Origin of the sequence: Micromonospora sp. DT63 (assembly GCF_049841615.1) — a bacterium.
Classification (GTDB): domain Bacteria; phylum Actinomycetota; class Actinomycetes; order Mycobacteriales; family Micromonosporaceae; genus Micromonospora.
The window spans coordinates 392,440-447,692 of sequence record NZ_JBNCKQ010000005.1; the positions used below are offsets into that span (position 1 = coordinate 392,440).

57 protein-coding genes and 2 pseudogenes (2 of these 59 only partly in view) are annotated in these 55,253 nt (G+C 73.4%); 46 read left to right on the forward strand and 13 right to left on the reverse strand.

Going from position 1 to position 55,253, the window contains the following annotated elements; translation table 11 throughout:
• The 16 genes and pseudogenes from murC to ACLQ27_RS20935 form a co-directional block, all read left to right on the forward strand.
• Nucleotides 1-247, forward strand: the end of a protein-coding gene (gene murC / locus ACLQ27_RS20860) for a UDP-N-acetylmuramate--L-alanine ligase (RefSeq protein ID WP_425868212.1). The gene continues 1,319 nt to the left of window position 1, outside the view; only the last 247 of its 1,566 coding nucleotides appear in the window; the start codon falls outside the window, past its left edge; it ends in the stop codon at nt 245-247.
• On the forward strand, nt 244-1,062 hold the full coding sequence (locus ACLQ27_RS20865) for a cell division protein FtsQ/DivIB (RefSeq protein WP_425868214.1): 819 nt from the start codon (nt 244-246) through the stop codon (nt 1,060-1,062). The genes murC and ACLQ27_RS20865 overlap by 4 nt, the downstream gene beginning before the upstream one ends.
• A gap of 245 nt (nt 1,063-1,307) precedes the next feature.
• Nucleotides 1,308-2,423: a cell division protein FtsZ gene (ftsZ, locus tag ACLQ27_RS20870; protein WP_234588050.1), complete on the forward strand. Its 1,116-nt coding sequence runs from the start codon at nt 1,308-1,310 to the stop codon at nt 2,421-2,423.
• A gap of 9 nt (nt 2,424-2,432) precedes the next feature.
• Nucleotides 2,433-3,176, forward strand: a complete 744-nt coding sequence (locus ACLQ27_RS20875) for a YggS family pyridoxal phosphate-dependent enzyme (protein ID WP_425868216.1) — start codon at nt 2,433-2,435, stop codon at nt 3,174-3,176.
• A gap of 189 nt (nt 3,177-3,365) precedes the next feature.
• Complete coding sequence (locus ACLQ27_RS20880; protein WP_357498831.1) at nt 3,366-4,061, forward strand: cell division protein SepF; 696 nt, start codon at nt 3,366-3,368, stop codon at nt 4,059-4,061.
• A 30-nt stretch (nt 4,062-4,091) separates the two neighbouring features.
• Nucleotides 4,092-4,397, forward strand: a complete 306-nt coding sequence (locus tag ACLQ27_RS20885) for a YggT family protein (RefSeq protein ID WP_088949372.1) — start codon at nt 4,092-4,094, stop codon at nt 4,395-4,397.
• Nucleotides 4,398-4,441: 44 nt separating this feature from the next.
• On the forward strand, nt 4,442-5,248 hold the full coding sequence (locus tag ACLQ27_RS20890) for a DivIVA domain-containing protein (protein WP_007463015.1): 807 nt from the start codon (nt 4,442-4,444) through the stop codon (nt 5,246-5,248).
• A gap of 80 nt (nt 5,249-5,328) precedes the next feature.
• Nucleotides 5,329-5,739: pseudogene (locus ACLQ27_RS20895) on the forward strand (hypothetical protein); the annotation flags it as partial.
• Between the two features lie 413 nt (nt 5,740-6,152).
• Nucleotides 6,153-6,464 carry a DUF167 domain-containing protein gene (locus ACLQ27_RS20900; RefSeq protein WP_425868219.1) on the forward strand — a complete coding sequence of 104 codons (312 nt, stop codon included), beginning with the start codon at nt 6,153-6,155 and terminating at the stop codon, nt 6,462-6,464.
• 22 nt (nt 6,465-6,486) lie between these two features.
• The gene (locus tag ACLQ27_RS20905) at nt 6,487-7,986 is read left to right on the forward strand and encodes a potassium/proton antiporter (RefSeq protein WP_357498827.1); all 1,500 of its coding nucleotides are present in this window, start codon (nt 6,487-6,489) and stop codon (nt 7,984-7,986) included.
• 221 nt (nt 7,987-8,207) lie between these two features.
• Nucleotides 8,208-8,627, forward strand: a complete 420-nt coding sequence (locus tag ACLQ27_RS20910) for a TraR/DksA family transcriptional regulator (RefSeq protein WP_007463005.1) — start codon at nt 8,208-8,210, stop codon at nt 8,625-8,627.
• A 65-nt stretch (nt 8,628-8,692) separates the two neighbouring features.
• Nucleotides 8,693-9,307, forward strand: coding sequence for a signal peptidase II (gene lspA / locus ACLQ27_RS20915; protein ID WP_357575943.1), 615 nt, complete (start codon nt 8,693-8,695; stop codon nt 9,305-9,307).
• Nucleotides 9,304-10,248, forward strand: coding sequence for an RluA family pseudouridine synthase (locus tag ACLQ27_RS20920; RefSeq protein WP_234588042.1), 945 nt, complete (start codon nt 9,304-9,306; stop codon nt 10,246-10,248). Before lspA ends, ACLQ27_RS20920 begins: the two co-directional genes overlap by 4 nt.
• Before the next feature lie 42 nt (nt 10,249-10,290).
• Nucleotides 10,291-11,319 carry a hypothetical protein gene (locus ACLQ27_RS20925; RefSeq protein ID WP_425868222.1) on the forward strand — a complete coding sequence of 343 codons (1,029 nt, stop codon included), beginning with the start codon at nt 10,291-10,293 and terminating at the stop codon, nt 11,317-11,319.
• Between the two features lie 74 nt (nt 11,320-11,393).
• Nucleotides 11,394-13,115, forward strand: coding sequence for an AAA family ATPase (locus ACLQ27_RS20930; protein WP_425868224.1), 1,722 nt, complete (start codon nt 11,394-11,396; stop codon nt 13,113-13,115).
• Between the two features lie 56 nt (nt 13,116-13,171).
• Nucleotides 13,172-14,011: a DUF2567 domain-containing protein gene (locus ACLQ27_RS20935; RefSeq protein WP_425868226.1), complete on the forward strand. Its 840-nt coding sequence runs from the start codon at nt 13,172-13,174 to the stop codon at nt 14,009-14,011.
• Here ACLQ27_RS20935 and ACLQ27_RS20940 read toward each other — a convergent pair.
• Nucleotides 13,926-14,630 carry an LON peptidase substrate-binding domain-containing protein gene (locus ACLQ27_RS20940; protein ID WP_234588034.1) on the reverse strand — a complete coding sequence of 235 codons (705 nt, stop codon included), beginning with the start codon at nt 14,628-14,630 and terminating at the stop codon, nt 13,926-13,928. The genes ACLQ27_RS20935 and ACLQ27_RS20940 overlap by 86 nt on opposite strands.
• A gap of 106 nt (nt 14,631-14,736) precedes the next feature.
• Here ACLQ27_RS20940 and hisD point away from each other — a divergent pair, with 106 nt between their 5' ends.
• The 13 genes from hisD to ACLQ27_RS21005 all read left to right on the forward strand — a co-directional run bounded on the left by hisD (nt 14,737) and on the right by ACLQ27_RS21005 (nt 23,170).
• Nucleotides 14,737-16,059, forward strand: a complete 1,323-nt coding sequence (gene hisD, locus ACLQ27_RS20945) for a histidinol dehydrogenase (protein WP_234588032.1) — start codon at nt 14,737-14,739, stop codon at nt 16,057-16,059.
• Entirely contained in the window at nt 16,056-17,144 is a 1,089-nt protein-coding gene (locus ACLQ27_RS20950) for a histidinol-phosphate transaminase (RefSeq protein ID WP_357575948.1), read from the forward strand. The genes hisD and ACLQ27_RS20950 overlap by 4 nt, the downstream gene beginning before the upstream one ends.
• A gap of 37 nt (nt 17,145-17,181) precedes the next feature.
• Nucleotides 17,182-17,793, forward strand: a complete 612-nt coding sequence (gene hisB, locus ACLQ27_RS20955) for an imidazoleglycerol-phosphate dehydratase HisB (RefSeq protein WP_234588030.1) — start codon at nt 17,182-17,184, stop codon at nt 17,791-17,793.
• The gene (locus ACLQ27_RS20960) at nt 17,793-17,966 is read left to right on the forward strand and encodes a hypothetical protein (protein WP_234588029.1); all 174 of its coding nucleotides are present in this window, start codon (nt 17,793-17,795) and stop codon (nt 17,964-17,966) included. Before hisB ends, ACLQ27_RS20960 begins: the two co-directional genes overlap by 1 nt.
• Nucleotides 17,963-18,598 (forward strand): imidazole glycerol phosphate synthase subunit HisH, encoded by a 636-nt coding sequence (gene hisH / locus ACLQ27_RS20965; RefSeq protein WP_357498812.1) that lies wholly within the window; start codon nt 17,963-17,965, stop codon nt 18,596-18,598. Before ACLQ27_RS20960 ends, hisH begins: the two co-directional genes overlap by 4 nt.
• 39 nt (nt 18,599-18,637) lie before the next feature.
• Nucleotides 18,638-18,961 carry a hypothetical protein gene (locus tag ACLQ27_RS20970; protein ID WP_357498810.1) on the forward strand — a complete coding sequence of 108 codons (324 nt, stop codon included), beginning with the start codon at nt 18,638-18,640 and terminating at the stop codon, nt 18,959-18,961.
• 14 nt (nt 18,962-18,975) lie between these two features.
• On the forward strand, nt 18,976-19,701 hold the full coding sequence (priA, locus tag ACLQ27_RS20975; RefSeq protein WP_234588027.1) for a bifunctional 1-(5-phosphoribosyl)-5-((5-phosphoribosylamino)methylideneamino)imidazole-4-carboxamide isomerase/phosphoribosylanthranilate isomerase PriA: 726 nt from the start codon (nt 18,976-18,978) through the stop codon (nt 19,699-19,701).
• The gene (locus ACLQ27_RS20980) at nt 19,698-20,087 is read left to right on the forward strand and encodes a RidA family protein (protein WP_357575950.1); all 390 of its coding nucleotides are present in this window, start codon (nt 19,698-19,700) and stop codon (nt 20,085-20,087) included. Before priA ends, ACLQ27_RS20980 begins: the two co-directional genes overlap by 4 nt.
• Before the next feature lie 78 nt (nt 20,088-20,165).
• Nucleotides 20,166-20,612: a MarR family winged helix-turn-helix transcriptional regulator gene (locus tag ACLQ27_RS20985; protein WP_234588025.1), complete on the forward strand. Its 447-nt coding sequence runs from the start codon at nt 20,166-20,168 to the stop codon at nt 20,610-20,612.
• Nucleotides 20,613-20,617: 5 nt separating this feature from the next.
• A complete protein-coding gene (locus tag ACLQ27_RS20990; protein ID WP_255787514.1) occupies nt 20,618-21,049 on the forward strand; it encodes an organic hydroperoxide resistance protein in 432 nt (143 codons plus the stop codon).
• Between the two features lie 46 nt (nt 21,050-21,095).
• The gene (locus ACLQ27_RS20995; RefSeq protein WP_425868231.1) at nt 21,096-22,094 is read left to right on the forward strand and encodes an NADP-dependent oxidoreductase; all 999 of its coding nucleotides are present in this window, start codon (nt 21,096-21,098) and stop codon (nt 22,092-22,094) included.
• 76 nt (nt 22,095-22,170) lie between these two features.
• Entirely contained in the window at nt 22,171-22,938 is a 768-nt protein-coding gene (hisF, locus tag ACLQ27_RS21000) for an imidazole glycerol phosphate synthase subunit HisF (protein ID WP_357575953.1), read from the forward strand.
• 25 nt (nt 22,939-22,963) lie between these two features.
• Nucleotides 22,964-23,170: a DUF397 domain-containing protein gene (locus ACLQ27_RS21005; RefSeq protein ID WP_357498801.1), complete on the forward strand. Its 207-nt coding sequence runs from the start codon at nt 22,964-22,966 to the stop codon at nt 23,168-23,170.
• 338 nt (nt 23,171-23,508) lie between these two features.
• On the opposite strand, the gene ACLQ27_RS21010 is transcribed toward ACLQ27_RS21005, so the two are convergent.
• A complete protein-coding gene (locus ACLQ27_RS21010) occupies nt 23,509-23,757 on the reverse strand; it encodes a hypothetical protein (RefSeq protein WP_425868234.1) in 249 nt (82 codons plus the stop codon).
• 163 nt (nt 23,758-23,920) lie between these two features.
• Here ACLQ27_RS21010 and ACLQ27_RS21015 point away from each other — a divergent pair, with 163 nt between their 5' ends.
• A complete protein-coding gene (locus ACLQ27_RS21015; RefSeq protein ID WP_425868236.1) occupies nt 23,921-25,024 on the forward strand; it encodes a helix-turn-helix domain-containing protein in 1,104 nt (367 codons plus the stop codon).
• Nucleotides 25,025-25,035: 11 nt separating this feature from the next.
• Complete coding sequence (locus ACLQ27_RS21020) at nt 25,036-25,578, forward strand: GNAT family N-acetyltransferase (protein ID WP_357498793.1); 543 nt, start codon at nt 25,036-25,038, stop codon at nt 25,576-25,578.
• A gap of 39 nt (nt 25,579-25,617) precedes the next feature.
• Here the strand turns inward: ACLQ27_RS21020 and ACLQ27_RS21025 are convergent, their stop codons facing one another.
• Together ACLQ27_RS21025 and ACLQ27_RS21030 are read right to left on the reverse strand one after the other, a co-directional pair.
• Complete coding sequence (locus ACLQ27_RS21025) at nt 25,618-26,079, reverse strand: hypothetical protein (protein ID WP_425868239.1); 462 nt, start codon at nt 26,077-26,079, stop codon at nt 25,618-25,620.
• Nucleotides 26,080-26,181: 102 nt separating this feature from the next.
• Nucleotides 26,182-26,865, reverse strand: a complete 684-nt coding sequence (locus ACLQ27_RS21030; RefSeq protein ID WP_425868241.1) for a YczE/YyaS/YitT family protein — start codon at nt 26,863-26,865, stop codon at nt 26,182-26,184.
• A 59-nt stretch (nt 26,866-26,924) separates the two neighbouring features.
• Between ACLQ27_RS21030 and ACLQ27_RS21035 the strand changes: the two genes are divergently transcribed.
• Both ACLQ27_RS21035 and ACLQ27_RS21040 read left to right on the forward strand, forming a co-directional pair.
• Nucleotides 26,925-28,382, forward strand: coding sequence for a PLP-dependent aminotransferase family protein (locus tag ACLQ27_RS21035; protein WP_357498790.1), 1,458 nt, complete (start codon nt 26,925-26,927; stop codon nt 28,380-28,382).
• A gap of 84 nt (nt 28,383-28,466) precedes the next feature.
• Nucleotides 28,467-29,771, forward strand: coding sequence for a low temperature requirement protein A (locus tag ACLQ27_RS21040; RefSeq protein WP_357498788.1), 1,305 nt, complete (start codon nt 28,467-28,469; stop codon nt 29,769-29,771).
• A 45-nt stretch (nt 29,772-29,816) separates the two neighbouring features.
• Here ACLQ27_RS21040 and ACLQ27_RS21045 read toward each other — a convergent pair whose 3' ends face one another.
• From ACLQ27_RS21045 to ACLQ27_RS21055, 3 genes are all read right to left on the reverse strand, one after another.
• Nucleotides 29,817-31,643, reverse strand: coding sequence for an AMP-dependent synthetase/ligase (locus ACLQ27_RS21045; RefSeq protein WP_234588016.1), 1,827 nt, complete (start codon nt 31,641-31,643; stop codon nt 29,817-29,819).
• A gap of 138 nt (nt 31,644-31,781) precedes the next feature.
• Complete coding sequence (locus ACLQ27_RS21050; RefSeq protein ID WP_357575962.1) at nt 31,782-32,732, reverse strand: terpene synthase family protein; 951 nt, start codon at nt 32,730-32,732, stop codon at nt 31,782-31,784.
• Nucleotides 32,733-32,860: 128 nt separating this feature from the next.
• Nucleotides 32,861-33,490 (reverse strand): TIGR03085 family metal-binding protein, encoded by a 630-nt coding sequence (locus ACLQ27_RS21055; RefSeq protein ID WP_234588014.1) that lies wholly within the window; start codon nt 33,488-33,490, stop codon nt 32,861-32,863.
• Nucleotides 33,491-33,660: 170 nt separating this feature from the next.
• On the opposite strand from ACLQ27_RS21055, the gene ACLQ27_RS21060 reads away from it, so the two are divergent.
• The 3 genes from ACLQ27_RS21060 to ACLQ27_RS21070 all read left to right on the forward strand — a co-directional run bounded on the left by ACLQ27_RS21060 (nt 33,661) and on the right by ACLQ27_RS21070 (nt 38,162).
• Nucleotides 33,661-35,544, forward strand: coding sequence for an ABC transporter ATP-binding protein (locus ACLQ27_RS21060; RefSeq protein ID WP_357575963.1), 1,884 nt, complete (start codon nt 33,661-33,663; stop codon nt 35,542-35,544).
• Nucleotides 35,541-37,328, forward strand: a complete 1,788-nt coding sequence (locus tag ACLQ27_RS21065; protein ID WP_425868244.1) for an ABC transporter ATP-binding protein — start codon at nt 35,541-35,543, stop codon at nt 37,326-37,328. Before ACLQ27_RS21060 ends, ACLQ27_RS21065 begins: the two co-directional genes overlap by 4 nt.
• Before the next feature lie 84 nt (nt 37,329-37,412).
• Nucleotides 37,413-38,162, forward strand: coding sequence for a DUF2470 domain-containing protein (locus ACLQ27_RS21070; protein WP_357498781.1), 750 nt, complete (start codon nt 37,413-37,415; stop codon nt 38,160-38,162).
• A gap of 38 nt (nt 38,163-38,200) precedes the next feature.
• Here ACLQ27_RS21070 and ACLQ27_RS21075 read toward each other — a convergent pair whose 3' ends face one another.
• From ACLQ27_RS21075 to ACLQ27_RS21085, 3 genes are all read right to left on the reverse strand, one after another.
• Complete coding sequence (locus ACLQ27_RS21075; RefSeq protein WP_234588007.1) at nt 38,201-38,797, reverse strand: TetR family transcriptional regulator; 597 nt, start codon at nt 38,795-38,797, stop codon at nt 38,201-38,203.
• Nucleotides 38,798-38,881: 84 nt separating this feature from the next.
• Complete coding sequence (locus tag ACLQ27_RS21080; RefSeq protein ID WP_357498779.1) at nt 38,882-39,637, reverse strand: ABC transporter permease; 756 nt, start codon at nt 39,635-39,637, stop codon at nt 38,882-38,884.
• Entirely contained in the window at nt 39,634-40,374 is a 741-nt protein-coding gene (locus ACLQ27_RS21085) for an ABC transporter ATP-binding protein (RefSeq protein WP_357498777.1), read from the reverse strand. Before ACLQ27_RS21085 ends, ACLQ27_RS21080 begins: the two co-directional genes overlap by 4 nt.
• 555 nt (nt 40,375-40,929) lie before the next feature.
• On the opposite strand from ACLQ27_RS21085, the pseudogene ACLQ27_RS21090 reads away from it, so the two are divergent.
• The 4 genes and pseudogenes from ACLQ27_RS21090 to ACLQ27_RS21105 all read left to right on the forward strand — a co-directional run.
• A pseudogene (locus ACLQ27_RS21090) lies at nt 40,930-41,253 on the forward strand (phosphoribosyl-AMP cyclohydrolase); the annotation flags it as partial.
• A gap of 180 nt (nt 41,254-41,433) precedes the next feature.
• Nucleotides 41,434-41,862, forward strand: a complete 429-nt coding sequence (gene hisI / locus ACLQ27_RS21095; protein WP_234588054.1) for a phosphoribosyl-AMP cyclohydrolase — start codon at nt 41,434-41,436, stop codon at nt 41,860-41,862.
• Nucleotides 41,859-43,412, forward strand: a complete 1,554-nt coding sequence (locus tag ACLQ27_RS21100; RefSeq protein ID WP_357498775.1) for an anthranilate synthase component I — start codon at nt 41,859-41,861, stop codon at nt 43,410-43,412. The genes hisI and ACLQ27_RS21100 overlap by 4 nt, the downstream gene beginning before the upstream one ends.
• On the forward strand, nt 43,409-44,002 hold the full coding sequence (locus tag ACLQ27_RS21105) for a Trp biosynthesis-associated membrane protein (protein WP_425868246.1): 594 nt from the start codon (nt 43,409-43,411) through the stop codon (nt 44,000-44,002). The genes ACLQ27_RS21100 and ACLQ27_RS21105 overlap by 4 nt, the downstream gene beginning before the upstream one ends.
• On the opposite strand, the gene ACLQ27_RS21110 is transcribed toward ACLQ27_RS21105, so the two are convergent.
• Nucleotides 44,003-44,272: a hypothetical protein gene (locus tag ACLQ27_RS21110; protein WP_234588001.1), complete on the reverse strand. Its 270-nt coding sequence runs from the start codon at nt 44,270-44,272 to the stop codon at nt 44,003-44,005.
• 486 nt (nt 44,273-44,758) lie between these two features.
• On the opposite strand from ACLQ27_RS21110, the gene trpC reads away from it, so the two are divergent.
• The 3 genes from trpC to trpA are packed head-to-tail and all read left to right on the forward strand — an operon-like array spanning nt 44,759 to nt 47,643.
• On the forward strand, nt 44,759-45,562 hold the full coding sequence (gene trpC, locus ACLQ27_RS21115; protein ID WP_039906616.1) for an indole-3-glycerol phosphate synthase TrpC: 804 nt from the start codon (nt 44,759-44,761) through the stop codon (nt 45,560-45,562).
• 37 nt (nt 45,563-45,599) lie between these two features.
• Nucleotides 45,600-46,838 (forward strand): tryptophan synthase subunit beta, encoded by a 1,239-nt coding sequence (gene trpB / locus ACLQ27_RS21120; RefSeq protein ID WP_234588000.1) that lies wholly within the window; start codon nt 45,600-45,602, stop codon nt 46,836-46,838.
• A gap of 1 nt (nt 46,839) precedes the next feature.
• Nucleotides 46,840-47,643 (forward strand): tryptophan synthase subunit alpha, encoded by an 804-nt coding sequence (gene trpA / locus ACLQ27_RS21125; RefSeq protein ID WP_357575965.1) that lies wholly within the window; start codon nt 46,840-46,842, stop codon nt 47,641-47,643.
• A 313-nt stretch (nt 47,644-47,956) separates the two neighbouring features.
• Here the strand turns inward: trpA and ACLQ27_RS21130 are convergent, their stop codons facing one another.
• Complete coding sequence (locus ACLQ27_RS21130) at nt 47,957-48,478, reverse strand: NUDIX hydrolase (protein ID WP_357498770.1); 522 nt, start codon at nt 48,476-48,478, stop codon at nt 47,957-47,959.
• 101 nt (nt 48,479-48,579) lie between these two features.
• Here ACLQ27_RS21130 and lgt point away from each other — a divergent pair, with 101 nt between their 5' ends.
• Nucleotides 48,580-49,770, forward strand: coding sequence for a prolipoprotein diacylglyceryl transferase (gene lgt / locus ACLQ27_RS21135; RefSeq protein WP_357498768.1), 1,191 nt, complete (start codon nt 48,580-48,582; stop codon nt 49,768-49,770).
• Between the two features lie 15 nt (nt 49,771-49,785).
• The gene (locus ACLQ27_RS21140; protein ID WP_234587996.1) at nt 49,786-50,973 is read left to right on the forward strand and encodes an FAD-dependent monooxygenase; all 1,188 of its coding nucleotides are present in this window, start codon (nt 49,786-49,788) and stop codon (nt 50,971-50,973) included.
• A 31-nt stretch (nt 50,974-51,004) separates the two neighbouring features.
• On the opposite strand, the gene ACLQ27_RS21145 is transcribed toward ACLQ27_RS21140, so the two are convergent.
• Nucleotides 51,005-51,841: a GNAT family N-acetyltransferase gene (locus ACLQ27_RS21145; protein WP_425868333.1), complete on the reverse strand. Its 837-nt coding sequence runs from the start codon at nt 51,839-51,841 to the stop codon at nt 51,005-51,007.
• 153 nt (nt 51,842-51,994) lie between these two features.
• Here ACLQ27_RS21145 and gltB point away from each other — a divergent pair, with 153 nt between their 5' ends.
• On the forward strand, nt 51,995-55,253 hold the 5' portion of the coding sequence (gene gltB / locus ACLQ27_RS21150) for a glutamate synthase large subunit (RefSeq protein WP_425868250.1). It continues 1,445 nt past the right edge of the window; the window shows 3,259 of its 4,704 coding nt (coding positions 1-3,259); its start codon is at nt 51,995-51,997; its stop codon lies off the right edge, out of view.

The window sequence follows — 55,253 nt, forward strand, 5'->3', positions numbered from 1 at the left end:
CCGCCGGGCCCGCCCGGGGGACGTGGTGGTGACGATGGGCGCCCCGCCGATCTCGCTGATGGGGGACGAGCTGCTGGCCGCCCTGGGCGCGCGTACCGCCGACTCCGCGTCGGGGGCGACTGTCGACCCGGTGGCCACGACCCCGGCGATCGGTCAGCCGGTGCCCGGCGGGTCCACGGCCGGCGGCGACGGGGCGGCGCTCGGTGGCGCCGCCGCACCGGACGGCGCGGCCCCCACGGCCGGATGAGCCCCGGCCCCGCCCGCGGGCGCACCAGCGGCGCCGACGGCGGCGCCCCACGGCGCGGTCCGGTCCGACGGTGGCAGTTGGTCCGCGCCGGCAGTGACGCGGTGCCGGCGTCGACCCGCCGCTTCATGGCCCGGGCCCGGCAGCGTCGGATGCGGGCGGCGTTGCCGTGGGCAGTGGCCGCCGGGGTGCTGGCCCTGCTCGCTCTGGTCGCCTGGACGGTCCTCGGCACCGGGCTGTTCGGGGTCCGCACGGTGACGGTGGAGGGCGCCAAGCTGGTCACGGACGTGCAGGTGCGCGACGCGGTGGGGGTGCCCGACGGGGTGCCGCTGGCCCGGGTGGATCTGGCGGCCGCCGCGCGTCGGGTCGGTGCGTTGGCGCCGGTCGAGCGGGCCACGGTGTCGCGGGACTGGCCGGGCACGCTGGTGGTCCGGGTGACGGAGCGGACGGCGGTGGCGGTGGTGCCGCAGGCGGACGCGTTCGCGCTTGTCGACCGCAGCGGCGTGGCGTTCCAGACGGTGGCCCTCCGCCCCGCCGGGCTGCCGCTGGTGCGGGTGAGCAGGCCCGCCGCCGACGACCCGGACACCCGGGCCGCGCTGGAGGTGCTCGGGGCGCTGACCCCGCAGCTGCGGGCCGAGCTGGTGGACCTGAGGGTGGAGGGCCTGGCCCGGATCAGCCTGCTGCTGCGCGGGGACCGCACGGTGGTCTGGGGCGACGCCACGCGGGGTACGGACAAGGCGCGGGTGGCCACGGCGCTGCTCGACGAGGACAGCGACCGCATCGACGTGAGCGCGCCGGACGTGGTGACCTTCCGCTGACCGGTGAGCGTGCTCCGGGCGTGACGAGTCGCGCTCCGGCGGCGACACGCCGGTCGGGTCCTTGGCTCATCGCGTGGTGGCGCTTACGTTGCCCCGAAGAGGTTCAGTGGTTGACATAACTGTAAGCCTCTAGTAGAGGGTGAGGGTTCAGCCCTGACTCTCGCTGGTGACAGCTGTCGTCGGCCGCTGGTCTGGCCACGCCGTACCCGGTCGGCCGAAGCCAATCTCGAAGGAAAGGACCGGAGATGACACCTCCGCACAACTACCTGGCGGTCATCAAGGTCGTCGGCATCGGGGGCGGCGGCGTCAACGCCGTCAACCGGATGATCGAGGTTGGGCTCAAGGGCGTCGAGTTCATCGCGATCAACACCGATGCCCAGGCGCTGCTGATGAGTGACGCCGACGTCAAGCTCGACGTCGGCCGGGAGCTGACCCGTGGCCTGGGCGCCGGGGCCAACCCGGACGTCGGCAAGAACGCCGCCGAGGACCACCGCGACGAGATCGAGGAGGTGCTCAAGGGCGCCGACATGGTCTTCGTGACCTGCGGCGAGGGTGGCGGCACCGGCACCGGTGGGGCGCCCGTGGTGGCCAACATCGCCCGCAAGCTCGGCGCGCTGACCATCGGCGTGGTGACCCGCCCGTTCTCCTTCGAGGGCAAGCGCCGTCAGGTGCAGGCCGAGACGGGGATAGACGAGCTGCGCAACCAGTGCGACACGCTGATCGTCATCCCGAACGACCGGCTGCTGGCCCTGGGTGACCGCAACATCAGCATGATGGACGCCTTCCGCACGGCCGACCAGGTGCTGCTCTCCGGTGTGCAGGGCATCACCGACCTGATCACCACCCCGGGTCTGATCAACCTGGACTTCGCCGACGTCAAGAGCGTGATGAGCGGCGCCGGCAGCGCGTTGATGGGCATCGGCAGCGCCCGCGGGGAGAACCGCGCGGTCGAGGCGGCCGAGGCGGCCATCTCCAGCCCGCTGCTGGAGCAGAGCATGGACGGCGCGCGCGGCGTGCTGCTCTCCATCGCCGGTGGCTCCGACCTGGGCCTGTTCGAGATCAACGACGCGGCCCAGCTGGTCACCGACGCGGCCCACCCGGACGCCAACATCATCTTCGGCGCGGTGATCGACGACGCGCTCGGTGACGAGGTGCGGGTGACGGTCATCGCCGCGGGCTTCGACGGTGGCACGCCGGCGTACAAGGCGGCCGAGCCGACCCGCAAGACCAACACGAACCAGCCGGCGCCGCAGAGCACCCCGGTGCCGCCGCCGGCCACCCTGCCGGCTCCGGCCCAGTCGCCGCGCCGGGTGCTCTTCGACGACGTGGACGTGCCCGACTTTCTCAAGAACGGTTCCTGAGCGCCGCCGATGACCGACAGTTCAGCCACGGTACGACCGGACCGCCGCGCCGAACTCGCGGCGGGCCTGGTCCAGGTGCGGGCCCGGATCGCCGACGCCTGCGCGGACGCGGGCCGGGACCCCGCCGACGTCACGATGATCGCCGTGACCAAGACGTACCCGGCCGGTGACGTGCTGGCGTTGGCCGGCCTCGGGGTGACCGACATGGGGGAGAACCGCGACCAGGAGGCGGCCGGCAAGGCCGCCGAGGTGGCTGCGGCCGGCGTACGTCCCCGCTGGCACTTCATCGGGCAGTTGCAGCGCAACAAGGCCCGCTCGGTCGTGCGCTACGCCGACGTGGTGCACTCGGTGGACAGCGTGCGGTTGGCCCGCGCGCTGGGTAACTCGGCGGCGGAGCGGGAACGGCCGCTGGACGCCCTGGTGCAGGTGAGCATCGACGGCGACCCGGCGCGCGGCGGCGCGTTGCCCGACTCGGCCGACGAGGGCGTGGGGCTGGAGGCGGTCGCTGCGGCGGTGGCCGACGCCCCCGCGCTGCGGTTGGCCGGTCTGATGGCGGTGGCGCCGCTGGGTTGGCCACCGGAGCGGGCCTTCGCCCGACTGGCCGAGGTGGCCGAGGCGTTTCGGACGCTCCATCCGGGAGCGACAGCGTTGTCGGCGGGAATGAGCGGCGACCTGGAAATCGCGATCCGATACGGCGCGACACATGTCCGCGTCGGTAGCGCGTTGCTCGGAATGCGTCCCACGCTGCGGTAGCCTGACCGCGAGACAGGCAAATTACATCAGTGTTGTTTCAGGGCGGCGGATCCTTGTGGGGGTCGTGACGCGCGACGCGAATCGCGCGCCAGGGGGATTGCCGTTCCGGTCCGATGGGCATGGTTGTCCACTCGCGACGGGCGACATGGCACGGGGGCGAGTGCCGCACGGCGGACGGAAGGGCGCGGGATGGGTGCACTGCGCAAGGCGGGGGTCTGGCTCGGTCTCGTCGAGGAAGACGACGAGCGGGCCTACGACGACGGTGGCTACGACAAGGGTGGCTACCGCGAGTCGCGTTACCGGCAGAGCCGGTACGCCGAGGAGTTCGCCGACGAGGACGACGACGACGCCGAGGAGCCACCGGCTCCCCGGCCGCGCGCCAGCGAGCGGGGTCGGCTCTCCGAGCGGTCCACCGGGCGCGGCGGCGAGTCCGACCGCGGTGACGGTGAGCGTCCGGAGCGGGCCGAGCGGTCCAGCGTACGGTCGATCACGCGGTCCTCGGCCGGTGAGACGTCGGGCGCGTTGACGTACCACACGCGCGACAATCTGGCCCTCGCGCCGCAGGCCGTGACGCGGGAGCGCGTGGCCGTGCCCGAGGAGGAGCAGCGGTATCAGATCACCACGCTGCACCCGACCACGTACCGCGAGGCGCGCACCATCGGTGAGCACTTCCGCGACGGCGTACCAGTGATCATCAATCTCACCGAGATGGATGAGGCGGACGCCCGCCGTCTGGTTGACTTCGCGGCCGGTCTGGCGTTCGGGCTGCGCGGTACGATCGAGCGCGTGACCAATCGGGTGTTCCTGCTCTCACCGGCCAATGTCCAGGTCACCGCGGAGGACAAGGCCAAGATCGCTGAGGGCGGTTTTTTCAGCCTGAGTTGACCCCGCCCGACCCGAGGGACGTCGCTGACCGTGTTGTCGATCTTACTGCAAGTGCTGTACCTGGTCCTTTATGTCTTCCTGCTTCTTCTTCTGTCCCGGTTCGTGTTGAGCGCCGTCCTCCAGTACGGCCGGCGGTGGCAGCCGGGACGCGGCGCATCGGCAGGACTGGAATCCGTGTGGAGCGTCACTGATCCCCCTCTCAACGCGTTGAGGCGTGTGATCCCTCCGCTGCGAATTGGTACCGTGAGCATCGACCTGGCCTCCCTTGTGCTCCTGGTTATCCTGTTCGTGCTGATGGAGTTCGTGTTAGGGCCGTCGATCAGGGCATCTGCCTGATGACCGACGCGCTTTCGCGGCCGCAACTGACCCGAGGAGTTTCGATGCCGCTGACCCCGGCCGACGTCCACAACGTCGCCTTCAAGAAACCGCCGATCGGCAAGCGGGGGTATGACGAGGAGGAGGTCGACGCCTTCCTGGATGAGGTCGAGCGCGAGCTCGCCCGTCTCATCGAGGAGAACAACGAGCTGCGCGCCCAGGTGGAGCGCGGCGGTCGTGGCGGCGCCCCCGCCGGCCCCGGCGGCGACGCCCGACTGGCGGCGGAGCTCAACGACGTCAAGGCCCAGCTGGACAGGGTGCAGCGCGACAAGTCCGCTGCCGAGCAGGCCGCCCGCGCCATGCAGGCCGAGCTGGAGCAGGTCCGCGCGACCGGCGGTCCGGCCGGCGGCGTCACCGGTGACGGTGAGCAGCAGGCCCTGCGCGTGCTGATGATGGCCCAGCGCACCGCCGACGACCACGTGTCGGACGCGCGCCGCGAGGCCGACCAGCTCCTGTCCGAGGCTCGGAGCAAGGCCGAGGAGGTGACCCGCGAGGCTCGCGCGAAGGCCGACGCCCTGGAGCGGGACGCCCGCCAGCGGCACCAGGAGGCCATGGGCGGCCTGGACGCCAAGCGCACGGCCCTGCAGAAGCACATCGAGGAGCTCAAGCAGTTCGAGCGCGAGTACCGCACCCGGCTCAAGGCCTACCTGGAGAGCCAGCTGCGGGACCTCGACGGTCGCGGCCAGGGCCTCGAAGCCGAGATGACCCGCTCCGAGGCAGGCCGGGTCGCCGGCGGCAACGGGCTGGCGGCGGCAGGCCTCGCCGGTTCGTACGGCGGCGGGCGCTCCGGCGCCCTCGAAGCCGGACGCTGAGCACCGGCCGGCGATCGCTGTCCGCAGATGGTGACGGTCGCCGGCCCTGCCTGGACGGTACGACGCGGCGGGGGTGAGCCGTGATAGTCGCGAGTCTTCTGCTCATCCTCGTCGCTGTGGTGCTGCTGGTGTTCGGTCTGGCCGGTGGCTCCAGCGTTCTGTTGACCATTTCCATCGCGGCCAGTCTGCTGGCCGCCGTCGCGTTGGTGGTGGGCGCCCGCCAGGCAGCCGCCAACCGCGCGACGGCGGATCCCGGTCGGGCCGGTCCGCGGGACCGCGCGACATTCCGCAGGGCCAGCCAGGCCGAGCCGGGTGTCGCGTACGGTCCGCCGCTGGCCCAGCCGGATGTGCCGGTCCAGCATGTACCTCCGACGGTCGGCAACGGCGGCACCGGGTGGCGGCAACCACCCGAGCCGCCGTCCGACCCCGCGGCGGTCCCGCCCTTCGACGCGGCCCCGCCCTTCGACGCGGTCCCGCCCTTCGACGCGGCCTCGCCGTATGACGCGGCCCCGCCCTTCGACGCGGCCTCGCCGTTCGAGCCCGAGGCGTCGTTCGTGACCCCGGCCGACGGGTCACGCTCCACGCCCGTCAGCCCGGCATCGCCCTTCGTGGCGCGCGGCGAAGAGGCGTACCCCTCCGGCACGACCTCGGTCGACGCGCTGGCCGACGAGCCGGCCGAGCAGCCGATCACCCCTGCCGAGGCGGCCCGGGTCTCCCGGCTGTCCGACCCCGTCGTGGTTGTCGACGGGCGACCCCGCTACCACCTGGCCGGGTGCCCGCGCCTGGCCGGGCGGGTGCCCGAGTCCCTCCCGGTCGCCGAGGCCGTCGAGCTCGGCTTCACGCCGTGCGCGGCGTGCGCGCCGGCCACCGCCCTGCTCACCGACGCCCGGCCGATCTGAGAGCGGTGTCGGTGCCCCCGCAGGACGCGCTCACCGTGGCGGTACGGGTGAAGCCGGGCGCCTCCCGCAACGCCGTCGGCGGCCGCTTCGACGGCGCGTACGGTCCCGCCCTGGTGATCGCGGTCCACGCTCCGGCCGTGGACGGTCGGGCGACCGAGGCTGCCCGCCGAGCCCTCGCCGACGCGTTGGGCGTCCGGGCGGCCGCGGTGTCGCTGCGCACCGGCGCGACCAGCCGGGACAAGCTGTTCCTCGTCGACCGGCCCGGCCCCGAGCTGACCGACGTGCTGCACCGACTGCGCGACGGATCCGCAGGGTGAGGACCGCCCGGGCTCGGCAACCGTGACGCCCGGGCTGGACATCGCGCTGCTGCTCGGCGCGGCCGTGCTGTTGGTGGCGGTCGGCGCCGTCCGGCTCTCCAGCCGCCTCGGGGTGCCCAGCCTGCTGTTCTACCTGGCGCTCGGCGTGGCCATCGGCGAGGGCGGGTTGGGTATCCGCTTTGACGACGTCGATCTGACCCGGACCCTCGGCTTCTGCGCGCTCATCGTGATCATCGCCGAGGGTGGCCTGACCGCCCGGTGGAGCGCCCTGCGTCCGGTCCTCGGGTTGGCCTCCGCGCTCTCCACGGTCGGCGTGATCGTCAGCATCGTGGTGGTCGGCGTCGCCGTACACCTGTTGCTGGGTCTGGACTGGCGGCTGGCGTTGCTCTACGGCGCGGTGCTCTCCTCCACCGACGCGGCGGCGGTGTTCGCCACCCTGCGACGGCTGCGGCTGCCGCCGCGGCTGGTGGCCACACTGGAGGCCGAGTCGGGCATGAACGACGCCCCGGTGGTGCTGCTGGTGGTGCTGCTGTCGCACTCCGGCTGGTCGCATCCGTGGTGGTACGAGGTCGGTCTGGTCTGCTACGAGCTGGGCGTCGGCGCGGCGGTGGGCGTGGGTGCGGGCGTCGCCGGCACGTGGGCGCTGCGCCGGGCCGCGCTGCCGTCCGCGGGGCTGTACCCGATCGCGGCGGTGGGGATCACCGTCCTGGCGTACGCCGCAGGCGCCGTTCTGCACGCCTCGGGCTTCCTCGCCGTCTACGTGGCCGGGGTGCTGCTGGGCAACGCTCGGCTGTCGCACCGGCAGGCGATCCTGGGCTTCGCCGACGGGCTGGCGTGGGTCGCCCAGATCGGGCTGTTCGTGCTGCTCGGGTTGCTGGCCTCGCCGGGCCGGTTGGATGCGGCGGTGCTGCCGGCGGTGGTGGCCGGTCTGGCGCTGGTGCTGCTGGCCCGGCCGTTGTCGGTGGCCGTCTCGGCGGCGCCGTTCCGGGTCGGCCTGCGGGAGCAGGCGTTCCTGTCCTGGGCCGGGCTGCGCGGGGCGGTGCCGATCGTGTTGGCCACCATCCCGCTCTCGGAGCGGGTGCCGGGCGCGGAGCGCCTCTTCGACGCGGTCTTCGTGCTGGTGGTGATCTTCACGCTGGTGCAGACCAGCACGCTCGGTCCGTTCGCCCGCCGGCTGGGGACCACCGCGCCGGCCGAGGCCACCGAGATCCACGTGGAGACCGCGCCACTGGAGCGGATGCGGGCCGATCTGCTCCAACTGGAGGTGCCTCCGGGCTCGCGGCTGGCCGGCGTGCACGTCGACGAGCTGCGGTTGCCGCTGGGCGCCTCGGTGACTCTGGTGCTGCGCGACGGGGTGGGCTTCGTGCCCGGCCCGGACACCCGGCTGAAAACCGGCGACAGCCTGCTGATCGTCGCCACCGGTGGGGTGCGCGACGCCGCCGAACGGCGGCTGCGGGCCGTCAGCCGACGGGGTCGGCTGGCCCGATGGTTTGGCGAGTACGGGGATGAGGCGGTCGGTTGATCTGCTAGCGTTCCCTTTGCCCCAGTTAGGCAGGGCTCGGGGCTGTTGAGCGGTGCGACGGTGCGCCACGTTGTCGGACGCCTGTACGTTCCGTATTCTTGCCAACCTCCGGAGTGCGCGGCCATCGTCGCCGTGCGCCCCTTTTCGTACTTGGGGACGCCTTTGTCGGCGCCCCTGACCAGGTGCCGCGACCGAGCGGCGCCGCGGCCGAGGAGCGACCCATGGCGAAGCCAGCCGACACCAGGACCGCCGGCCGCAAGCCGGTGGCCAAGGCCACCCGCAGCGCGGCGGAGACCGAGAAGATCCGGGCGGCGCTGGCGGCGCGGCGGGACGAGCTGCGCGCCGAGTACGATCAGACGCTGAGCGAGATCACCGAGCTGCAGCGCGATCGGTTGACGGACTCGGCCGGGGACGACCAGGCCGACACCGGCACCAAGACGTTCGAGCGGGAGCAGGAGATCTCTCTCGCCAACAGCATTCTGGAACGGATCACGCAGGTCGAGCGCGCCCTGGAGCGCCTCGACGAGGGTGGTTACGGCTGGTGCGAGCGGTGCGGCAACCCGATCCCGGTCGAGCGCCTCGCCGCCTTCCCGTCGGCCACCCTGTGTGTGACGTGCAAGCAGTTGGAGGAGCGGCGCTGAGGCCCGGTCCCCGTCTGCGATGAGACGGTGAGCGATCACCGCCGAGACACCTCGATGGGGAGCGCATGACCGCAGCACCGCCCGCCGAACCCGGCCGCACCGACCCCGGCGGCGGCAAGCCCCGGCCCCGGGCCGTCGCGATCCTCGCCGGGGTGGCCCTGGTGGCCCTGGTGGCCGACCTGGTGACCAAGCATCTCGCGCTCGCCGCGCTCAGCGACCGCGAGCCGGTCCGGGTGCTGGGTGGGCTGGTCTACCTGAGCCTGACCCGCAACAGCGGCGCCGCGTGGAGCATCGGTGCGAACTACACCTGGGTCTTTCCACTGATCACCATCGGCGTGGTCGGCTGGATCGTCTGGATGGCGCTGCGACTGCGGTCCCTGCCGTGGGCGATCTCCCTGGGCCTGGTGCTCGGTGGCGCGCTGGGCAACCTCATGGACCGGATCTTCCGGGCGCCCGCCCCGTTCCACGGCCACGTGGTCGACATGATCAGCGTCTTCGGGCCGTACGGCGAGTACTTCCCGGTGTTCAACCTGGCCGACAGCTCGCTGGTCTGCGGTGTGCTGCTGGCCGTGCTGCTGGAGCTGACCGGTCGTCAGCGTGACGGCCGGCGGGCCGGCCGGGACGACGCCTCCGCCGACGCGGGCGCCACCGCCGACGCCGAGCAGAGGGAGCGGGCATGACCTCCACGTTCGCCGCCGGTGGCGACCACCGTTCGCTGCCCGTGCCCGACGGCCTGGACGGCATGCGCCTGGACCAGGCGGTGTCCCGGCTGTTCGGCCTCTCCCGTACCGCAGCCGCCGCCCTGGTCGACGCGGGCGACGCCCTCGTCGACGGCGCCGCCCGGCCCAACTCCCACAAGGTCAAGGCCGGCTCCTGGCTGGACGTCACCCTGCCCGCCCCGGTCGCCCCACCGACAGTGGTGCCGCAGGCGGTGCCCGGCCTGCGCGTCGTGTACGCCGACGACGACATCGTGGTGGTGGACAAGCCGGTGGGCGTGGCCGCGCATCCCAGCCCGGGGTGGACCGGCCCGACGGTGATCGGCGCGCTCGCCGCGATCGGGCACCGCATCTCCACCAGCGGCGCCGCCGAGCGGCAGGGCGTGGTGCACCGTCTCGACGTGGGCACCACGGGGATCATGGTGGTGGCCAAGAGCGAGCAGGCGTACACGGCGTTGAAGCGGGCCTTCAAGTACCGCGAGGTGGACAAGGGCTACCACGCGGTGGTGCAGGGGCACCTGGACCCGCTGCGGGGCACCGTGGACGCGCCGATCGACAGGCACCCCACCCACGACTACCGCTGGGCGGTGGTGTCCGGTGGCAAGCCGAGCATCACCCACTACGACACGCTTGAGGCGTTCCCGGCGGCCAGCCTTGTCGACGTGCGGTTGGAGACCGGCCGGACGCACCAGATCCGGGTGCACTTCTCCACGCTGCGGCACCCCTGTGTCGGTGACCTCACCTACGGCGCCGATCCCACCCTCTCGGCCCGTCTCGGCCTGGCCCGACAGTGGCTGCACGCCCGCGAACTGAGCTTTCTGCACCCCCGTTCGGGGGACGAGGTCCGGTTCGTCAGCGACTACCCTGACGATCTGGAACGTGCGCTTGAGATCCTGCGTGACTGAGCGGCGACCACCCGACATCGATCCGACGAGGGGATCCCGCCTGTGCGCGCCGGCGACCTGCTGCGGCAGCTGGACCAACGGCTGCTGCCGCCGCTGACCCGGGCGGTGGCCCGTCTCGGTGACCGGCCGGGGCGGTCCGGGGTGCTCACCTGGGCCGCAGTGCTCTCCGCGGCGGCCGTGCTGGGCACCGCCGTGTGGGCCGCCGACGAAGCTCCGGTGGGCGACCGGACGGTGGGCGAGGTGACCCGCGTCGGCGTGGCCGACGGCGACTGGGTTCCCGGCTACCTGCGCTCGGCCGCGGCCGACCTGGCCGCGCTGAACCCGACGGCCCCGGCCACCGGCGACGGGACGTACGCCCTGGTCGTGCTCGACGCGTACCTGCCGCCGCAGCGGCTGGCCGCGGTGCTCGGTGACGTGTCGGTGTCGACGGTCTTCGGCCGGGTGCCGCTGCCCGGCCGGCAGACCGAGATCGTCCGGATGCCGGCCCTGCGGGTGCCGGACGACGTGGTCGCTCAGATGGCCCAGGTGGCCGCCCGCAAGGACGGCGAGGCCGCCGACTACCGGGCCAGGGCCGCCGGGGTGCGCGGCGACAGCGCCGCCGAGCGCGAGCTGCGCCAGCAGTACGTCACCGGGGCGGACGTGGCGAGCGCCGAGGCGGCGGCGTACCGCGGCGGCTGCGCCTGCGTCTACGCGGCGGTGGTGCGCGCGGCGCCGGAGGTGCTGCGGGGCGTGGCCGCCCGCCCGGACGTGCGGGCCGTCGATCCGGCGCCCGAGGTGTACCGACTCGACCGTACGGTCTTCACGCCGCCGCTGCCCGAGCAGCGCGACGTGGTCCGCCCGCCTGCCGACACCGGCCCGAGCCCGGAGCCGACGCCGCTGGCGAGTGGCGCATCGCCGTCGAGCACGCCGAGGCCACCGGTGCCGATGGGCGAATCGTCGGAACCCGCACCGCTCGTAACGATTCCGTCACCCGAGTCGCCCTCGGCCGAACCCACCGAGGTGGCCCCGCCGGGCGTCACCACCTCCCCGGACGCGCCCGACGCCGGACTGCTGCCGCCCTCCCCGTCGTGATCTGCGCCGGGTGGTGTGCGTGCTCAGGTGTGGTCCGAATAGGGTTTGGTTCGTAGCCTGTCAGACAGAGATCGATGGCGCTGGGAGGGCGGGCCGTGGAGGGCAGTGAGACCGGCTGGGGCCGGCCGGCCGAACCAGCGCCGAGATGGCGGGCGTTGCTGGACCGCGCCCGGTTGGGCGGCCGGGCCGCTGAGCAGCCCGAGCCCGAGCGCCGGGCCGACGAGGCGCCGCCGGATCCCCTCCCGCGGCGCGCGGCCCCCAACGGCTACTCGGGGCGGGCGTCGGCCATCGGGCATCCGGCCGATCTGTCGTACGGCCAGGAGCCCGGTTACCGGGCCGAGGCGACCTACCGGGTCGATCCCGCCTACCGTGCCGAGCCGGGCTACCGGGCTGAGCCGGACTACCGGGCCGAGCCCGCGTACCGGGCCGAGCCGGACTACCGTGCCGAGCCCGCCTACCGGTCGGAGCCGGACTACCGGGCGGAGCCCGCGTACCGGGCCGAGCCGGAGTATCGGGCGGAGCCCGCGTACCGGGCCGAGCCGGACTACCGGGCCGAGCCGGACTACCGGGCCGAGCCGGTGTACCGGTCGGAGCCGGGTTACCGGGCCGAGCCGACGTACCGCGCCGACCCGGGCTACCGGGCCGACCCGACGTACCGTGCCGAGCCGGGTTACCAGGCCGAACCCGAGCCGCCGCCGCGCCGGGCCGAGCCGGAGTCGCGCTACGCCCTCCTGGACAACGGTTACCGGCCGGGCAACCCGGCGGGGGAGTCGCGGTACGCGCTGCTGGAGACCGGTTACCAGCCGGAGACCGGCTACCCGACACCCGCGCCGCAGGTGACCCCGCCGGTCGCGGCGGTCGCGCCACCGCCGGTCGCGCCACCGGTCACCCCGCCGCCCGCCCCGCCGGTCACCCCGCCACCGGGCTCGGCCATCGCCGAGCGCGGCTACCCCGCCCGGATCGAGTGGCGACCGCAGGGCGTCGACCAGGAGTCCGAACGCGCCACCGGCGTGCTCCGCCGCGACCTGGGCACACCCCGTGTGTTCGCGTTCGCCAACCCCAAGGGCGGCGTGCACAAGACCACCGCCACGGTGCTCGCCGCCGCCACCGTCGGCAGCGTCCGGGGGCGGGGCGTGCTGGCCTGGGACGACAACGAGCTGCGCGGCACCCTGGGGCTCCGCGCCGGGAGTGCCCGCCACGCGCGCACCATCCGCCACCTGATCGGTGACCTGGCCCAGATCGAGATCTTGGAGGGCGCGACCCTGCTGGAGCGGCTGGACGACTACCTGCGGCACGCCTCCGACGGCTCGTACGACGTGCTGGCCGGCGAGGAGAGCCCGCGCTTCGCCCAGCGACTCGACCAGTTCACCGTCAAACGGGTGCTCGAACTGCTGCGTCGTACGCACGACGTGGTCTGCGTGGACACCGGCAACAACGTGGAGAGCGCCAACTGGCGCACCGTGATGCAGGCCGCCGACCAACTGGTGGTGACCACCGTGCCCCGGGAGGACGCGGCGTTCAGTGCCGACTGGATGCTCGACCTGCTGCACGAGGAGGGCATGGGCGAGCTGGCCGACAACGCGGTCACCCTCATCTCCTGCCCCACTCCCGGCCGCTCGCCATTGCAGGACGACCTGGAACGGCACTTCGCGACGCGTACCCGCGCGGTGGCCGTCGTGCCGTACGACCCGGCGTTGGAGACCGGTTCGTCGATCGAGTACCACCAGCTCCAGCCGGAGACCCGGCAGGCGTGGCTGCGCGCCGCCGCGGCCATGGCAGAGCCGTTCGCCCGGTGAGTTGGTTCGCCGCCACCGGCGCCCCGGCCCGTCCCGGGGCCTGAGAGGATCATCGGGTGAGCCCGGACAACCCCGACCCTGAGCGGCACGTCGACGACGCCGACCGGCCCGCCCCACCCGCACCGTCGGGTGCGGCACCCGCCGACAGCGGGTCGGCCGTGCCGCCACCAGCCGTGCCGCCGCCCGGGTTCGACCCCGGCGAGGGTCCCACCCTGACGGCGTACCAGAGCGGGCCGGAGCTGACCCCCGACGAGCCGCGCCGCCCGTTGCGGACCGTGGCGGCGGTGCTCGGGGTCGTGCTCGCCCTGGCCGTGCTGGGCGGGGCGCTCGGGCTGCTCTGGGCCGTGCTCGCGCCGGACACCCCGGTGCTCAAGACCGCCGAGGGCGCGATCTACGCCGAGCCCCAGCCGGAGCAGCCGATCGCCGCGGACGGCTGGTTCAGCCTGCTCGGGCTGGCCTTCGGGGTGCTCGCGGCGCTTGCCGTGTGGTTCCTGCTGCGCCGCCAACGCGGCCCCGTCGGGCTGCTCGGCGTGCTGCTGGGCACGCTGGCCGCCGCCCCGGTGGCCTGGCAGGTGGGGCGTCGGGTCGGGCTGGCGACCTTCGACCGGCTGTTGGACAACGCCCCGGCCGGGCAGGCGTTCACCAAACCCGCAGACCTGCGCGCCGGCGGAATCGACTGGATCTTCGGCGCGCTGCCGGTGCCGCACGGCAACCTGCTGCTGCCGGCGTTCGGCGCCGCTGTCACGTACACCCTGCTGGCCGGTTGGTCGCGCTGGCCGGGCCTGCGGCCGGAGCCGGACCCGGCGGCCCTCAGTTGGGCGTCGGTGGGGACGCCAGCTCCGACAGCGGCACCGGAACCGCCCGCACCTGGCGCAGCAGAGCCGCCTCGCGGTTGAGCAGTCGCAGCTCGGCGCGGAGCCGGGCGGCGGTGTCGTCGATCGCGAGCAGCCGCTGCCGGTCGTCGACGGTGAGCGCGGCGGTGGCCGCCACCAGGTGCGACAGCACCGTCGGGTCCTCCGGCAGCTGCTCGGAGATCTCCTCCGGGTCGGGGCGGATCAGCCCCAGGTACTGCCGGAACACCGCGATCACCCGGGCCGCCAGCAGGTCGGCCACCTCGTCCGGCCCGGAGGCCTCGGGCAGCCACTCGACGTCGGCGGTCAGGTAGGGCGCGGACGCGTCGTCGACGTCGGCGATCCGGAATCGGCGGCGGCCGACGGTGACGATGTCGAAACCGCCGTCGGCCAGCTCGGTGACCTGGCGCAACTCGGCGGTGCAGCCCACCTCGTGCAGGGTGACGTCGCCGACGCCGGTGCCCGCGCGGGCGCCGGGCCCGGCGGGCGCGACCTCCCAGCCGGCCTGGATGGCCACCACCCCGAACTCGCGGGACGCGCCCTCGGGCAGGTCGACCAGGTGCCGGACCAGGGCCCGGTAGCGCTCCTCGAAGATGTGCAGCGGCAGCACCAACCCGGGAAAGAGCACCGTTGCGAGCGGGAACACCGGCAGCCGTGCGGTCACGTGGTCGAGCCTAACCAATCGCGCCCGCGCCGGCGTGGCCCGGCTCACCGTCCCGCCGAGCGGGCGGCTGGGGTGAGCTCCGGTCGGGCCGCCTAGACTCGCAAGGGTGCTGAATCGGATCGACCTGCGCGACGGTCTCGTGGACCCGCGCCGCCTGCTGCCCCGTGCCCAGCTCGACGTGTCGGTGGCCGTCGAGCGGATCAAGCCGCTCGTCGAGGCGGTCCGGGAGCATGGGTACCCGGCGATCCGGGAGGCCAGTGAGCGGTTCGACGGCATCTCACCGGAGGTGCTGCGGGTGCCGGTGGAGGCGATCGCCGAGGCCGAGGGTGTGCTCGACCCGGCTGTGCGTGCCGCCCTGCTGGAGTCGATCGCCCGGGCCCGCAGGGTGCACGACGACCAGCGGCGCACCGACCACACGACCCGGGTGGTGCCCGGTGGCACGGTCACCGAGCGGTGGCTGCCCGTCGACCGGGTGGGCCTCTACGTGCCCGGCGGCCTGGCGATGTACCCGTCGACGGTGGTGATGAACGTGGTGCCGGCCCAGGCGGCCGGGGTGCGCTCGCTGGTGGTGGTCAGCCCGCCGCAGAAGGACAACGGCGGCCTGCCCGACCCCCGGGTGCTGGCCGCGTGCGCGCTGCTCGGCGTCGACGAGGTCTACGCCGTGGGCGGCGCCCAGGCGGTGGCGATGCTGGCGTACGGGTCCGCCGTCGACCCGACGGGCGCGCTGCGGTGCGAGCCCGTCGACCTGGTCACCGGCCCGGGCAACATCTGGGTGACCGCCGCCAAGCGGCTGCTGCGGGGTGTCGTCGGCATCGACGCCGAGGCCGGCCCGACCGAGATCGCGATCCTGGCCGACGACAGCGCCGACCCGGCGCACGTCGCCGCCGACCTGATCAGTCAGGCCGAGCACGACCCGCTCGCCGCGAGCGTGCTGGTCACCCCGTCGCTGGCGTTGGTCGAGGCGGTCGAGACGGAGCTGGCCCGGCAGGTGCCCGCCACCAAGCACGCCGAGCGGGTGACCACGGCGCTGACCGGTGAGCAGAGCGGCGTGGTCCTGGTCGACGACCTCGAGGCGGGGCTGCGGGTGGTCGACGCGTACGCGGCCGAGCACCTGGAGATCCAGACGGTCGACGCCCGGGAGTGGGCGCTGCGGGTGCGCAACGCCGGAGCGATCTTCGTGGGGGCGTGGTCGCCGGTGTCGCTCGGCGACTACTGCGCCGGCTCCAACCACGTGCTGCCCACCGGCGGCTGCGCCCGGCACTCGTCCGGGTTGTCGGTGCAGTCGTTCCTGCGCGGCGTGCACCTGATCGAGTACACCGAGGCCGCGCTGCGCGAGGTGGCCCCGCACGTGGTCGCCCTGGCCAACGTGGAGGACCTGCCGGCGCACGGCCAGGCCGTGCAGGCCCGCTTCCCGGGAGGGGTGGCGTGACCTCCCTCGATGATCTGCCGATCCGCGACGACCTGCGCGGGCTGTCGCCGTACGGGGCGCCGCAGCTCGACGTGGCGGTGCGGCTCAACACCAACGAGAACTCCTACCCGGTGCCGGAGCCCGTCGTCGACGCGATCGGCAAGGCGCTCGCCGCCGAGTTGCGCGACCTGAACCGCTATCCGGACCGGGACGCGGTGGCGCTGCGCGCCGACCTGGCCGGATATCTCGGGCACGGCCTGACCGTCGAGCACGTCTGGGCGGCCAATGGCTCGAACGAGATCCAGCAGCAGTTGTTGCAGGCGTTCGGTGGGCCGGGGCGCACCGCGCTGGGTTTCGTGCCGGCGTACTCGATGCACCCGCTGCTGGCCCTGGGCACCGGCACCCGGTGGGTGCCCGCCCAGCGCGGCGTCGACTTCGGGCTGACCGCCGACGAGGCGGTGGCGCAGGTCCGCGAGCACCGGCCCGACGTGGTCTTCCTCTGCTCGCCGAACAACCCCACCGGCACGGCGCTGGACCCGGCGGTGGTCGCCGCGGTGCTCGACGTCGCGCCCGGCATGGTGATCGTCGACGAGGCGTACGCCGAGTTCGCCCGGCCGGGCACGGTCAGCGCCCTCGCGGTGCTGCCCGGCCACCCGCGGCTCGTGGTCACCCGCACGATGAGCAAGGCGTTCGGCTTCGCCGGTGGCCGGCTGGGCTACCTGGCCGCCGATCCGGCGGTGGTGCGCGCGGTGCAGCTGGTCCGTCTGCCGTACCACCTGTCCGTGCTCACCCAGGCCGCCGCCCGCGCGGCGCTGGCCCACCGCGACGCCCTGCTGGGTACGGTGAGCGCGATCATGGCCCAGCGGGACCGGATCGTCGCGACGCTGCGCGAACGGGGCCTGCGGGTGGCCGACAGCGACGCCAACTTCGTGCTGTTCGAGGCCGGTGGCGACCAGGCCGCCGCCTGGCAGGCCCTGCTGGCGCAGGGGGTGCTGGTCCGCGACGTCGGCCTGCCCGGTTGGCTGCGGGTGACCGCCGGCACCCCCGACGAGACCGACGCCTTCCTAGCCGCAATGGAGACCGTGCGATGGGAGCGCGAGCAGTGAGCTTGCGAGCCCCGCAGTCGCGACCGAAAGGTATGCAATGAGCCGGACCGCCCGGGTGGAGCGGATCACCAAGGAAACCAAGGTTCTCGTCGAGATCGACCTCGACGGCACCGGCACGGCCGAGATCAGCACCGGCGTGGGCTTCTACGACCACATGCTGAACCAGATCGCCCGCCACGGCGGCTACGACCTGACCGTGCGCACCGTGGGTGACCTGGAGATCGACGCGCACCACACGATGGAGGACACCGCGCTCGCGCTGGGCGCCGCGTTCGACCAGGCGCTGGGCGACAAGGCCGGCATCCGGCGATACGGCTCGGCGACCGTCCCGATGGACGAGGTGCTGGTCCGGGCCGCGGTGGACCTGTCCGGCCGGCCGTACGTGGTGCACGACGAGCCGGTCCTCGCGCCGTACATCGGGCCGGTGTACCCGACCAGCATGACCCGGCACATCTGGGAGTCGTTCGGCCAGGCGGCCCGGATCACCCTGCACGTCGACGTGCTGCGCGCGGCCCGTCCCGGTGGGCACCCGGACGCGCACCACGTGGTGGAGGCCCAGTTCAAGGCGGTGTCCCGGGCGCTGCGCGAGGCCACCGCGATCGACCCGCGGGCGGCGGGCGCGATCCCGAGCACGAAGGGGGCGCTCTAATGGGTGCCGCGTTGCCGACGTTGCTGCTGATCCTGGCCGGTGTGCTGGTGGGTGGCGCGTGGTCGCTGCACCGGCAGGGTGCGCCGAGGGCCGCGGTGGTGATCACCGCGTTGCTCGCGCTGCTGGCCACGGCCGCCGGGGTGCTCCGGCTGATCCCGGAGTCGGGGTCGTGACCGCCGACGTGGTGGTGCTCGACTACGGCTCGGGCAACCTGCGCTCGGCGGAGCGGGCGCTGGCCGCCGCGGGCGCGTCCGTCCGGGTGACCGACGACCTCGCCGCGGCGGCCGCCGCGGACGGTCTGGTGGTGCCGGGTGTGGGCGCCTACGCGGCGTGCATGGCGGGTATCGAGGCGCTCGGCGCCGGGCCGGTGATCGCGGAGCGGGTGGCCGCGGGCCGGCCGGTGCTCGGCATCTGCGTGGGCATGCAGGTGCTCTTCGAGCACGGCGAGGAGCACGGGGTGGTGACGAAGGGCCTGGGGTTGCTGCCCGGTGGGGTGACCCGGTTGGCCGCGCACCGTCTGCCGCACATGGGCTGGAACACGGTCCGCGCGCCGCGGGGGTCGGTGCTGTTCGCCGGGTTGCCGCCGGAGAGCCGGTTCTACTTCGTGCACTCGTACGCGATGGGTGACCCGGCGGCGTTGGCGGCGGCGGGGGCCGTGGTGACGACGGCGCACCACGACACCGACTTCGTGGCCGCGGTGGAGCGTGGGCCGCTGTCGGCGGCGCAGTTCCACCCGGAGAAGTCCGCCGAGACCGGTGCCGCGTTGCTGCGCAACTGGCTCGCCACTCTGCCCGCCGGTGACTGAGCGCCGGCACCGTCCGGTGTCCGTCCGGCGGGCGTCGCGGTGAGCCGGGAGCGGGCCCGTCGGCGGGCCGAACGTGAGGCTGACCTGGCGCGGGAGCGGGCGGCCCGGCAGCGCCGGGTGGCGCGTCGGCAGCGCCGCCGCGCGGTGGTCCGCCGGTTGACGCCGCAGTTGCGGCGGGGCCGCACGGGCCGGCTGGCTCGGCACACGCGGGGTGAGCGGGCGGCGATCGTGCTGCTCACCGTGGCGGCGATGATTGTGATCTGGACGTTCGTCGACGATGTGGCGTTGCGTGTCGCGCTGATCGTGCTGTTGCTGCTCGTACTGCCGGCGATCGTGGTGATCGCCCTGGACCGCCGTACCTGATCGAGGAGATGACGTTGAGCCTCACCCTGTTACCCGCCGTGGATGTCGCCGACGGCCGGGCTGTCCGGCTCGTGCAGGGCGCCGCCGGCAGCGAGAGCGTCTACGGCGACCCGTTGGACGCGGCGCTGGCGTGGCAGCGCGACGGCGCCGAGTGGATCCACCTGGTCGACCTGGACGCGGCGTTCGGCCGGGGCACCAACGCGCACCTGCTGGCCGAGGTGGTGCGCCAGTTGGACGTGCAGGTGGAGTTGTCCGGCGGCATCCGGGACGACGAGTCGCTGCGGGCGGCGTTGGGCACCGGCGCGAGCAGGGTGAACATCGGCACCGCCGCGTTGGAGGACCCGGTGTGGTGCGACCGGGTCGTCGGGGAGTACGGCGACCGGGTCGCCATCGGGCTGGACGTACGCGGTCAGACCCTGTCCGCGCGGGGGTGGACCCGGGACGGCGGTGACCTGTACGAGGTGCTGGAGCGCCTGGACAAGGCGGGCGCCACGCGGTACGTGGTCACCGACATCACCAAGGACGGCACGATGCGTGGGCCGAATCTGGATCTGCTGCGCGAGGTGTGCGCGCGTACCGACCGGCCGGTGATCGCCTCGGGTGGCGTGTCCACCCTGGACGATCTGCGGGCGCTGGCCACCCTGGAGCCGCTGGGCGTGGAGGGCGTGATCGCCGGCAAGGCGCTGTACGCGGGCGCGTTCACGGTGGCCGAGGCGCTGCGCACGTTGGCCGAGGCGTGACTGTCACCCGGCTGGGTTCGGGAGGGCCGTGGGAGCAGAGCTACGGCTATTCCCGGGTGGTCCGGGCCGGTGACCTGGCCTGGACGGCCGGCTGTACGTCCACCGTCGACGGTCGGGTGGTGCACGTCGGGGACGCCGCCGCGCAGACGGCGCAGGCGTTGCGGATCGGGTTGGCGGCGCTCGCCGAGGTGGGCGTGCAGCCGGGTGACGTCGTCCGGACCCGGATGTACGTGACGGACCGGCTGCACGCCGACGAGGTGGGTCGGGCGCACAACGCGGTCTTCGGGGCGGTCCGTCCGGTGGCGACGCTTGTGGTGGTGGCGGGTCTGCTCGATCCGGAGCATCTGGTCGAGGTGGAGTTGGAGGCGTTCGTCGGCGAGCGCTGAGTCGCCGGTGGTCCTCGTCACGGCCGCGTTCCGGCCCGATAAGTTGTGCACAACTTAATTGCGGGCTACGGTTCAGTGGTGACCGATGACCTGGTGCTGCGCCGGCAGGTGTGCTTCGCGCTCTACGCCGCGTCGCGCGCCCTCACCGACGTGTACCGGCCGATCCTCGACGAGTTCGGGCTGACCTACCCGCAGTACCTGGTGCTGCTGGTGCTCTGGGAACGTCCCGACGACGCGCCCACGGTGTCCGAGCTGGGCGCCGAGCTGCGGCTGGACTCCGGCACGCTCTCCCCGCTGCTCAAGCGGCTTCAGGGTGCGGGCCTGGTGGTGCGGCGGCGGTCGGCGCGCGACGAACGGCGGGTCGAGGTGGGCCTGACCGAGCAGGGTCGGGCGCTGCGGGAGCAGCTCTGCGACGTTCCGCTGCGGATCGCGCAGGCCACCGGGCTGGGCATCGCCGAGCTTGTCGCCCTGCGCGACACGCTCACCCGGGTCACCGAGACCATCCACCGACAGAAGGAGCAGTGACTCTCATGCAGGTTCTCTACACCGCGTCCGCGACCGCCACCGGCGACGGCCGGGACGGCCACGTCGAGACCTCCGACGGCACGCTCGCGCTCGACCTGGCGGTGCCGAAGGAGATGGGTGGCGCGGGTGGCGCCGCCAACCCGGAGCAGCTCTTCGCCGCCGGCTACGCGGCCTGTTTCCACAGCGCCCTGCGCCTGGTGGCCCGCCGCGCCAAGGCCGACGTGACCGGCTCCGTCGTCGCCGCCGAGGTGGGCATCGGCCCGAACGGCAGCGGTGGCTTCGGGCTCACCGTGCAGCTCGTCGTCGACCTGCCCGCCGTCGCCCGCGACGCCGCCGAGCAGATCGTCGAGCAGGCCCACCAGGTCTGCCCGTACTCCAACGCGACCCGCGGCAACATCGACGTCGCGCTGACCGTCCGCGAGACCCTGGCCGCCTGACGTCGCGGACCCGGACCCCACCCGCGGACGAGAGGACGACCACCCGATGACCAGCAACCGTGAGATCCACCTGGCCAGCCGCCCCGAGGGCTGGCCCACCGAGGACACCTTCCGGCTCGTCGAGACCGACGTCCCGACGCCCGGACCGGGCCAGATCGTGGTCCGCAACCAGTTCATGTCCGTCGACCCGTACATGCGGGGACGCATGAACGACGTCAAGTCGTACGTGCCGCCGTACGCCCTCGACGCCCCGCTCGACGGGGCCGCGATCGGCGAGGTGGTGGCCAGCGAGTCGGCCGACCTCGCGGTCGGCGACACAGTGCTGCACGGGCTGGGCTGGCGGGAGTACGCGCTGCTCGACGCCAGCGGCGCGCGCAGGGTCGACCCGGCCCTCGCCCCGGCCAGCGCCTACCTCAGCGTGCTCGGCATGCCCGGGCTGACCGCGTACGCCGGTCTGCTGGAGGTCGCCGCGATGAAGCCCGGCGAGACGGTCTTCGTCTCGGCTGCGGCCGGCTCGGTCGGCAGCCTGGTGGGTCAGATCGCCAAGCTCAAGGGCGCCGGCCGCGTCATCGGCAGCGCCGGCTCGGCCGCCAAGGTCGAGCGGCTGCGGGCGCTGGGCTTCGACGCCGCGTTCGACTACCACGACGGGCCGGTCCGCGACTCGCTGCGGGCCGCCGCCCCGGACGGCGTCGACGTCTACTTCGACAACGTCGGCGGCGACCACCTGGAGGCGGCGATCTCGGCCATGAACCTGCACGGCCGCGCCGCCATCTGCGGCATGATCGCGCAGTACAACGACACCGAGCCGCCCGCCGCGCCCCGCAACCTGTCGCTGGTCATCGGCAAGCGGCTCACCCTGCGCGGCTTCCTGGTCAACGACCACAACCACCTGCGGAAGGCGTTCGTCAACGACGTCGCGGGCTGGCTGCGCGAGGGCACGCTCTCCTACGACGAGACGGTCGTCGACGGCATCGAGAACGCCCCGGCGGCGTTCCTCGGCCTGCTGCGCGGCGAGAACCTGGGCAAGATGCTCGTCCGGGTGTGAGCACCCGCACATCGCGTACGGCGGTCGGCCCGGTCGGGTCGGCCGCCGTGCCACGCGCGGAAGATAGGGTGACGGCATGACGGTGGCGGTACGCGTGATCCCCTGCCTCGACGTGGACGCCGGGCGCGTGGTCAAGGGGGTCAACTTCGTCGACCTGCGGGACGCCGGCGACCCGGTGGAGCTGGCCGCCGCGTACGACCGGGCCGGCGCCGACGAGCTGACCTTCCTCGACGTCACCGCCTCCTCCAGCGACCGGGGGACGATGCTCGACGTGGTGCGCCGCACCGCCGAGACGGTCTTCATCCCGCTGACGGTCGGGGGCGGGGTCCGGCAGGTCGGCGACGTCGACACGCTGCTGCGCGCCGGCGCGGACAAGGTCGGCGTGAACACCGCCGCCATCGCGCGGCCGGAGCTGATCGCCGAGATCGCCGACCGGTTCGGCCGGCAGGTGCTCGTGCTCTCCCTCGACGTACGCCGCGCCCCGGCCGGCGGCACGCCCAGCGGGTTCGAGGTCACCACCCACGGTGGCCGGCGCGGCACCGGCATCGACGCGGTGCGTTGGGCGCGGCAGGTGGCCGAGCTGGGCGCGGGGGAGATCCTGCTCAACTCGATGGACGCCGACGGCACCAAGGCGGGCTTCGACCTGGAACTGATCGGCGCGGTGCGGGCCGTGGTGGACGTGCCGGTCGTCGCCAGCGGCGGGGCCGGCGAGGTGGCGCACTTCCCGCCCGCGATCGGGGCCGGGGCCGACGCGGTCCTCGCGGCCAGCGTCTTCCACTTCGGCGAGCTGACGGTGGGCGAGGTCAAGGACGCCCTGCGCCGCAGCGGCCACCCGGTGCGCTAGCGGGCCCGCAGCGAAGGAGGACCACGTGAAGCGCGACTTCCTGACCACCTCCACCTGGCGCAAGAGCAGCCGTAGCCTGAACGAAAATGCGCAGTGCGTCGAAGTCGCTCTGGCGTCGCACGCGGTCGGCATCCGTGACTCCACGGACCGGTGCGGCCCGTCGCTGGTCGTGACCGTGGCGGCGTGGACGGCATTCATCGACGGGGTCAAGCACGCCAGCCCGCGGCCCTGATCCGCGCAACTCGAACACCGATGCCGCTGATCCGCTCTGGCTGCCCGCCGTGTCGATGTGCTGTTGAGCGGTATACCTCAGAGGTATCAATATGACTCTCAGGTATACCGCTCACCACCGCATCCGCCCCCACGGCGGTGACCGAGGGCCACCGCCGACCGCCGGCGCAGGCTGACGGCGGACCCAGATGGTACGCGTCGTGTGCGACAAGTCTGCGAATGCTCCCGCCCATGCCCAGCACCGCGCGCGGGTGCCGCAGACCGGGCATCGTCCGTGTCGCGGCTCGTGCTCGGCCAGAATCCGCCACCAGCGGGCCAGTTGCTCGGCGGTGGGTGCACTCACCGGGCTCCACTCATGTTCGCGCGGATCGCCGCGACCGAAATCCGTGCGTCGAAGCACCAGCCGCCCGCACAGTCCGGTACGAGGCCAGCACAGGTGTGCCCGCGCAGCCGCACCATGCCGCCGACCGGCTGGTGGTCTACCACCACCGTCCACACCAGTTCGTCGCGGTTGGTGGGGTTGGGGGCGATCTCCCATGCCAGCAGGTGCAGCAGGGTGCCCACTGGCACGTGAAGGCTGTCGGTCATGGTCGGCTCTGGGGGCAGGGGGTGACATCACTCAAAACGGCAGCGAGTTTCCGAGGCAAGTTGCTGTCCCAGGTGGGCTGACACGTCGAGCGTGGCCGATAAGCTGCCCGTACGGCAGGCGTGCGCGTTGTGCACACGCTCCTGCACACGCTGGGAGCCGGCCATGGACGCTTTCGGGAAGCTGCTCCGGCAGCATCGGGAGAACGCCGGACTGTCCCTGCGGCAGCTCGGTGCGACCATCCATTTCCAGTACAGCCACATCTCCCAGGTGGAGCGCGGTGAACGCCGCCCCACCGAAGCGCTGGCCACGGCCTGCGACCGGGCACTGGAATGCCGACGGGGCGCTCGTCGATGCGTACCGGAGCGAGCGGGCCGGTGCCACCGACCTGCACCGACGTACCATGTTGCGGGCCATGACGGCCCTGGCGGCTACTACCGGCAACCCCGTCCCGCGTTGATGGCCCACCTGAGTGCCGACCTGACGGTGCTGCAGCACCAGATCGCGGCCGACCCGGGCGCGCGTCGTCCTGGTCTCCTGCGAGCTGCCGCGCGCCTGTCCGTCATCGTCGCGTTGAGCCTTGTCGCCTCGGGCCAGATCGTGCTGGGCCGGCGCTGGTGGCAGACCGCCCATCGGATCGCCGACCAGTCCGAGGACTCCGATACCCGGGTGTTGGTGCGGGCGTGGGATGTGGTCAACGGTTGCTACGACGGACGTGCGCCGTCGGCGGTCGTCGCCCTGTCCGACGACGTGCTGCCGCTGCTGGGTCGACAGGCCACGTCCGCGGTGTGCGGACTGCTCGCCGGCCGGGCCCAGGCACTCTCGTTGGCCGGACGGCATGCGGAGGCGGTGGCGACGGTGCGGCAACTCGTCGACGTCGCTCAGCGGTTACCAGCCGCAGTCGTGACCGATGTGGAGTCGCTGTGGGGATGGCCGGAGCATCGGATTCACCACACTGAATCGTGGGTGTACACCCACTCCGGCCGGCTGGGCGACGCCGAGGTCGCGCAGGAGCTGGCCCTCGGCCTGTATCCGGCCTCGCAGACCCGGCTACGTGCGCAGGTACAACTGCATCAGGCTGCCCGCCTGATCCGTGGCGGGCACATTCCCGACGGATTGCGGTGTGCCGCCGACACCCTCGACGCGCTGCCGGCCCACCTGCACAACCACTCGCTGCGGTCCGTGGCCGCACAGGTCGCGGATGCGGTACCCACAGTGGAACGATCGCGGCCCGCGTTCACTGATCTCGCCGACCGGATGCGGACCTAGGCTCCGCTGCCATGCCCGTGACGTACATCGTGCATGACGCCGAATCGGCCACGGACGTCCTACCGGCGCTCGTAGGTCTCTACGCGGTCGTCTACGCGGAGCCACCGTACGTCGAGGGACCGGAAGAGGTGGCCGCGTTCGCCGCCGCCCTGCCCGACGAGACGAGGCGTACCGGCTTCACCCTCGTCGTCGCCGACGACGCGGGCGACCTGGCCGGTGCGGCGTACGGGTGGACGATGGCCGCCGGCCGGTGGTGGACGCGTGCCGACATCGAGCCTCCCGCCGATCTTCGGGCTGCCGAAAAGTTCGCGGTCATGGAGTGGATCGTGCGTCCCGACCGGCGCGGCGAGGGCATCGGCGCGGAACTCATCCGCCGGCTCCTGGACGGGCGGCCCGAACGGTGGGCGACGCTCGCGTCCAACCCGGCGGCACCCGCCCGTGCCATCTACCAGCGCGCGGGATGGCAGCAGGTCGGCGGGTCGGCCCTGCCAGACGGCACACCCATGCACCTGCTCGTCCTGCCGTTACCCGCTGTGCCGGTCCGGCGTCGCTGACCCCCGGGCCGCATCCGCCGTGCCGCGCGACGATAGAGGTCAGTGGCCGCCGGAGTGGCCCTCGGGTGACCGGCGGGGGGTGGGGATCGAGCGGACCGCGTACTCCTGCACGGCCGCCGCGTGGTCGGCCTCCTCCAGGATCCAGTCGGCGCGGCCCGGCGCGTGCCGGCGGCTCAGCACGCCCTGCACGGTGTCCACCATTGTCGCCACCCCGGCGCGCGGCCGGGTACGCCAGAGCTGCTCACCCTCGGCGGTGATGCGGAACCACCCGTCGGCGACGGTGACCAGGCCCGCGCCGACCAGCCGCTGGACCGCGGCCTCCACCTCGTGTCGCTGGGGAATCGCCTGGTTCAGGTGGTCGGCGGTGGACAGCACGTCGGTCAGGCGTACGCCCTCCGGCCGCCGACTGGTCGCGGACCGTCGGTGTCGCCCGGCCCCGCTTGCGATCACCAACGACACGAATATCCAGGCGTCGCTCCAGCGCCAACCGTTCTCCCCCATGCAGAGATGATGACGGCGAGCGTCCCGGAAGGGAACACCCACCCTCCAACGAGCCCGCTCGCACCATCGCGGAGTGCCGGCCCGTGAACGGTAGGTGAGCGCTCAGCCGGCCGGGGCGGGAGCGGCGCCCGGCGGGTCACCCGCGGTGGCGCCCGGCCGGTCGCCAGCGGTCGCGTCCAGCGCGGGCACCGCGACGAGCGGGATGAAGAACTGCGCGAGGGGGCCGATGGCCAGCGCGTACGCGATGGTGCCCGGGCCTACCGTGCCGCCGAGCAGCCAGCCCAGCGCGAGCACGGTGACCTCGATGACCGTGCGCACCAGGCGGATCGAGCGCCCGGGCCGGCGGGCCACGTAGCCGGTCATCAGCCCGTCGCGTGGACCCGGACCCAACTGGGCGCCGAGGTAGAGCGCGGTGGCCGCGCCGTTGGCGACGATCCCGGTGACGAGCAGAGCGATCCGGACGCCGAGGGGGCCACCGGTGGGCAGCAGGGCCAGGGCCGCGTCCACCACCAGGCCGATCACCACCACGTTGCTGACGGTGCCGAGGCCGGGTCGCTGGCGCAGCGGGATCCACAGCAGCAGCACCAGGGCGCCGACACCGATGGTGACCGTGCCGAAGGAGAGCCCGGTCAGCTTGGACAGCCCCTGGTGGAAGACGTCCCACGGGTCGAGGCCCAGGTCGGAGCGGATCATCAGGGCCATGCTGACCCCGTAGAGGACGAGCCCGGCGTAGAGCTGGCTGAGCCGTCGCACCGGCCGCTGCCGCAGATTGCCAATCAGTGCCATGCATGCCACCCTAGGGGCCAATCCTCCCGGCTGAAGAAGCCAATATCCGAGGAGTGGCCATGACAGCTCAGGTGCGAGGCGTCCAATTGGCCCGGTTGCTGGGGCAGTGGCACGCCCTGCCGGGCCGTCGTCGCAGTCCCGACTACGCCGCCCTGGCCGGCGCGGTGCGCGGCCTGCTCGCCGACGCCCGGCTCCCGTTGGGCGTGCGCCTCCCGGCCGAACGCGAGCTGGCCGAGGCGCTGCGGATCAGCCGCACCACTGTCACCGCCGCCTACCGGGAGCTGCGCGAGACCGGCCACCTGGCCAGCCGCCGGGGCGCCGGCAGCTGGACGATGCTGCCCGGCAACCACCGGGTCGCCAGCACCGGGCTGTGGACCCCGCTGGACGACCGGGAGATGATCGACCTCGGCGTCGCCGCGCTGGCGGCCCCGCCGCAGCTGCTCGCCGCCGCGCGGGCGGCCGCCGAGGATCTGCCCCGCTACCTGGGCGGGGCCGGCTACCACCCGACCGGGATCGGCGAGCTGCGCGAGGCGGTGGCCGCCGGCTACACCGCGCGGGGGCTGCCCACCTCGGCCGACCAGATCATGGTCACCAGTGGCACCCAGCACGCCCTCGACCTGGTGCTGCGCCTCGCCCTGGCACCCGGCGGAAGTGTGCTCGTCGAATCCCCGACCTATCCCAACGCGCTCGCCGCGCTGGCCAGCCGCCGGGCCCGGATCACGACGCACGGGCTGTCCGCCGACTCCGGTGGTTGGGAGCCCGACCTGCTGCTGGGCAGCCTGCGGCAGACCCGGCCCAAGCTGGCCTACCTGATTCCGGAGTTCCAGAACCCGACCGGGCACCTGATGCCGTCCGCGCTGCGCGAGCAGGTGGTCGCCGCGGCCCACGCCGTCGGCACCGACCTGATCGTCGACGAGTCCTTCGTGGACCTGCCGCTGGACGGCACCGAGCTGCCCCCGCCCACGGCCACGTTCGACAGGCACTCCCGGGTGGTGAGCATCGGGGGGATGAGCAAGCCGTACTGGGGTGGCCTGCGCATCGGCTGGGTACGCGCCTCCGCGCCGCAGGTGCAGCGGCTGGCGGCCGTCCGGGTCGGCGTGGACATGTCCAGCCCGGTGCTCGACCAGTTGGTAGCGGTGCACCTGCTCAACGACGCGGCGGCCATCGTCGCCGACCGCCGGGCCCAGCTCACCGCCCAGCGCGACGCGTTGCTGGCCGCGCTGGCCCACCGACTTCCGGACTGGCGGGTGACCGTGCCACGCGGCGGCGTCACCCTCTGGGCCGAGCTGGACGGCCCGGTCTCCAGCGCGCTCGCCCGCGCCGCCGAGGAGGTCGGCGTCCGGCTCGCGCCCGGCCCCCGGTTCGGTCTGGACGGCACCCTGGAACGCTTCCTGCGGCTGCCGTTCACCCTGCCGGCCGCCGACCTGGTGGAGGCCGTGGAGCGGATCGCCACGGTCCGCTACGACCTGGACCGGACCGGCCGGCAGCGATGGCGGGAGCCGTCAGTCATCGCCTGAGCCCCGCACGGCAGAGCGCGCGCCGCCAGTGCCCGTCTGCGCAGAACGCGTCTTCGACCCGGCCGCGACTGCCACAATCCCCTGGTGGGCGAGGGCGGGCGGACACGCGGGGTGCAACGGAGCGCACCCGGCTCCCGGGCCACCCGCCTCGAACTCTTCTACGACCTGATCTTCGTCTTCGCCTTCCTGAACGTCACCACAGCCACCGCCGCCGACCGGACCGTCCGCGGCCTGGTCCAGTGCCTGGTGGTGCTGGCGCTGCTCTGGTGGTGCTGGTCGGGCTTCGCCGTACTGGGCAACCTGATCCGCACCGACCAGGGCATCGTCCCGCTGGTCGGATTCGTCACCATGGCCGCCGCCTTCGTGCTCGCGCTGAGCCTGCCGAAGGCGTTCGTCGACCGTCCCGGCGGGCTGTACGGCCCGCTGGTCTTCGCGGCCGGCTACTTCCTGGTCCGGGTCGGCGAGACGTCCATCTTCCTGTGGCTCGGCCGTCGGAACCGGGACGTGCGTCGACGCTGGCGGATGCTTGCCCTGCCAGTGGTGCTCGCCACGTCGCTCATCGTCGTGGCCGCCCTGGTGCCGCAGCGGCTCTTCGACGGCGCCGCCGAGGGGGTGTTCCGGCTGGCGCTCTGGCTCACCGCCCTGGCCGTCGAGTACGGGGCCGGGCTGGCGTTGCGCGGCACCGGGTGGACGGTGCTCTCCGCCGGGCACTGGGCGGAGCGGCACGGCCAGATCGTCCTGGTCGCCCTCGGCGAGGCGATCATCGCGCTCGGGCTCGCCCCCGGTGGCACCGCCGCCCTGCCGCTCACCTGGCCGGTGCTGATCGCCGCGGTGCTCGGCGTCGCGGTGGCCGCGTCGCTGTGGTGGGCGTACTTCGACACGTTGGCACTCGGCATGGAACAGGCCCTGCACCGCACCCGCGACCCGGACGCCCGCGCCGCCATGGCCCGGGACGCCTACACCTACCTGCACCTGCCGGTCATCATCGGCGTCATCCTGTTCGCGCTCGGCCTCAAGGGGCTCATCCACGAGGGAGCCGCCCCCCACACGCCGAGCTGGGGTGTTCCGCTGCCGGGGTTCGACCTGTTGGCGCTCTACGGCGGGGTCGCGCTCTACCTGCTCGCGCTCATCGTGCTGGGCCGGTGGCTGCTCGCCGCCCCGCGTTGGCCCACGATCGGCGGCATCGTGCTGTTGCTCGTGCTGGTGCCGGTGGCCGGCGCGCTGCCCGAGCTGTTCGCGCTGGCCCTGTTGGCCCTCGCCGCCGCGCTGGCGGTGGGCGCCCAGACGGTCGTCGACACCCGACGCCGGCGCAGGGTCCGGCAGGTGGCACTGGAGGAGCAGCTCGCCGTGGAGGAGGAGCAGACGAGGTGGCGGGGCCAACACCTGTGAGGGCCCCGCGCCGGCGGGGAGCCGGGCACGGGACCCTCGGTCGGCTCAGAGCTCGGCGAGCGTGCCCGCGTACATCTTGTCGATCTCGGCGGCGAAGTTGCTCTCCACGCCACGCCGCTTGATCTTCAACGACGGGGTGATCTCACCGTCCTCGATCGTCAGGTCGCGCGGCAGGATCGCCACCTTCTTGATCGTCTCCCAGCGGTTGAGCTTGGCGTTGAGCTGGGCGACGTACTCCTCGACCATCGCCTGCGCCTCCGGCGAGGCGACGATCTCGGTGTAGTCGCGGCCCTCCAGCGGGCCGCCGGCCACCCAGCCCCGGATCGCGTCCGGGTCCAGCGTGACGAGCATCGTGCAGAAGTTGCGGGCCTGACCGACCACCACCGCCTGCGAGGTGTACGGGCAGATCGCCTTGAACATCCCCTCGATGTGCGACGGCGCGATGTACTTGCCGCCCGAGGTCTTGACCAGGTCCTTCTTGCGGTCGGTGATCCGCAGGTAGCCCTGCTCGTCCAGGCTGCCGATGTCACCCGTGCGGAAGAAGCCGTCCTCGGTGAACGCGGCGGCGGTCTCCTCCGGCAGGTTGTGGTAGCCGCGCATCACGGGCCGGCCACGGACCAGGATCTCGCCGTCGGTGTCGATCCGGCACTCCAGGTCGCCCATCGCCTGCCCGACCGTGCCGATCCGCAGCCCGGAGGGCGGGTTCACGAAGTTGCCGGCGCTGGTCTCGGTGAGGCCGTAGCCCTCGGAGATCGGCAGGTTGGCGGCGGCGAAGAAGGTGGCGATCTCGGGGCTCAGCGGAGCGGCGCCGGAGACCAGCACCCGCATCCTTCCGCCCAGGCGGGCCTGGAGCTTGCTGAACACCAGCTTCTCGGCCAGCCCGTAGCGCAGCTTCAACCCGGCCGGCACCGGCTTGCCGGCCTGCTCCAGAGCGACCTTCTCCTTGCCGACCTGGACACCCCAGGCGAAGATCTTCGCCTTCGCGCCGCCAGCGCCCTGGGCCGTGGTGACCGCCTTGTTGTAGACCTTCTCGAAGACCCGGGGAGCGCCGCACATGAGCGTCGGCCGGATCACCCCGAGCAGGTCGACAAGCTTGTCCACCCGGCCGTCGACGTAGGTGGGCAGGCCGACGTGGATCGCGCCGCACAGCAGCGTCTTGCCGAACGAGTGGGCCAGCGGCAGCCACAGGTACTGCAGGTCGTCGTCGCGCAGCAGGCCCACCTCGGCCTGCGCCACGGCCTCCCAGCACCAGCCGCCGTGCAGCAGCTCGACACCCTTGGGCTGGCCCGTGGTGCCGGAGGTGTAGATCAGCGTGGCCAGGTGGTCCGGGCCGATGCCGGCCACCAGCATGTCGATCAGATCGGGCTCGGCGGCCAGCGCGCGGGTGCCCTGTTCCTCCAGGGCGGCCAGGGTGAGCTGGGGAACCGCGGCGCTCGGGTCCGGGGTGCCGTCGAAGAGCACCACGTGGGTCAGCGCCGGCAGGTCCGCTCCGGCGATCTTGGCGGCCTGCGCCGGGTTCTCCGCGAAGAGCACCCGCGAGGCGGAGTCAGCGATGATGTATGTCGCGTCCGCCGGCTCGGTGGTCGGGTAGACGGTGGTGGTCGCCCCGCCGGCGCACATGATGCCGAGGTCGGCGACCACCCAGTCCAGCCGGGTGTTGGCGAGGATGGCGACGGGATTCTCCTGGCCGACGCCGAGCGCGTGCAGGCCGGCGGCGACGGCCTTGGCGCGCTGGCCGACCTGCTCCCAGGTCAGCCAGTCGGGGCCCGAGTCGTCAGGGGTCGGGGACGCGAACGCGTGTCGGTCGGGGGTGGCCGCCACGCGCTTGAGGAACATGTCCGGGATGGAACGGTACGGTACATCGAGAGCCATCGCTGTAGCCGCCTTCGGGGGTGGTGGCGTGACGGTCGTCACGTCATAGTGGTTACCGAAGAGTATTGCCTGGCACCGGGCATCGGCTAGTGCTGGTGATCGGCCGGCCTCCCCGTCGGCCGGCCGACCCACCCCTGATCAGGCGTACCGGGCAGCCACGAGTGACCAGTCGTAGGTTGCCCGGACCCAGTTGCGCCGCGCCGCCAACGGCGAATTCAAGGCCTCGACGCCGCTGGCCAACAACGTCTCCTCCGCCTCCAGGTACGCCGTCAACCCCCGGTTGAAACGGTCCGCGGCCGCCCGCAACGCGTCCGCCTCGTCCAGGCCGCCCTCCTGCGCGATGACCGTCACCAGATTGTGCGCGTCCGGGTCGGCCTGGCTCTCCTTGCCGTACGAGAAGAGGTCGTTGCACCAGCAGACGAGATCCACCGCCAGCAGGTCCAGTGCGCTCAGTGCCGGATCGGCACGCCGGGCCGGCCCGGGCGGCTGCTCCGACGCCAGGTCGGTGAGGGTGAGACAGGGGTGTACGCCGCCGGTGTGCCGACGCAGTTGGACGTACTCCGTCAGCCCCGGCACCCGCCGGCGTTCCCGGTTGGTGGCCTCCCACAGCAGCGCCAGCAGATACTGGCGCAGCTGACTGACGAACCGCAGCAGCATCGGCGCCCGGCCCTCGGCCCGGGTGCGCCGGCACAGGTCGTGCAGCGCGGCGCCCAGCGGGCCGGCGTCCGGCGGCGGTTCCGCGAGCGGGTCGCCGCACCGGTCCAGCACGTCGAGCAGCGCGGCGATGACCGGCGCCAGCCGGCCCGGGTCGGCCCCGAGGCCGTCCTCGTCGCAGGTGTCGTCCATGACGAACAGCCAGGAGATCAGGTCGGTGAGGAGCCGCAGCCCCTGCGCCGGCCCTTCCGGGCAGGCCCTTCCGGCCAGGCCGGCGGCGTCTGCCCGTTGTAGTCGATGAATCTGATGACCGGAATTGACCAGACCGAGAGCGCGCGCCCACTCGACGCTCTCGCTGGCTGCCCGATCCGTGTACTTGTGGCGCCCCGCCGTGAAGGAGGGTTCCCGTAGCGCCGTGATCGCGAAACTTCGCATCGTGTGCCCCCACATCGTGCCGCCCCGGCGCGGAACGGCGCGCTGAAGCGTACGGGAGGAGGTATCGGCGCGCATCGCTGGGACTGAGGCGGCTACCCGCAGTCCTGTGACCGATTAAGCGCAGTAAGTCACATGCCCAGGCTGGCGTTGCGGAGCTGTTGCGCGGACGTCGCCGAACCGTCCAGTTGAACCCGCGCCACCCGCTGGCGCCCGGAGAGGAACAGGGTCAGTTCGGCCGGGGCGCCCACCAACCGCAGCCGCTCGCCACCACGACCGACGGAGACCTCGCCGTGACCGGGCGCCTGCACGTAGAGGTCCGCCGGGAAGCGGCGCAGCGACAGCCGGGCGAGCGGGGCGACCCGCTTCCACAGGGTGGCCTGCAGACCGTGGGACAGGTCGCGCGGCTGCCACCCCGGGACGGCCCGCCGCACGTCCTCGTGGTGGATGAAGAACTCCACCGTGTTGACCAGCTCGTCGGTGAGCGGGTTGCTGATCGGGCTCCACACCGGCGGCCGGCGCACCTGCGCTACCAGCTCGGGGTAGGGCCCGGCCGCGAGTCGTCGGCGGACCCGTTCGGCGTGCCCCCGCAGCGGCGGCAGCAGGATCCCGCCGGCCGCGTCCGGACGGCGCTCGCGCAACACGAGGTGCGCGGCGAGGTCGCGGGTCGCCCAGCCCTCGTTGATCGTCGGCGCGTCGGGCCCGAGGGCCAGGAAGAGATCGGCCAGCGCCTCGCGCTCGGCTCGGGCGTACCGGGACATGGCCCGATCGTAGGCCCGCGGACCCGCCGCCGCGCGCCGGCAGCCGCCGATCGCACCCCCGGGCCCGGACGTCCGGTACGTGACGGTCGACATATCCCGTCCGGGTCGGCGGTGCCGGCTCGCAGCGGTAAGGATGAGGGAGATAATTGTGGCTTACGGCGGGGGAGAGCGTGGCGAGCAGGACAAGTCGGGACGTGCTCGGCAGGGGACTGGGGGTTCTGCGGCAGGCGATCCGGGAGCAGCCGCGGATCTTCGCGGTTGCCGTGATCGGCAGTGTGCTGTTCGGCTCGATGGTCATCGTCAGCGCGTACGTGGTGGGCGCGGTGGTCGGTGACGTGGTGGTGCCGGCCATCGCGCGGGGCGAGGTGGGCGTCGGCACCCTGGCGCTGGCCGCGGTCGCCCTGTTCGGGATCAGCGTGCTGCGGGTGGTGGGCATCTTCGGTCGCCGGCTCGGCGCCGGTTACATGCAGTACCGGCTCCAGGCCGCCTACCGCCGCCGGGTCACCCGCCGCTACCTGGACCTGCCGCTGTCGTGGCACCACCGCAACGCCACCGGCACGCTGCTGTCCAACGCCAACTCCGACGTGGAGGCGGCCTGGTATCCGATCGCGCCGCTGCCCTTCGCGGTGGGCACGCTGGTGATGCTCGTCGGCGCGATCGTCTCGCTGTTCGCCACCGACTGGGCCCTCGCCCTGGTCGGCCTCGCGGTCTTTCCCGCGCTGTTCGCGCTCAACGTCGTCTACTCGCGCCGGATGGCGCCCCGGCAGGCCCGGGCGCAGCGGTTGCGCGCCGAGGTCAGTGGCATCGCGCACGAGAGCTTCGACGGCGCGTTGGTGGTCAAGACGATGGGCCGCGAGGCGCAGGAGACGGCCCGGTTCGCCGGTCGCGCCGGCGAGCTGCGCGACGCGTTGATCGCGGTCGGCCGGCTGCGGGGTGTCTTCGACCCGCTGCTGGAGACGCTGCCCAGCCTCGGCACCCTCGCGGTGCTGGTGGTCGGGGCGTTCCGCCTGCGCCAGGGCGCGATAAGCGTCACCGAGCTGGTCAGCGTCGCGTTCCTCTTCACCGTGCTGGCCTTCCCGGTGCGGGCCATCGGCTGGGTGCTGGCCGAGCTGCCGCGCAGCGTCGCCGGCTGGGACCGCGTGCGCCGGGTGCTCGACGCCACCGGCGAGATGCCGTACGGGCAGAAGGTGCTCGACCCGGCCACCCCGGGGCCGGCCACGCTCACGTTCACCGACGTGCACTTCTCCTACCCGCCGGCCGAGGCGCACGAGCCCGGCGCGCAGGTGCTCGGCGAGGTCGGCTTCACCGTTCCGGCTGGCCGCACTGTCGCGCTGGTCGGGCCGACCGGCGCCGGGAAGTCCACCATCGCGTCGCTTGCCGTACGCCTGGTCGACCCGGACTCCGGCGTCGTCGAGCTGGACGGCGTGGACGTGCGCGACCTGACCGCCGCGTCGCTGGCCGGCACCGTCGCGCTGGTCGCGCAGGTGCCGTTCGTCTTCGATGACACCGTGCGGGCCAACGTCGCCCTGGACCGGGCGGGCATCGACGACGAGGCCGTCTGGGCGGCACTGCGCCTGGCCGAGGCGGACGGGTTCGTCGCCGCGCTGCCGGAGGGACTGGACACGATGGTCGGCGAGCGGGGCACCTCGCTCTCCGGCGGCCAGCGGCAGCGGCTCACGCTGGCCCGCGCGCTGGCCGGGCGGCCACGCCTGCTGGTGCTCGACGACGCGACGAGCGCCGTGGACCCCCGCGTGGAGGCGGCCATCCTCGCCGGTCTGCGGGCGTCGGCGGGTGAGCCGGGAGTGCCGGCCGCGTCGATCCTGGTGGTGGCGTACCGCCGGGCGACCATCGCCCTCGCCGACGAGGTCGTCTACACCGAGCAGGGCCGGGTGATCGCCCGGGGCACACACACCGAGCTGCTGGCCACCGTTCCCGGGTACGTGGACCTGGTCACCGCGTACGAGCAGGCGGAGGTCGACCGCGCGCAGGAGCGCGCGTACGACGACGAGGTGGCGCAGCTGCCGTCGGGCCTGGAGATCGAGGTGGACCATTGAGTACGACGGTGACGAACGACGAGCGGGACGTGCGGACGGAGACCACCTGGCAGACCCTGCGGCGGGGGCTGGCGCTCTCCCCGGAGCTGCGCACCGGCCTGGCCGCCACCCTGGGCCTGGCCCTGGTCTACATGGTGGGCCGGGTGGCCGTTCCGGTCGCGGTGCAGCAGGGCATCGACCGTGGCATCGTCGGTGGTCTGGATCTCGACGTGGTCTGGACGGTGGTGGCGGTCACCGCGGCGATCCTCGTGGTGACCACTGCCTGCGGCTACCTGATGATGCGCCGGCTGTTCACGGTCAGCGAGACGGCGTTGGCGAACGTCCGGACGCGGGCGTTCCGGCACGTGCACGACCTGTCGATGCTGCACCAGCAGTCGGAGCGGCGTGGGTCGCTGGTCTCGCGGGTGACGAGCGATGTCGACCAGATCACCCAGTTCCTCCAGTGGGGTGGGGTGATCCTGCTGGTCAACCTGGGTCAGCTGGTGGTGACGACTGCCGTCATGCTGGCGTACTCCTGGCAGCTGACCCTTGTGGTGCTTGTGGCGTTCCTGCCGGCGGTGCTCGTCATCCGTCAGTTGCAGCGTCGCCTCGGCGCGGCGTACGCGACGGTGCGTCAGCGCACCGGCACGCTGCTGGGCGCGATCGGTGAGAGCGTCGTGGGTGCGCCGGTGATCCGGGCGTACGGCATCGCGGGGCGTACCGCGCGCCGCTTGGACGAGGCCATCGACAACCAGCGCCTGGCGCAGCAGCGGGCGATCCGGATCAGCATCGTGGGCAGTTCGGTGGGCGAACTGGCGGCCGGTCTGGCCCTGGCGGGCGTGGTGGTGCTCGGGGTGACGTTGGGGGTGGACGGCACGTTGTCGATCGGCCAGCTGACCGCCTTCCTGTTCCTGGTGACGCTGTTCATCCAGCCGGTGCAGATCGCCACCGAGGTGCTCAACGAGGCGCAGAACGCCATCGCGGGCTGGCGGCGGGTGCTGGACGTGCTCGACGTGGCCCCGGACGTGGCGGACCCGGGGGAGCAGGGACGGGACCTGCCGGCCGGCCCGCTGGACATCCGGTTCGCCGGGGTGCGGTTCGCCTATCCGGGTGGCCCGCCGGTGCTGCACGACATCGACCTGGAGATCCCGGCGAAGAGCCGGGTGGCGGTGGTCGGCGAGACGGGCAGCGGCAAGACGACCTTCGCGAAGCTGCTCACCCGCCTGATGGACCCGTCGGCCGGAGCGGTGCTGCTGTCCGGGGTGCCGCTGGCGCAGGTGCGGTTCGACTCGCTGCGTTCCCGGGTGGTGATGGTGCCGCAGGACGGGTTCCTGTTCGACGCGACGGTGGGGGACAATGTCCGGTTCGCCCGGCCGGAGCGGACCGACGAGCAGCTCGGCGCCGCGTTCACGGAGTTGGGCCTGGCGGACTGGTTGGACGGTCTGCCCGCCGGCCTGGACACCCCCGTCGGGGAGCGTGGCGAGGCGTTGAGCGTCGGGGAGCGGCAGCTCGTCGCGCTGGCCCGGGCGTACGTGGCCGATCCGGACCTGCTGGTGCTGGACGAGGCGACAAGCGCGGTGGATCCGGCGACCGAGGTGCGGCTGCAACGCACCCTGGACGCCGTCACGCGGGGTCGTACGACGCTCGCCATCGCGCACCGGCTCTCCACCGCCCAGGCTGCCGACGAAGTGATCGTGGTGGACCGGGGTCGCATCGTGCAGCGGGGCCCGCACGACGAGCTGGTGCACGACGCCGACTCGGTCTACGGCCTGCTGTACGCCTCCTGGTTGGAGCAGACCCGGTAACGAAGCGCCGGGCTGCTGGACGCCGTGGAACGGGTGCTCTACGCTCCGGGTTAGGTAAGCCTAACCTCTTAAGGAGGTCGCGCCATGCGGCCCAGCCCCGCCGAGATCGTTCGTACCCTCGTCGCCGGTCGGCTGCCCGGTCTCGTCCACCTGGCCCGCCGGCCGGGCCCGCACCACGCCCGGCACGTGACCGATCCCGACGGCCGGGTGCTGCTGCTGGTGCCGGTGGCCAGCCACCTGGGCGCCGCGTTGCAGCCGGTGGCCGGAGGCGCCGACGTCGCAGTGGTCCTGGACGTCCTCGACCTGCCACCCGCCGCCGGCGCCCCCGGGCTCGGGCGGGCCTGGGTCTCCGGCTGGGCCGCCGAACTGCACGACGAGGAGGCACGCCGCGCCGCGCTCGACTTCGCCGCGGTCGAGCCGACCGGCGACCTGCTCGACGTGGGCGTCCGGTTCCGGCTGTTCCGCTTCGAGGTGGCCGAGGTGCGGTGGGAGCGGGCCGGCGTCGTGCACCGGATCGACCCGGGGGAGTACGCCGAGGCCGAGCCGGACCCGGTGCACCCGTTCGAGGCGCTGCTGCTGGCCGATCTCGCCGAGCGCGACGCCGAGCAGGTGACCGACTACCTGCGCCGGCAACTCGGGTTGACCGGGCAGACCCCGGACGGACCGCCGCGCGTGGTGCGCGTCGACAGGTACGGCTTGGTGGTGGCCCTCGGGCGCCCCGGCGCACGGCGGCGCGTCCGGCTGGCGTTCCCGTGCCCCTTGGCCGATCCCGACGAGCTGAGCCGCCTCCTGCCGCCGCTGCGTCGCCCGGCCGACGCCCGCCCACCGGGCTGACCCGGTCCAGCCCGCCCGGAGCTTCCGGCCGGGGGGTCCTAGGTCGGCAGCTCTCCGGTGACGTACCGCTGGATGGTGGGGCCGATGGCGGCGACCAGGGTTTCCGGGTCGGCGGACGCCACCGGCTCCATGCGTACGACGTGCCGGATCATCGCCAACCCGATCAGCTGGGTGGCGACCAGCGAGCCGCGCAGCGGCAGTTCGGCCGGGTCGACATCGAGCTGGTCGAGCACCCGGCGCAGCACCTGCGTGGTGATGAACTCCCGCAGCAGCCGCGCGGTCCACTCGTTGCTCACCGCCGAGCGCAGCAGCGCCACCCCGGCGCTGCCGGCCGGGGAGTCCCAGATGCTCAGGAACGTCCGCACCAGGCGCTCGCCGACGCCCTCCCGGTCGCCCGCGAGCACCCTCGGCACCATCTGGCCGGGGTCGACGGGGAAGTTCATCGCGGCCAGGAAGAGCTGGTCCTTGCTGCCGAAGTAGTGGTGCACCAGCGCCGGGTCCACCCCGGCGGTGGCGGCGATGCCGCGGATCGAGGCGGCGTCGAAGCCGCGCTCGGCGAACGCCGCGCGCGCCGCGTCGAGGATCGCCTCCCGGGTGTCCGGGTTGCCGGGTCGCCGGCCGGTCCGCCGCGTCATCGCCGCCCTTCGTTCGTCAGCTGACGCCGTCGGTCGCCCCGACGGCTGGCGGCAACCCGCGGGGCGCGGGTCGCCGCCGGCCGGTCAGCCGGTGCGCCGGCGCAGGGTCGCCGCCGCGAGCACCAGCGCCAGCACCACCGCGCCGAACACCACGCCCACGTCCCGCCACATCGTGCCGGTCGGCTCGGCGTTGGCGCCGACCTCCTGCAAGGCCTCGATGGCGTACGACAGGGGGAAGGCGTCACTGAGCGCCTGGAGCCAGCCGGCCATCTGGTCGCGGGCCACGAACAGCCCACAGAGCAGGAGCTGGGGGATCACCACGACCGGCAGAAACTGTACTGCCTGGAACTCGGTGCGGGCGAAGGCGCTGCACAGCAGGCCGAGGGCGACGCCGAGCACCGCGTCGAGCACCGCGATCCCGATCACCAGACCGCTGCTGCCGACGGTCCGCAGGTCGAAGATCCAGTAGGCGACACCGGCGGCGACCGCGGCCTGCACGGCGGCGGCCAGCCCGAACGCGATGCCGTACCCGAAGAGCAGGTCGAGCTTGCCCAGCGGGGTGGTGAGCAGCCGTTCCAGGGTGCCGGAGGTGCGTTCGCGCAGCATCGCGATGCTGGTGACCAGGAACATGATCACGAAGGGGAAGATGCCCAGCATCACCAGCGCGATCCGGTCGAACGTCGAGGGCTGCCCCGGCGGGGTCGGCTGGTCGACGTACATGAAGTAGACCAGGGTGAGCAGGACGGTCGGCACCAGCACGAGCAGCGCGATCGTGCGCCGGTCGTGCCGGAGCTGACGCAGGATGCGGCCGGTGGTGGCCGCCAGGATCCGCGGGTTCACGATGCCTCCCGTCCGGCCGGGGCGTCCCCCGCGCCGGCCCTGATCAGTCGCAGGAACGCCTCGTCGAGGTCGTCCACGCCGGCGGCGGCGCGGATCGCGGCCGGGCTGTCGTCGGCGATCAGCCGACCCTGGCGGATCAGCAGCAGCCGGTCGCAGCGGGCCGCCTCGTCCATCACGTGGCTGGACACCAGCAGGGTGGTGCCGGCGGCGGCCATGGCGTGGAACCGAGCCCACAGGTCGGCCCGCAGCACCGGGTCCTGACCGACTGTGGGTTCGTCGAGGATGACCAGCTCCGGGTCGCCGACCAGGGCGCAGGCCAGCGAGGCGCGGCTGCGCTGACCACCGGAGAGGGTGGCGACCAGCTGGCCGGCCGCCTCGGCCAGCCCGACGGCACTGACCGCCTCGTCGGCCTCGGCACGACCCCGGCCGTAGAGGGCCGCGAAGTAGCGGGCGTTCTCCCGGACGGTCAGGTCGGCGTAGACGCTCGGCGCCTGCGTGAGGTAGCCCACCCGGTCGCGCAACGCCGGGGTGCCCGCCGGCTGGCCCAGCACGGTGACCGTGCCCGCGCTGACCAACTGCACGCCGACCACCGCGCGCATGAACGTGGTCTTGCCGCTGCCGCTGGGGCCCAGCAGACCGGTGACGGCGCCGCGCGGAACGGCGCAGCTGATGCCGTCCAGCACCCGCCGCCCGCCCCGGTCGACCACCAGGTCGCGGACGGTTATCGCGTCGTCCATCACGCACCTCCGAAAAACTCATCGTCTGTTGAACTCAACGCTAGATGAGATAACTCCGTCCGCGCAACGGCCCGCGTTCGAGACGACGCCCGCCGTCGCGCCCAGCATCACAACGGGCAGTAGGCTTCGGACCGGACAGCAGGTCCGGCAACGGGCATTGCGTACTGATCGGACGTACGGCACGATGGCGCCGTGGGTCACGCTCCGTTACCGCACAGCGGATTTCTCGAAGACTGGGCCGCGCGGTTGCGAGACGCCGCTGAGCGGCCGGTCGTCGGCATCCTGCTGCGCGGCAGTCACGCCCGACGGGCCGCCACCGCGCACAGCGACGTCGACCTCGACGTGCTGGTCGGCGGCTCCCCGTACGCCGCCCGCCGCGCGTACCTGGCCGAGACCGCCGGCCGGGTCACCCACGTCTCGGTGGCCGCCCGCGACGTCCGCTCCTGGGTGCACCGCCTCGGCGAGCCGGCCGACTGGGCGTTCGGGCTGCCGGTCACCGCGCCGGCCCGGCTGCTCTGGGCCGACCCGCACTGGCGGCCCCGGATCGACCTGCCGGTGCTCTGCCAGCCCGCCGAGCCGCCCCGGCTGGAGGAGCTGATCGCCATGCTCGGCAAGGCCGCCGCCGCCCGGGCGGCCGCCGACCGCCCCGGGGTCCGGCTCGCCGTGGCGGACCTCGCCCGGCTCTGCCCGTCGGTGCTGCGCCCGGCGAACCCGTCGGTACGGGTGTCCTCCCGACGGGCGGCGTTCGCGGCGGCCCTGGAGCTGCCGGTCGCCCCCGCCGGCTACCGGGACGACATGCTGCTCTGCCTCGGGCTGCGTCCGGGCGGCACCGGGCAGCTCTGGGCCGCCGCCGTCCGGCTGGTCGCCGGGATCCTGCCGTTGATCCGCCCGTACGCCGGGGAGATCGCCGACGCGGCCGGCGCCGACCTGGCCGACGCCCTCGTCGACGGCCGGTTGGACCGCTACGTGGCCCAGCTCGCCCGGCCCGTGGGTCACCCGCCGAACCCTCGGCGGGAGTCGTCGCCGGTGCCCGCGCCGCGTGCAGGACAATGGGCAACTGTGCCCGTACCTGACGCGCCGGTGACCGGCGTTCCCAGCGATCCGAGCGGCCCGTCGGCGTCGGCGCCGGTCCGTCCGTCCCAGCTCGATCCGGCCATCGCGGCCCGGCTGCGCCGCACCGCCGACGGTCTGGTCGCTGCCGTGGTGCGCGCCCACGACTCCGGCGAGGTGCTGATGGTCGCCTGGATGGACGACGAGGCGCTGCACCGCACCCTCACCACCGGCCGGGCCACCTACTGGTCGCGCAGCCGCCGCGAGTACTGGGTCAAGGGCGCCACCTCCGGCCACCACCAGTACGTGCGCTCGGTAGCGCTGGACTGCGACGGCGACGCGCTGCTGGTGAGCGTCGACCAGGTCGGCGCGGCCTGCCACACCGGGCACCGGACCTGCTTCTTCACCGAGCTGCCGGTGACGGGGGCGGGCACATGACCGACGGCGCAGTGAGCCCCGACCTGGCCACCTTCACCGACGTGGCCGCCCGCTGGCGCGTCGTGCCGGTCACCCGACGTCTGCTGGCCGACGCCGAAACCCCGGTGGGTGTCTACCGCAAGCTCGCCGGCGGGCCCGGCACGTTCCTGCTCGAGTCAGCCGAACAGGGCGTCGGATCAGCGGGCATGGCCTGGTCGCGGTACTCGTTCATCGGCGTGCGCAGCAGCGCCACCCTCGTCGAGCGGGACGGGGTGGCGACCTGGCTCGGCCAGCCGCCCGCCGGGCTGCCCACCGACGGCGATCCGGTGCGGGTGCTGCGGGACACGGTGGCGGCGCTCGCCGGCCCGCTCGGGGACCCGTCCGACGGTCTGCCTCCGCTGACCGGTGGCATGGTCGGCTACCTCGGCTACGACCTCGTCCGCCGCTTCGAGCGGCTGCCCGAGCTGACCGAGAACGATCTGGGCGTGCCGGAACTGGGCATGATGCTCGCCACCGACCTGGTGGTGCTCGACCACTACGACGGCTCGGCGATCCTGGTCGCCAACGCGGTGCTGCCGCCGCTGGACACCCCGGGCCGCGACGCGCAGGTCACCGCCGCGTACCACCACGCGGTGGGCCGCCTCGACGCGATGACCACGGCGCTGTCCCGGCCCATCCCACCGATGATCTCCACGGTCGAGCGTCCACCTGCCGACGAGGTCCTCTGCCGTACGCCCGAGGGTGGCTACGTCAAGGCGGTGGAGGCCGCCAAGGAGGCGATCCGGGCCGGCGAGTGCTTCCAGATCGTGCTGTCGCAGCGCTTCGAGCGGGCGACGCACGCCGATCCGCTGGACGTCTACCGGGTGCTGCGCACCAGCAACCCCAGCCCGTACATGTACCTGCTGCGCTTCGACGGGTTCGACATCGTCGGCTCGTCGCCGGAGGCGCACCTGAAGGTCACCGCCGGTGCGGACGGGCGGCGCCGGGCGCTGCTGCATCCGATCGCCGGCACCCGGCCGCGCGGCGCCACCGCGACGGCGGACGCCGGGCTCGCCGCCGAGCTGCTCGCCGACCCCAAGGAGCGCTCCGAGCACGTGATGCTCGTCGACCTGGGCCGCAACGATCTGGGCCGGGTCTGCGAGCCCGGCAGCGTCCAGGTGCCCGAGTTCGCGACCATCGAGCGGTACAGCCACGTGATGCACATCGTCTCCACAGTGACCGGCACTCTGCGTGACGACCGTTCCGCGTTCGACGCGCTCGCCGCGACCTTCCCGGCCGGGACGCTCTCCGGCGCTCCCAAGGTGCGGGCCATGGAGATCATTGAGGAGTTGGAGCCGGTGCGCCGCGGTCTCTACGGCGGCACGGTCGGCTACTTCGGGTTCGGCGGCGACCTGGACATGGCGATCGCCATCCGGACCGCGCTGATCCGTGCCGGCCGCGCCTACGTGCAGGCCGGCGCGGGGGTGGTCGCCGATTCGGATCCGGCCGCCGAGGAGCAGGAGACCCGCGACAAGGCAGCCGCCGTGCTGGCCGCGATCGCTGCGGCGGAGACGCTGAGGCCAGCCCGATGAGCGGCCGGCGGGAGACCGGCGGCGGGGGCGTGGGGGGTCGGCGTCAGTTGACGTACGCCGTGCTGCTCTGCCTGGCGGGCGCGGCCCTGGCGTTGTGGGCGGCGACCCGGGGCTGGTCGGTCGAGGTGACCGCGCGGCCGGCGCCGCTGCCGCCGGTGCGCGAGGCCCGCACTGGTGCTGCCCTGCTGCCGTGGTTGCCGGCGCTGGCGCTGGTCACGCTGGCCGGCGGTGGCGCGGTGCTGGCCACCCGGGGCTGGGTGCGGCGCCTGCTGGGGGTGCTGCTGGGCGTTCTGGGCCTGGCGGTGGCCGCCGGTGGCGCGTACGGCCTGGTGGCCGATCTCGACGGCGGGGTGAGCCGGCAGTGGCCGGCGCTGTGCCTGCTCGGCGGTCTGCTCGCCGCCGTGGGCGGCGGGTGGACGGCGCTGCGGGGCGGCGTGTGGCCGGCGATGGGCGCCCGGTACGAGCGGCCGGCGCGGACCGTCACGGAGAGTGCGCCCACGACGGTCGCCGAACCGGGCCGGATGGCCGGGCGGCGGACCACCGAGGCGTGGGACGCGTTGGACCGGGGTGAGGACCCGACGGCCGGCTGATCAGCCGACCGGCTGGCGCTCGCGCTGCGGGCGGGCCGAGGCGGCGCGGGCGGCGGTCAGTTCGGCCACCAGGCGGTCCAGTTCGGCGCGTCGGTCGGCGCGGGCCCGGTCGGCGCAGACCGCCTCCCAGGCGTTGCCGCGCGCGGTGCGCATCCGGCCCTCGCCGACGACGGCCCGCTCCAGGGTGTGCACCACGCCGACGGCGAGGGACGCCACGGTCCGGGAGATGGTGGTCAGTCCGATGCTCGGGTTCGACTCGACAATGCTCATGGTCACCCCGCACGAGGAGTTGGCGACGGTCGGGCAGGCGCGTCATCGAGTCTGCCTGAGGACGATGCTGACCGGCTGACGTTTCGCCGGGGTGACCGCCCGGTCAACTGTCCCGCCGTGCCCGCGACCTGGGACCGGCCGTTCGGCCTTGAGCTTGCTCACAGCATCGATCGGCGTCGCTGTCGTCGGGCGGCGGACCGGAAGCGGTGGCATGATCGATGGGTCGGCCCGGTTCGACCGGGGCCGCCGGGCTCCCGTCGCGTGACGGCGGTCGATACCGGAGGTGGCGCTGCGTGACATCCCGTTCACGGCAAGTCGGCCATTATGCCGCAGCCCTTTTCGTGAGCAGCGCCATACCCCCGGCTCCCGGCGTCGGTCGGCTGCCCCTAGCATCGGCCCATGACACCCGGAGAGGGGAGTCCGTTGGTGACTGCTGAGCATGCGCACGCGGAGGGGGACGACGCCGGTCAGGCAGCGTCCGTAAGCGTGCTCGACGAGATCCTGGCTGGCGTGCGCGAGGACGTCGCCCGACGCCAGGAACAGGTTCCGTTGGAACGGATCCGTGAGCTGGCCGCTGCGGCGCCGCCACCGCTGGACGCGTACGCGGCGTTGCGTAAGCCCGGCGTGGCCGTCATCGCCGAGGTCAAGCGCTCCTCGCCGTCGAAGGGCCGGCTGGCCGAGATCGCCGATCCGGCCGATCTCGCCGTCGACTACGCGGCGGGCGGGGCGCGGGCGATCAGCGTGCTGACCGAGGGGCGCTGGTTCGGCGGGTCGCTCGATGACCTGGCGGCCGTGCGGGCCGCGGTCACCGTGCCCGTGCTGCGCAAGGACTTCGTGGTCTCCAGCTACCAGGTGCACGAGGCGCGCGCGCACGGCGCCGACCTGGTCCTGCTGATCGTGGCCGCCCTCGAGCAGAACGTGCTGATGGGCCTGCTGGAGCGGATCGAGTCGCTGGGCATGACCGCGCTCGTCGAGGTCCACGACGAGGAGGAGGCCGACCGGGCCCTGGAGGCCGGTGCCCAGGTGATCGGGGTCAACGCCCGTGACCTGCGTACCCTTCAGGTGGATCGGTCGGTGTTCGAGCGGATCGCGCCGGGCCTGCCGAGCAGCGTCGTCAAGATCGCCGAGTCCGGCGTCCGCGGCCCGCACGACCTGATCCGGTACGCCTCCGCGGGCGCGGACGCGGTCCTCGTCGGCGAGGGCCTGGTCACCCAGAAGAGCCCACGCGAGGCGGTGGCCGAACTGGTCAACGCCGGCAACCACCCGGCGACGCCCCGGCCGGTGCGCTGACCCGCGCCGGTGTGACGCCCCACCGAGAGGATTTCCGATGAGCGCCGATGCGCTGGCCCCGGTGGCCGGCTCGCAGCCCGACTCCGCCGGCCACTTCGGCCGCTTCGGCGGCCGGTTCGTGCCCGAGGCCCTGGTGGCCGCGCTGGACGAGCTCGACGGGGCGTGGCGTACGGCGATCGCGGACGAGTCCTTCCGGGCCGAGTTCGGGGCGCTGCTGCGCGACTACGCGGGCACGCCGTCGCTGCTCTACGAGGCCCGGCGGTTCTCCGCGAAGGTCGGCGCGCGGGTGCTGCTCAAGCGTGAGGACCTCAACCACACCGGCGCCCACAAGGTCCGCAACGTGCTCGGCCAGGCGCTGCTCACCAAGCGGATGGGCAAGACCCGGGTGATCGCCGAGACCGGGGCGGGCCAGCACGGCGTCGCCACCGCGACCGCCGCCGCCCTGTTCGACCTGGAGTGCGTCGTCTACATGGGCGAGGTCGACACCGAGCGGCAGGCGCTCAACGTGGCCCGGATGCGCATGCTCGGCGCCACTGTCGTTCCGGTGACCACCGGCTCGCGCACCCTCAAGGACGCGATGAACGAGGCCATGCGCGACTGGGTGGCGAACGTCGACGAGACCCACTACCTGATCGGCACCGCCGCCGGGCCGCACCCGTTCCCGGCGATGGTCCGGGACTTCGTGCGGGGCATCGGCGACGAGGCCCGCCAGCAGTGCCTCGACCTGACCGGCGCGCTGCCGGACGCCGTCACCGCCTGCGTCGGCGGCGGCTCCAACGCGCTGGGCATCTTCCACGCGTTCGTTCCCGACGAGGACGTGCGGCTCTACGGCTTCGAGGCCGGCGGCGAAGGGGTGGCCACCACTCGGCACGCCGCGAGCATCACCGGCGGGTCGGCGGGTGTGCTGCACGGCGCCCGCACGTACGTGCTGCAGGACGCCGACGGGCAGACGCTGGAGTCGCACTCGATCTCCGCGGGCCTGGACTACCCGGGTATCGGGCCCGAGCACGCCTGGCTGCACGACACCGGCCGGGCCAGCTACCTGCCCGTCACCGACGCCGAGGCGATGGCCGCGTTCGAGCTGCTCTGCCGCACCGAGGGGATCATCCCGGCGATCGAGAGCGCGCACGCCCTCGCCGGCACCGTCACGCTGGCTCCGAAGCTGGCCGCCGAGCTGGGCCGGGAGCCCACCATCGTGGTCAACCTCTCCGGCCGGGGCGACAAGGACGTGCACACGGCCGGGGACTACTTCGGCATCCTCGACAAGGAGCACTGAGATGAGCCGCATCGGGGTGGCCTTCGACAAGGCCCGGGCCGACGGGCGGGCCGTGCTGGTCGGCTGCATGCCGGCCGGGTTCCCGACCGTCGAGGGCAGCATCGCGGCCATGACGGCAATGGTCGAGGCCGGCGTCGACGTCATCGAGGTCGAGATTCCGTACTCGGACCCGGTGATGGACGGCCCGGTCATCCAGAAGGCCAGCGACATCGCGCTGGCCGGCGGCGTCCGTACGGCCGACGCGCTGCGCATCATCGAGGCGGTCGCGGCGACAGGTGCGCCGGTCGTCACGATGACCTACTGGAACCCCATCGAGCGGTACGGCGTGGACGTGTTCGCCCGCGACCTCGCCGCGGCCGGCGGCACCGGCCTGATCACACCTGACCTCATCCCCGACGAGGCTGCCGAGTGGCTGGCCGCCTCGGACGTGCACGGCCTGGACCGCACCTTCCTGGTGTCGCCGTCGTCCACCGACGCCCGGGTGGCGATGACCGTGGACAACTGCCGGGGCTTCGTCTACGCCACCGCCGTGATGGGGGTGACGGGCGCTCGGGCGCAGACGTCCGACGCCGCTCCGACGTTGGTCTCGCGGGTCCGCGCGGTCACCGACCTGCCGGTCGGTGTCGGCCTGGGCGTGGGCACCGGCGCGCAGGCCAGCACCGTCGCCGGGTACGCCGACGGGGTGATCGTCGGCAGCGCGCTCGTCCGTTGTGTGCTGGACGCCTCCTCCGAGGCCGAGGGGCTGGCCGCGCTGCGCACCCTCAGCGCCGAACTCGCCGAGGGCGTCCGCAACCCCGCCCGCTGAACCGCCGGGTCCCTGAACCGCCGGGTCCCCGAACCGCCGGGTCCTGAACCGTCGGGTCCTGAACCGTCGAGTTGCCATCGCCACGGCCTCGCCCGCGTCGGTCGCTCGGGCCATGGACGTGGACGTCGTCCGGCCGGTGCAACGGACGGCATGAGCGCCGGGCCTGCGCTGTCGCCGAAGAGCCGTATACCTGTGAGTCATTTTTATGACTCACAGGTATACGGCCTTTTCGCGGATGTGCTCCCCAGGCGCTGGCAGCATCGCCTCGCGACCCCGCTGGTCCGGACGGGCTGAGTGCGGCGGGAGAGCCGGGTCAGGGCAGAAGGGACGGGTCGGCTGTCGGCTCGCCGCGTTGCTCCGGCGGCTGACCCGCCCCAGACCGCTCATCGCGGGAGACGCGGCGCAGGACGCCGGAGCGGCCGGCGAGCCCGTCGGTGACGGCAGCCCGGGTCAGCGGGGTGACGGCCTCGGGCAGCGCGTCGGGGGCGTGCCAGGACAGCCGGCAGCCCGGCGGCGGGTCGGCGCTGGGCCGGCCCTCGGTGACACGCGCGCGGAACACGTGCACCAGGATGTCCGGCAGCGGCCCGGCCCGACCGGCCCGTGCGTGCGTCGTCGGGCCGTCGAGGTGGTAGACGCCCACCAGGTCGACCAGGTCGATCTCCCAGCCCGTCTCGGCGCGGATGTCGCGCAGCGCCGCCCGCACCGGGCTCTCCGCCGGGCGCAGCCGGCCGCCGGGCAACGCGTACCGGCGCTGGCCCCGGCCCTGGCGGCAGAGCAGCACCCGGCCGGCGTCGTCGGTGACGACAGCGGCGACCGCCCAGGTGAGCACGCCCATGGACAAAGAGCGTACGGCGGCGCAAACCAGAAGTCATCGGGATCCGCGCGCGGCGGCCCGGGGTGCCGCTGCGGGGGTGCGCAGCGGTAGCGTGTGCACCCGTGACCAACGCCTCGCTGTCCCCCCAGGCGGCCCTGCCCAGTCCCAGCACCGCGGTGTGGCAGCTCGGGCCGGTTCCGATCCGGGCGTACGCGCTGTGCATCATCGCCGGCATCGTGCTGGCCTGCTGGGTGACCGAACGTCGCCTGCGTCAGCGCGGCGTCGCGCCCGGCGCGGTGCTCGACATCGCCGTCTGGGCGGTGCCGGCGGGCATCATCGGCGCGCGGATCTACCACGTGATCACCTCTCCGGAGAAGTACTTCGGCGCCGGTGGCGAACCGTTGAAGGCGTTCGCCATCTGGGAGGGTGGTCTCGGCATCTGGGGCGCCGTCGCCGGTGGGGCGGTCGGCGCGTGGATCGCCGCCCGCCAGCTGGGCATCCCGTTCAGCGTGGTGGCCGACGCGCTCGCGCCCGGGCTGCCGCTGGCCCAGGCCGTCGGGCGGCTCGGCAACTGGTTCAACAACGAGCTGTTCGGTGGTCGTACGACGCTGCCGTGGGGCCTGGAGATTCACCGGATGGACCCGGACAACCCGGGGCACTCGCTGCGGGACGACGCCGGGCAGCCGATCCTCGAACCCGGCCTCTACCACCCGACGTTCCTCTACGAGGCGCTGTGGAACCTCGGCGTGGTCGCGCTGGTCCTCATCCTGGACCGGCGGTTGCGGCTCGGGCGGGGCCGGGCGTTCGCGCTGTACGTGATGGGCTACACCGCCGGCCGGTTCTGGATCGAGCTGATGCGCACCGACGAGGCGAACCAGATCTTCGGCGTACGACTCAACGTCTGGACGGCCGCGCTGGTCTTCCTCGGCGCGTTGATCTACTTCGTGCGGGTCCGCGGCCCCCGGGAGTACCTGATCCCGATCGGCCCGGCGGGCACCCCCACGCCGCCCACCACCTCCGACGTGTCCCAGGTCGACCTCTCCGAGGGCCAGACCAGCGCGCGTGCCGCCGCGCCGGAGGGTTACCGGGTGGTCAGCGAGGAGCAGTACGACACCTGGCGGGACACCGGCGTGGCGCCGCCGGAGGCGGACGACGAGGCACGCCCCGAGGGCGCCGAGCCGCTCGACGCCGAGGCGACCGGCGACGAGGCGGCCCGCGCCCGCGCCGACGAGCCGGTGGATGACACGCCCGAGGCGCGCGACGAGGACCGGGCCGACGTCTCCGGCGTGCGCCCCGCCGACCGGGACAGCTGAGCGGGGGCGGCACCGATGCGAAGCGCGGTGGTGGTCGGCGCCGGGGTCGGAGGCCTCGCGGTCGCCGGGGCGCTGGCCCGGTCCGGTTGGCAGGTCACCCTGCTGGACCGCGCCGAGCGGGTCCGCCCCGAGCCGACCGCCGTGGTGCTCTGGCCCAACGGCGTCCGCGCGTTGCAGGCCCTCGGTCTCGGCGCCGGCCTGGCCGCCATCGCGACCCCGCTGCCCGACGGTGGGGTCCGCCGCCCGGACGGGCACTGGCTGGTGCAACCCCGGCCGACGCCGGCCGACCGGATGCCGGTGGTGGTGCACCGGGAGGATCTGCACGACGCGTTGATCGCCGGCCTCGGTGACCGGGTCGAGCTGCGTACCGGGGTGACCGTTCGGCACGTTCGTGTCGAGCCGGGCGAACGCCCGGGTGTGAGCGACGGACGGCACACCATCGAGGCCGACCTGGTGGTCGCCGCGGACGGCACGGACAGCGTCATCCGTCGCCAACTGGCCCCCGAGTCCGGCGTGGTCAGCTCCGGCTGTGCGGCCTGGCGGGCTGTCATCCCCTGGTACCGGGCGCCTCGGCTGCCCGCCGACCAGCCGATCGCCGGCGAGGTTCTCGGCGCGGGCTACCGGTTCGTGGCCGCCTCGTTGGGCGAGCGTGGCTCATCGGGTGGTTCCAGCCGGGGTGGCATCTACTGGGTGGCCACCGCCGCCGGCGCTCCCCGCCCCGAGCCGCCGGAGACCCAGCTCGCCCTCCTGCGCCGCTGGTACGCCGGCTGGCCGGCGCCGATCGCCGCGCTGCTCGACGCCACCGACCCGAGCGACCTGGTGCAGCAGGAGGTCCGTGAGCTGCGCCCGCTGCCCCGCGCCTACGGCTTCGGAGTCGGGCCGGGCGGGGTGGTACTGCTCGGTGACGCGGCGCACGCCATGCCGCCGCACCTCGGCCAGGGCGCCTGCCTCGCGTTCGAGGACGCCGCGACGCTCGCCTCGCTGCTGCGCGAGGCCCGCCTGCCCGACGCCGTGCAGACGTACGACCGGGTGCGCCGGCCCCGGGCGGCGACGGTGGTCCGCCAGACCCGGCGCATGTCGGCGGTGCTCCAGACCCGGGGCCGGTTGGCGCTGCGCGCCCGCGACGCGGCGCTCGGCACCATCAACTCGCGGCTGCTCTCCAGCGCCGCCGCCTCGGCGGCGCAGTGGCGTCCGCCGGCCTGACCGTCCGCGTGGCTGCGGGAGTCCGGGCGGTTCAGGGGATCAGGGCGGCGGGTTCGGCGATGCAGGCGGTGCCGATGCGGCGGAAGCCGACCCGCAGGTAGACCCGTGCGATCTCCTCGCTGCCCGCGGAGAGGAAGACGAGGCCGGTGCCGGCAGCGAGCAGTTCGCGGGCGAGGGTGGCGGTCAGGGCGGCGCCCAGGCCGCGACGGCGGGCGGCCGGCAGGGTGGCTACCCCGGCGATCTCCGCGACGTCGTCCACCCGCATCGCCATGCCGCTGGCCAGCGCGCCCTCGGTCGGCGTGCCGGCCAGCGCGGAGATCCGCCGGCCGTCGGCGATCCGGACCCGCTCCTCGTCCAGCGCGGCGAGCTCCAACTCGGTGACCGCCGCGTCGCGCTCGGCCGGGCCGGCCGCACCGGGCTCGGTGCCGGCGGCGCCGAACGCCACGGCCGCCACCGCCCGCCGGGCGGCCACGTCGGCGGCGAAGTCGGGCGAGTCCGCGGCCAGCACCCGCACGGGTACGTCGGAGAGCGTCGCCGGGTCGGCCAACGCGGCCTCATCGAGGACCATCAGCGGGGCCTCCAGCACGTTCAGCCCCGCCGAGCGGGCCACCGCCAGCAGCTCCGGAGTCGTCTCGTGCACCCACTCGAAGGCCTCCGGCAGGCCCAGTTCCCGCTGGCGCTCCCGCACCGATGTCACGTCGGCCAGGGACGGCGGCTCGGCGGCGCCGATCCGGGGCCGGGCGTAGAACGGCCAGCCGGTGCCCTCGCGGACGAACAGCACCAACCCGCCGTGATCCTCGGCACCGGCGACGTCGCGGGGCACCGCGTCGTAGAAACGCTCCAACCGGTCGAAGATGTCCTTGTGCACCGAATCCACCGCGCGAGACTACACGTCCCAGACTCTGGACGGTGTGATCAATCTTGAGTGGCCTTGCGCCCCCAGCCCTAACGTAGACTCAATAGACCCACGGGCCGACGTCGTCCCCACCATGATCCAACCTGAGTGACGACAGGAGGCCCGGTGGCTCAGCCGTACGCGGATTCGACACAGCCGCACCCCCACAGCCCACAGGCGTCCCCGACGCCCGGCCCCCATCCGCCCGCCCAGGGCCTCTACGACCCGGCGCAGGAGCACGACGCCTGCGGGGTGGCCTTCGTCGCGGACATGCACGGCCGACGGTCCCACGCGGTCGTCGCCAACGGGCTCGGTGCGCTCTGCCGCCTGGACCACCGGGGCGCCCGCGGCGCGGAACCCAACACCGGTGACGGCGCGGGCATCATGATCCAGGTCCCGGACGCGTTCCTGCGGGCGGTCGCCGATGTCACACTGCCGCCGGCCGGCGAGTACGCCACGGGCCTGGTGTTCCTGCCCGACGACGACGCCGCCGAGGCCCGTGCCCGCCGGGTGGTCGAGAAGTTCGCGCTGGTCGAGGGCGCCGACGTGCTCGGTTGGCGGGACGTGCCGATCGAGCCGCAGGGGCTCGGCGACACCGCGCTGGCGGCCATGCCCCGGGTGCGGCAGGTCTTCGTGGCCGCCCACCGCCTCACCGACTCGCCCGCCGGGCCGGCCGGTTCCGCGCTGAGCGGCATCGACCTGGACCGGGTGGCGTTCTGCCTGCGCAAGCAGGCCGAGCGGGAGACCGCCGAGCGGGGCGTGCCGGCGTACTTCCCGTCGCTGTCCAGCCGCACGATGGTCTACAAGGGCATGCTCACGCCCGACCAGCTGCCGGCGTTCTACCCGGATCTGCGCGACGAGCGGGTGGAGAGCGCGATCGCGCTGGTGCACTCCCGCTTCTCCACCAACACCTTCCCGTCCTGGCCGCTGGCGCACCCGTACCGGTTCATCGCCCACAACGGCGAGATCAACACGATCCGGGGCAACCGCAACTGGATGCAGGCCCGCGAGGCTCTCCTGCGTTCGCCGAACGTGCCGGGCAACATCCGGCGCGTCTTCCCGGTCTGCACCCCCGCTGCCTCCGACTCGGCGAACTTCGACGAGGTACTGGAGCTGCTGCACCTGGCCGGGCGGAGCCTGCCGCACGCGGTCCTCATGATGATCCCGGAGGCCTGGGAGAACGACCCCGGGATGGATCCGGCCAAGCGCGCGTTCTACCGCTTCCACGCCAGCCTGATGGAGCCGTGGGACGGTCCGGCGTCGGTGGCCTTCACCGACGGCGAGATCGTCGGCGCGGTGCTGGACCGCAACGGGCTGCGCCCGGGGCGCTGGTGGCAGACCGACGACGGTCTCGTGGTGCTCGGCTCCGAGGCGGGCGTGCTGGACCTCGACCCCGCCCACGTGGTCGCGAAGGGGCGGCTCCAGCCGGGCCGGATGTTCCTGGTCGACACGGTGGCCGGGCGGATCGTGCACGACGACGAGATCAAGTCCGAGTTGGCCGCCGCACAGCCGTACGGGGAGTGGCTGCACGCCGGGCTGATCGAGCTGGACGATCTGCCGCCGCGTGAGCACACCGTCTACACCCACGACTCGGTGCGCCGCCGCCAGCAGACCTTCGGCTACACCGAGGAGGAGCTGAAGGTCCTGCTCGCGCCGATGGCGCGTACCGGCGCGGAGCCGCTCGGCTCGATGGGCACCGACACCCCGATCTCACCCCTGTCCACCCGCCCGCGGCTGCTCTACGACTACTTCCACCAGCTCTTCGCACAGGTCACCAACCCACCGCTGGACGCCATCCGCGAGGAGCTGGTGACCAGCCTGGCGTCGACGATCGGGCCGGAGGGCAACCTGCTCGACCCGGGCGCGGCGAGCTGCCGGCAGATCGTGCTGCCGCATCCGATCATCGACAACGACGAGCTGGCGAAGATCCTCTCCATCGACGAGGACGGCGACCTGCCCGGCTTCAAGGCGGTGCGGGTCTCCGGGCTGTACCGCATCCGCGAGGGCGCCGCCGGGATCAAGGCCCGGCTGACCGAGATCTGCCGGCACGTCTCCGAGGCCATCGAGGACGGCGTCCGCATCCTGGTGCTCTCCGACCGGGACTCCAACGCCGATCTCGCGCCGATCCCGTCGCTGCTGCTCACCGCCGCCGTGCACCAGCACCTGGTGCGGGAGCAGACCCGCACCCAGGCAGCGCTGATCGTGGAGTCCGGCGACTGCCGGGAGGTGCACCACGCGGCGGTCCTGATCGGGTACGGCGCGGCGGCGGTCAACCCGTACCTGGCGTTCGAGTCCGTGGAGGACATGATCACCACGGGTGCGCTGGCCGGCGTGCAGCCCGCTGCCGCGGTGCGCAACTACGCCAAGGCGCTCGGCAAGGGCGTCCTGAAGATCATGTCGAAGATGGGCATCTCGACTGTCTCGTCGTACTGCGGTGCGCAGGTCTTCGAGGCGGTCGGGCTGGACACCCGGCTGATCGACCGCTACTTCCGGGGCACCCCGAGCCGGATCGGCGGCGTCGGACTGGCCGGTGTGCACGCCGAGGTGGCCGCCCGGCACGCGCTGGCCTGGCCGCCGGCCGGCACCGCCGGCTCCGACCGGCTGGAGGTCGGCGGCGAGTACCAGTGGCGCCGCGAGGGTGAGCTGCACCTGTTCAACCCGGAGACGGTCTTCCTGCTCCAGCACGCCACCCGCAGCCGGCAGTACGACGTCTTCCGCCAGTACACGGCCAAGGTCGACGCGCTCGCCGCGCAGGCCGGCTCGCTGCGTGGGCTGTTCACCCTGCGCACCGGCGTCCGTCCGGCGGTGCCGATCGAGGAGGTCGAGCCGGCCACCGAGATCGTCAAGCGCTTCGCCACCGGCGCCATGTCGTACGGCTCGATCTCGGCGGAGGCGCACGAGACGCTGGCCATCGCGATGAACCGCCTCGGCGGCAAGTCCAACACCGGCGAGGGCGGCGAGGACGTCGATCGGCTGCACGACCCGCTGCGCCGCTCCTCGGTCAAGCAGATCGCCAGCGGCCGGTTCGGTGTCACCAGCGAATACCTGGTCAACGCCGACGACCTGCAGATCAAGATGGCCCAGGGCGCGAAGCCCGGCGAGGGCGGCCAGCTGCCCGGCAACAAGGTGTGGCCGTGGATCGCCCGGACCCGGCACGCCACTCCCGGCGTCGGCCTGATCTCGCCGCCGCCGCACCACGACATCTACTCCATCGAGGACCTGGCCCAGCTCGTGCACGACCTGAAGTGCGTCAACCCGGCCGCCCGGGTGCACGTCAAGCTGGTCAGCGAGGTGGGTGTGGGCACCGTCGCCGCCGGTGTGGCCAAGCTCAAGGCCGACGTCATCCTGATCTCCGGCCACGACGGCGGCACGGGCGCGTCCCCGA

What these genes read in the sequence shown, in the direction of transcription:
- ACLQ27_RS21140 (WP_234587996.1), top strand. Translation starts at nt 49,786, where the DNA reads ATGCGAAGCGCGGTGGTGGTCGGCGCCGGGGTCGGAGGCCTCGCGGTC.
- ACLQ27_RS20990 (WP_255787514.1), top strand. Translation starts at nt 20,618, where the DNA reads ATGCAGGTTCTCTACACCGCGTCCGCGACCGCCACCGGCGACGGCCGG.
- hisF (WP_357575953.1), top strand. Translation starts at nt 22,171, where the DNA reads ATGACGGTGGCGGTACGCGTGATCCCCTGCCTCGACGTGGACGCCGGG.
- trpA (WP_357575965.1), top strand. Translation starts at nt 46,840, where the DNA reads ATGAGCCGCATCGGGGTGGCCTTCGACAAGGCCCGGGCCGACGGGCGG.
- ACLQ27_RS21105 (WP_425868246.1), top strand. Translation starts at nt 43,409, where the DNA reads ATGAGCGGCCGGCGGGAGACCGGCGGCGGGGGCGTGGGGGGTCGGCGT.
- ACLQ27_RS21085 (WP_357498777.1), bottom strand. Translation starts at nt 40,374, where the DNA reads ATGGACGACGCGATAACCGTCCGCGACCTGGTGGTCGACCGGGGCGGG.
- ACLQ27_RS20920 (WP_234588042.1), top strand. Translation starts at nt 9,304, where the DNA reads ATGACCTCCACGTTCGCCGCCGGTGGCGACCACCGTTCGCTGCCCGTG.
- ACLQ27_RS20995 (WP_425868231.1), top strand. Translation starts at nt 21,096, where the DNA reads ATGACCAGCAACCGTGAGATCCACCTGGCCAGCCGCCCCGAGGGCTGG.
- hisB (WP_234588030.1), top strand. Translation starts at nt 17,182, where the DNA reads ATGAGCCGGACCGCCCGGGTGGAGCGGATCACCAAGGAAACCAAGGTT.
- ACLQ27_RS20880 (WP_357498831.1), top strand. Translation starts at nt 3,366, where the DNA reads ATGGGTGCACTGCGCAAGGCGGGGGTCTGGCTCGGTCTCGTCGAGGAA.
- ACLQ27_RS21075 (WP_234588007.1), bottom strand. Translation starts at nt 38,797, where the DNA reads ATGACGCGGCGGACCGGCCGGCGACCCGGCAACCCGGACACCCGGGAG.
- ACLQ27_RS20960 (WP_234588029.1), top strand. Translation starts at nt 17,793, where the DNA reads ATGGGTGCCGCGTTGCCGACGTTGCTGCTGATCCTGGCCGGTGTGCTG.
- ACLQ27_RS21020 (WP_357498793.1), top strand. Translation starts at nt 25,036, where the DNA reads ATGCCCGTGACGTACATCGTGCATGACGCCGAATCGGCCACGGACGTC.
- ACLQ27_RS21100 (WP_357498775.1), top strand. Translation starts at nt 41,859, where the DNA reads ATGACCGACGGCGCAGTGAGCCCCGACCTGGCCACCTTCACCGACGTG.
- ACLQ27_RS21130 (WP_357498770.1), bottom strand. Translation starts at nt 48,478, where the DNA reads ATGGGCGTGCTCACCTGGGCGGTCGCCGCTGTCGTCACCGACGACGCC.
- ACLQ27_RS21035 (WP_357498790.1), top strand. Translation starts at nt 26,925, where the DNA reads ATGACAGCTCAGGTGCGAGGCGTCCAATTGGCCCGGTTGCTGGGGCAG.
- ftsZ (WP_234588050.1), top strand. Translation starts at nt 1,308, where the DNA reads ATGACACCTCCGCACAACTACCTGGCGGTCATCAAGGTCGTCGGCATC.
- ACLQ27_RS20930 (WP_425868224.1), top strand. Translation starts at nt 11,394, where the DNA reads ATGGCGCTGGGAGGGCGGGCCGTGGAGGGCAGTGAGACCGGCTGGGGC.
- ACLQ27_RS20865 (WP_425868214.1), top strand. Translation starts at nt 244, where the DNA reads ATGAGCCCCGGCCCCGCCCGCGGGCGCACCAGCGGCGCCGACGGCGGC.
- ACLQ27_RS21110 (WP_234588001.1), bottom strand. Translation starts at nt 44,272, where the DNA reads ATGAGCATTGTCGAGTCGAACCCGAGCATCGGACTGACCACCATCTCC.
- ACLQ27_RS21015 (WP_425868236.1), top strand. Translation starts at nt 23,921, where the DNA reads ATGGACGCTTTCGGGAAGCTGCTCCGGCAGCATCGGGAGAACGCCGGA.
- ACLQ27_RS21030 (WP_425868241.1), bottom strand. Translation starts at nt 26,865, where the DNA reads ATGGCACTGATTGGCAATCTGCGGCAGCGGCCGGTGCGACGGCTCAGC.
- ACLQ27_RS21025 (WP_425868239.1), bottom strand. Translation starts at nt 26,079, where the DNA reads ATGGGGGAGAACGGTTGGCGCTGGAGCGACGCCTGGATATTCGTGTCG.
- ACLQ27_RS20890 (WP_007463015.1), top strand. Translation starts at nt 4,442, where the DNA reads ATGCCGCTGACCCCGGCCGACGTCCACAACGTCGCCTTCAAGAAACCG.
- ACLQ27_RS21045 (WP_234588016.1), bottom strand. Translation starts at nt 31,643, where the DNA reads ATGGCTCTCGATGTACCGTACCGTTCCATCCCGGACATGTTCCTCAAG.
- ACLQ27_RS21050 (WP_357575962.1), bottom strand. Translation starts at nt 32,732, where the DNA reads ATGCGAAGTTTCGCGATCACGGCGCTACGGGAACCCTCCTTCACGGCG.
- trpB (WP_234588000.1), top strand. Translation starts at nt 45,600, where the DNA reads ATGAGCGCCGATGCGCTGGCCCCGGTGGCCGGCTCGCAGCCCGACTCC.
- ACLQ27_RS21055 (WP_234588014.1), bottom strand. Translation starts at nt 33,490, where the DNA reads ATGTCCCGGTACGCCCGAGCCGAGCGCGAGGCGCTGGCCGATCTCTTC.
- ACLQ27_RS20910 (WP_007463005.1), top strand. Translation starts at nt 8,208, where the DNA reads ATGGCGAAGCCAGCCGACACCAGGACCGCCGGCCGCAAGCCGGTGGCC.
- ACLQ27_RS21070 (WP_357498781.1), top strand. Translation starts at nt 37,413, where the DNA reads ATGCGGCCCAGCCCCGCCGAGATCGTTCGTACCCTCGTCGCCGGTCGG.
- ACLQ27_RS20875 (WP_425868216.1), top strand. Translation starts at nt 2,433, where the DNA reads ATGACCGACAGTTCAGCCACGGTACGACCGGACCGCCGCGCCGAACTC.
- lspA (WP_357575943.1), top strand. Translation starts at nt 8,693, where the DNA reads ATGACCGCAGCACCGCCCGCCGAACCCGGCCGCACCGACCCCGGCGGC.
- ACLQ27_RS21010 (WP_425868234.1), bottom strand. Translation starts at nt 23,757, where the DNA reads ATGACCGACAGCCTTCACGTGCCAGTGGGCACCCTGCTGCACCTGCTG.